48 protein-coding genes are annotated in these 48,720 nt (G+C 63.1%); 8 read left to right on the top strand and 40 right to left on the bottom strand.

Going from position 1 to position 48,720, the window contains the following annotated elements; translation table 11 throughout:
- On the top strand, positions 1 to 842 hold an 842-nt coding region (locus tag ACH196_RS30205; RefSeq protein ID WP_396650554.1), incomplete at its 5' end, for an ISNCY family transposase.
- Between the two features lie 349 nt (positions 843 to 1,191).
- Here the strand turns inward: ACH196_RS30205 and ACH196_RS30200 are convergent.
- Positions 1,192 to 1,635, bottom strand: a complete 444-nt coding sequence (locus ACH196_RS30200; protein WP_396650553.1) for a hypothetical protein — start codon at positions 1,633 to 1,635, stop codon at positions 1,192 to 1,194.
- 252 nt (positions 1,636 to 1,887) lie between these two features.
- Complete coding sequence (locus ACH196_RS30195; RefSeq protein ID WP_396650552.1) at positions 1,888 to 2,376, bottom strand: RidA family protein; 489 nt, start codon at positions 2,374 to 2,376, stop codon at positions 1,888 to 1,890.
- A gap of 192 nt (positions 2,377 to 2,568) precedes the next feature.
- Here ACH196_RS30195 and ACH196_RS30190 point away from each other — a divergent pair, with 192 nt between their 5' ends.
- Positions 2,569 to 3,267: a TetR/AcrR family transcriptional regulator gene (locus ACH196_RS30190; RefSeq protein ID WP_396650551.1), complete on the top strand. Its 699-nt coding sequence runs from the start codon at positions 2,569 to 2,571 to the stop codon at positions 3,265 to 3,267.
- A 206-nt stretch (positions 3,268 to 3,473) separates the two neighbouring features.
- Here the strand turns inward: ACH196_RS30190 and ACH196_RS30185 are convergent, their stop codons facing one another.
- From ACH196_RS30185 to ACH196_RS30175, 3 genes are all read right to left on the bottom strand, one after another.
- A complete protein-coding gene (locus tag ACH196_RS30185; RefSeq protein ID WP_396650550.1) occupies positions 3,474 to 4,640 on the bottom strand; it encodes an MFS transporter in 1,167 nt (388 codons plus the stop codon).
- A 12-nt stretch (positions 4,641 to 4,652) separates the two neighbouring features.
- A complete protein-coding gene (locus ACH196_RS30180) occupies positions 4,653 to 4,892 on the bottom strand; it encodes a DUF1127 domain-containing protein (protein ID WP_396650549.1) in 240 nt (79 codons plus the stop codon).
- 157 nt (positions 4,893 to 5,049) lie between these two features.
- Positions 5,050 to 5,700: a glutathione S-transferase family protein gene (locus ACH196_RS30175; RefSeq protein ID WP_396650548.1), complete on the bottom strand. Its 651-nt coding sequence runs from the start codon at positions 5,698 to 5,700 to the stop codon at positions 5,050 to 5,052.
- A gap of 261 nt (positions 5,701 to 5,961) precedes the next feature.
- On the opposite strand from ACH196_RS30175, the gene ACH196_RS30170 reads away from it, so the two are divergent.
- Together ACH196_RS30170 and ACH196_RS30165 are read left to right on the top strand one after the other, a co-directional pair.
- Positions 5,962 to 6,447 (top strand): L-2-amino-thiazoline-4-carboxylic acid hydrolase, encoded by a 486-nt coding sequence (locus ACH196_RS30170; RefSeq protein ID WP_396650547.1) that lies wholly within the window; start codon positions 5,962 to 5,964, stop codon positions 6,445 to 6,447.
- A gap of 52 nt (positions 6,448 to 6,499) precedes the next feature.
- Complete coding sequence (locus ACH196_RS30165; RefSeq protein ID WP_396650546.1) at positions 6,500 to 8,008, top strand: winged helix-turn-helix domain-containing tetratricopeptide repeat protein; 1,509 nt, start codon at positions 6,500 to 6,502, stop codon at positions 8,006 to 8,008.
- A 29-nt stretch (positions 8,009 to 8,037) separates the two neighbouring features.
- On the opposite strand, the gene ACH196_RS30160 is transcribed toward ACH196_RS30165, so the two are convergent.
- On the bottom strand, positions 8,038 to 8,340 hold the full coding sequence (locus ACH196_RS30160) for a hypothetical protein (RefSeq protein WP_396650545.1): 303 nt from the start codon (positions 8,338 to 8,340) through the stop codon (positions 8,038 to 8,040).
- A gap of 218 nt (positions 8,341 to 8,558) precedes the next feature.
- On the opposite strand from ACH196_RS30160, the gene mazG reads away from it, so the two are divergent.
- Positions 8,559 to 9,383, top strand: coding sequence for a nucleoside triphosphate pyrophosphohydrolase (gene mazG / locus ACH196_RS30155; RefSeq protein ID WP_396650544.1), 825 nt, complete (start codon positions 8,559 to 8,561; stop codon positions 9,381 to 9,383).
- 21 nt (positions 9,384 to 9,404) lie between these two features.
- Here mazG and hflX read toward each other — a convergent pair whose 3' ends face one another.
- The 9 genes from hflX to dusB form a co-directional block, all read right to left on the bottom strand.
- Positions 9,405 to 10,703 carry a GTPase HflX gene (gene hflX / locus ACH196_RS30150; protein WP_396650555.1) on the bottom strand — a complete coding sequence of 433 codons (1,299 nt, stop codon included), beginning with the start codon at positions 10,701 to 10,703 and terminating at the stop codon, positions 9,405 to 9,407.
- 90 nt (positions 10,704 to 10,793) lie between these two features.
- Positions 10,794 to 11,042: an RNA chaperone Hfq gene (gene hfq, locus ACH196_RS30145; protein ID WP_106771102.1), complete on the bottom strand. Its 249-nt coding sequence runs from the start codon at positions 11,040 to 11,042 to the stop codon at positions 10,794 to 10,796.
- Positions 11,043 to 11,186: 144 nt separating this feature from the next.
- On the bottom strand, positions 11,187 to 12,047 hold the full coding sequence (locus ACH196_RS30140) for a D-amino-acid transaminase (protein WP_396650543.1): 861 nt from the start codon (positions 12,045 to 12,047) through the stop codon (positions 11,187 to 11,189).
- Between the two features lie 199 nt (positions 12,048 to 12,246).
- A complete protein-coding gene (gene trkA / locus ACH196_RS30135; RefSeq protein ID WP_396650542.1) occupies positions 12,247 to 13,623 on the bottom strand; it encodes a Trk system potassium transporter TrkA in 1,377 nt (458 codons plus the stop codon).
- A gap of 34 nt (positions 13,624 to 13,657) precedes the next feature.
- Positions 13,658 to 15,019, bottom strand: a complete 1,362-nt coding sequence (locus tag ACH196_RS30130; protein WP_396650541.1) for a sigma-54-dependent transcriptional regulator — start codon at positions 15,017 to 15,019, stop codon at positions 13,658 to 13,660.
- Complete coding sequence (locus ACH196_RS30125; RefSeq protein WP_396650540.1) at positions 15,009 to 17,303, bottom strand: ATP-binding protein; 2,295 nt, start codon at positions 17,301 to 17,303, stop codon at positions 15,009 to 15,011. Before ACH196_RS30125 ends, ACH196_RS30130 begins: the two co-directional genes overlap by 11 nt.
- Before the next feature lie 159 nt (positions 17,304 to 17,462).
- Complete coding sequence (gene ntrC / locus ACH196_RS30120; RefSeq protein WP_396650539.1) at positions 17,463 to 18,917, bottom strand: nitrogen regulation protein NR(I); 1,455 nt, start codon at positions 18,915 to 18,917, stop codon at positions 17,463 to 17,465.
- A gap of 8 nt (positions 18,918 to 18,925) precedes the next feature.
- Complete coding sequence (locus ACH196_RS30115) at positions 18,926 to 20,050, bottom strand: nitrogen regulation protein NR(II) (RefSeq protein ID WP_396650538.1); 1,125 nt, start codon at positions 20,048 to 20,050, stop codon at positions 18,926 to 18,928.
- Positions 20,047 to 21,072: a tRNA dihydrouridine synthase DusB gene (gene dusB, locus ACH196_RS30110; RefSeq protein ID WP_396650537.1), complete on the bottom strand. Its 1,026-nt coding sequence runs from the start codon at positions 21,070 to 21,072 to the stop codon at positions 20,047 to 20,049. The genes ACH196_RS30115 and dusB overlap by 4 nt, the downstream gene beginning before the upstream one ends.
- A gap of 151 nt (positions 21,073 to 21,223) precedes the next feature.
- On the opposite strand from dusB, the gene ACH196_RS30105 reads away from it, so the two are divergent.
- Together ACH196_RS30105 and ACH196_RS30100 are read left to right on the top strand one after the other, a co-directional pair.
- Positions 21,224 to 22,441: a bifunctional 2-C-methyl-D-erythritol 4-phosphate cytidylyltransferase/2-C-methyl-D-erythritol 2,4-cyclodiphosphate synthase gene (locus ACH196_RS30105; protein ID WP_396650536.1), complete on the top strand. Its 1,218-nt coding sequence runs from the start codon at positions 21,224 to 21,226 to the stop codon at positions 22,439 to 22,441.
- Positions 22,438 to 22,926, top strand: a complete 489-nt coding sequence (locus ACH196_RS30100) for a CinA family protein (RefSeq protein WP_396650535.1) — start codon at positions 22,438 to 22,440, stop codon at positions 22,924 to 22,926. The genes ACH196_RS30105 and ACH196_RS30100 overlap by 4 nt, the downstream gene beginning before the upstream one ends.
- 25 nt (positions 22,927 to 22,951) lie before the next feature.
- Here ACH196_RS30100 and ACH196_RS30095 read toward each other — a convergent pair whose 3' ends face one another.
- The 12 genes from ACH196_RS30095 to ACH196_RS30040 form a co-directional block, all read right to left on the bottom strand.
- Positions 22,952 to 23,428 (bottom strand): type II toxin-antitoxin system RatA family toxin, encoded by a 477-nt coding sequence (locus ACH196_RS30095; protein ID WP_396650534.1) that lies wholly within the window; start codon positions 23,426 to 23,428, stop codon positions 22,952 to 22,954.
- Positions 23,429 to 23,441: 13 nt separating this feature from the next.
- Positions 23,442 to 24,404, bottom strand: coding sequence for a lipoyl synthase (gene lipA, locus ACH196_RS30090; RefSeq protein WP_396650533.1), 963 nt, complete (start codon positions 24,402 to 24,404; stop codon positions 23,442 to 23,444).
- A 131-nt stretch (positions 24,405 to 24,535) separates the two neighbouring features.
- Entirely contained in the window at positions 24,536 to 24,793 is a 258-nt protein-coding gene (locus ACH196_RS30085; RefSeq protein WP_396650532.1) for a GlsB/YeaQ/YmgE family stress response membrane protein, read from the bottom strand.
- A gap of 75 nt (positions 24,794 to 24,868) precedes the next feature.
- Positions 24,869 to 26,311, bottom strand: coding sequence for a dihydrolipoyl dehydrogenase (gene lpdA, locus ACH196_RS30080; protein ID WP_396650531.1), 1,443 nt, complete (start codon positions 26,309 to 26,311; stop codon positions 24,869 to 24,871).
- A 13-nt stretch (positions 26,312 to 26,324) separates the two neighbouring features.
- The gene (locus ACH196_RS30075; RefSeq protein ID WP_396650530.1) at positions 26,325 to 26,963 is read right to left on the bottom strand and encodes an SGNH/GDSL hydrolase family protein; all 639 of its coding nucleotides are present in this window, start codon (positions 26,961 to 26,963) and stop codon (positions 26,325 to 26,327) included.
- An 8-nt stretch (positions 26,964 to 26,971) separates the two neighbouring features.
- Complete coding sequence (locus tag ACH196_RS30070; RefSeq protein WP_396650529.1) at positions 26,972 to 27,403, bottom strand: hypothetical protein; 432 nt, start codon at positions 27,401 to 27,403, stop codon at positions 26,972 to 26,974.
- On the bottom strand, positions 27,400 to 27,942 hold the full coding sequence (locus tag ACH196_RS30065; protein WP_396650528.1) for an HdeD family acid-resistance protein: 543 nt from the start codon (positions 27,940 to 27,942) through the stop codon (positions 27,400 to 27,402). Before ACH196_RS30065 ends, ACH196_RS30070 begins: the two co-directional genes overlap by 4 nt.
- A gap of 28 nt (positions 27,943 to 27,970) precedes the next feature.
- Positions 27,971 to 29,371 carry a pyruvate dehydrogenase complex dihydrolipoamide acetyltransferase gene (locus ACH196_RS30060; RefSeq protein ID WP_396650527.1) on the bottom strand — a complete coding sequence of 467 codons (1,401 nt, stop codon included), beginning with the start codon at positions 29,369 to 29,371 and terminating at the stop codon, positions 27,971 to 27,973.
- A gap of 2 nt (positions 29,372 to 29,373) precedes the next feature.
- Positions 29,374 to 29,988, bottom strand: coding sequence for a Uma2 family endonuclease (locus ACH196_RS30055; RefSeq protein ID WP_396650526.1), 615 nt, complete (start codon positions 29,986 to 29,988; stop codon positions 29,374 to 29,376).
- A gap of 80 nt (positions 29,989 to 30,068) precedes the next feature.
- Positions 30,069 to 31,469 (bottom strand): pyruvate dehydrogenase complex E1 component subunit beta, encoded by a 1,401-nt coding sequence (locus tag ACH196_RS30050; protein ID WP_396650525.1) that lies wholly within the window; start codon positions 31,467 to 31,469, stop codon positions 30,069 to 30,071.
- Between the two features lie 13 nt (positions 31,470 to 31,482).
- Positions 31,483 to 32,526 (bottom strand): pyruvate dehydrogenase (acetyl-transferring) E1 component subunit alpha, encoded by a 1,044-nt coding sequence (gene pdhA / locus ACH196_RS30045; RefSeq protein WP_396650524.1) that lies wholly within the window; start codon positions 32,524 to 32,526, stop codon positions 31,483 to 31,485.
- Positions 32,527 to 32,696: 170 nt separating this feature from the next.
- Positions 32,697 to 33,026, bottom strand: a complete 330-nt coding sequence (locus ACH196_RS30040) for a septum formation initiator family protein (protein WP_396650523.1) — start codon at positions 33,024 to 33,026, stop codon at positions 32,697 to 32,699.
- Between the two features lie 458 nt (positions 33,027 to 33,484).
- On the opposite strand from ACH196_RS30040, the gene ACH196_RS30035 reads away from it, so the two are divergent.
- The gene (locus ACH196_RS30035) at positions 33,485 to 35,287 is read left to right on the top strand and encodes an ABC transporter ATP-binding protein (RefSeq protein WP_396650522.1); all 1,803 of its coding nucleotides are present in this window, start codon (positions 33,485 to 33,487) and stop codon (positions 35,285 to 35,287) included.
- 59 nt (positions 35,288 to 35,346) lie between these two features.
- On the opposite strand, the gene eno is transcribed toward ACH196_RS30035, so the two are convergent.
- The 13 genes from eno to ACH196_RS29970 form a co-directional block, all read right to left on the bottom strand.
- On the bottom strand, positions 35,347 to 36,621 hold the full coding sequence (gene eno, locus ACH196_RS30030; protein ID WP_396650521.1) for a phosphopyruvate hydratase: 1,275 nt from the start codon (positions 36,619 to 36,621) through the stop codon (positions 35,347 to 35,349).
- A gap of 159 nt (positions 36,622 to 36,780) precedes the next feature.
- Positions 36,781 to 37,761 (bottom strand): isopenicillin N synthase family dioxygenase, encoded by a 981-nt coding sequence (locus ACH196_RS30025; protein ID WP_396650520.1) that lies wholly within the window; start codon positions 37,759 to 37,761, stop codon positions 36,781 to 36,783.
- Positions 37,762 to 37,914: 153 nt separating this feature from the next.
- Positions 37,915 to 38,280: a PRC-barrel domain-containing protein gene (locus ACH196_RS30020; RefSeq protein WP_396650519.1), complete on the bottom strand. Its 366-nt coding sequence runs from the start codon at positions 38,278 to 38,280 to the stop codon at positions 37,915 to 37,917.
- Positions 38,281 to 38,367: 87 nt separating this feature from the next.
- Complete coding sequence (locus ACH196_RS30015; protein ID WP_396650518.1) at positions 38,368 to 38,571, bottom strand: dodecin family protein; 204 nt, start codon at positions 38,569 to 38,571, stop codon at positions 38,368 to 38,370.
- Positions 38,572 to 38,647: 76 nt separating this feature from the next.
- Positions 38,648 to 39,484 carry a 3-deoxy-8-phosphooctulonate synthase gene (gene kdsA, locus ACH196_RS30010; protein WP_396650517.1) on the bottom strand — a complete coding sequence of 279 codons (837 nt, stop codon included), beginning with the start codon at positions 39,482 to 39,484 and terminating at the stop codon, positions 38,648 to 38,650.
- Complete coding sequence (locus ACH196_RS30005; RefSeq protein ID WP_396650516.1) at positions 39,481 to 40,377, bottom strand: VOC family protein; 897 nt, start codon at positions 40,375 to 40,377, stop codon at positions 39,481 to 39,483. The genes kdsA and ACH196_RS30005 overlap by 4 nt, the downstream gene beginning before the upstream one ends.
- A gap of 81 nt (positions 40,378 to 40,458) precedes the next feature.
- Positions 40,459 to 41,490, bottom strand: a complete 1,032-nt coding sequence (locus ACH196_RS30000) for an MBL fold metallo-hydrolase (protein WP_396650515.1) — start codon at positions 41,488 to 41,490, stop codon at positions 40,459 to 40,461.
- A gap of 61 nt (positions 41,491 to 41,551) precedes the next feature.
- Positions 41,552 to 42,211 (bottom strand): peroxiredoxin, encoded by a 660-nt coding sequence (locus tag ACH196_RS29995; RefSeq protein ID WP_396650514.1) that lies wholly within the window; start codon positions 42,209 to 42,211, stop codon positions 41,552 to 41,554.
- A gap of 395 nt (positions 42,212 to 42,606) precedes the next feature.
- Positions 42,607 to 43,554: a hypothetical protein gene (locus ACH196_RS29990; protein WP_396650513.1), complete on the bottom strand. Its 948-nt coding sequence runs from the start codon at positions 43,552 to 43,554 to the stop codon at positions 42,607 to 42,609.
- Positions 43,555 to 44,048: 494 nt separating this feature from the next.
- Positions 44,049 to 44,843: an ATP-grasp domain-containing protein gene (locus tag ACH196_RS29985; protein ID WP_396650512.1), complete on the bottom strand. Its 795-nt coding sequence runs from the start codon at positions 44,841 to 44,843 to the stop codon at positions 44,049 to 44,051.
- Between the two features lie 70 nt (positions 44,844 to 44,913).
- A complete protein-coding gene (locus tag ACH196_RS29980; RefSeq protein WP_396650511.1) occupies positions 44,914 to 45,222 on the bottom strand; it encodes a hypothetical protein in 309 nt (102 codons plus the stop codon).
- Positions 45,223 to 45,461: 239 nt separating this feature from the next.
- Entirely contained in the window at positions 45,462 to 47,090 is a 1,629-nt protein-coding gene (locus ACH196_RS29975; protein ID WP_396650510.1) for a CTP synthase, read from the bottom strand.
- A 146-nt stretch (positions 47,091 to 47,236) separates the two neighbouring features.
- Complete coding sequence (locus tag ACH196_RS29970; RefSeq protein WP_396650509.1) at positions 47,237 to 48,433, bottom strand: L,D-transpeptidase; 1,197 nt, start codon at positions 48,431 to 48,433, stop codon at positions 47,237 to 47,239.
- Between the last annotated feature and the right edge of the window lie 287 nt (positions 48,434 to 48,720).

Raw genomic sequence — 48,720 nt, 5'->3', positions numbered from 1 at the left:
TGAAGTCTGAGAGCACCTTCAGCTACTTCGAGGCGCTGGAACTCTATCTGAAGGCACACGGCTGCCCGGTCGCATTCTATTCCGATAAGCACACGGTTTTCCGGATCGCTAAGAAGGATGCCAAGGCTGGCCGCGGCATAACCCAGTTCGGCCGCGCATTGTCAGAACTCAACATTGAGATCCTGTGCGCCAATTCGAGCCAGGCCAAAGGCCGGGTCGAAAGGGTCAATCGGACGCTGCAGGACCGTCTTGTGAAGGAACTGCGTCTCGCCGGCGTATCGGACATCGAGGCGGCCAATGTGTTCCTGCCGGCGTTCATGGCCGACTTCAACGAGAGGTTCGCCAAGGTCCCTGCCCGGCCAGACAATCTGCATCGCGCTTTGAATGTGCCGCCGGATCGGCTGCGCGACGTGCTGTGCAAGCGCGAGCTGCGTTGCGTGAGCCAGCAATTGTCGTTCTCTTATGAGCGTAAGCAAATCATGCTGGAGAAGAACGACATCTCGTGCGGTCTGGTCGGCAAATACGTTGACACCTACGAGTTCGCCGACGGCCGCCTGGATGTTCGCTGGAAGGCATGCTCCCTGCCCTACACCGTCTTCGACAAGGAGCAGCGCGTCACGCATACCGCGATTACCGAGAACAAGCGGCTCGGCGAGGTGCTGTCCTGGATCAAGGTCCAGCAGGACGAGACAGGGCCGGCGCCGAAGATCAAGACGAACAGCGAGCAGAGCGCCTACAAGAAACGCGGAACGAAACCGGGTCGCAGGACGGATTTCATGAACGATCCGGCTGTCATTGCCAGGCGAGAGAAGGCCTTGGCGAGGTTGGCGGCGGCGGAGTGAAGCGGCCCTCAAAGCTAAAGCCGAAGGAGTTCGACTGGATCACGCCCGATCGGGCTGCGCAACCCCGACCAGCTGACGCCCGATCGGACGCTCACGTCAGCGCCGGGAAGCGCGTCGCTGTCGCATTTCTAACTTGCTGCGCTCTGCCCGCTGAACGCCTGATGCGACATTTCTATTTTGCAGAACCGGCGACATTTCTACATCGCCGCCACATTCCGTTGAGGTCATACGGAGGTTAGCTTTGACCGCCATCGGCATCAAAATACCAAAACCCGCGCCCCCCCAAACGCACGTGGCGGATGGCGTTCGAATTCTCAAAAGGCGGAGCCTGACCGGCACTGGACGTCGGTCAGGACGTATCGATGCGTCCCGCCCCGCGGAGGACGATTGCGCCTCGCGCCCTCATGAAATGGCCCAGCCATACAATCGCCGCCGCGTGTTGTGCAGGATGCCCGTCCGGCCTGCAGCGAAACAGCCGCCGCCCGCCAGAACCCTGCAAGCCGCCGAGGATGGAGGCCAGCACACGCAAACAGCGGGCGAGCCGCAAAGCCTCGGCGCAACCGTCGCCACCTGCGCTGCGGATCGCAGCCGGAGGCAAGGCAAGCGCGCCGCCAGCCCGCTCATTGGCAAACGCCCGCGCGACTGCCTCGGCCGGCCGCAGGAACGACAGCACAAAAGCGCGAACCGGGAGCGGCAGGACGCAAAGGAGTTGGGCCAGAACGGCCAGCCGAAGCAGCATGAAAGCGATGCGGTTCAGCGTCTCCTGCTCGCCTTTGCGTTCTCTGCGGTCCATTCCAGCCTCCGTTCGGTGCGCATGATAGCAAAGCAGCGGAAAAGATCGAGGAAATAATTCCTATATCGTTTGGCATCGTATTGCATCGGCGTGGAATACCGGCAAAGCCCGATATCGAATGCTGACTGTATGTGAGCGGTGGCGCGCTCCACGGGTGGGGTGTCGCGCCGGCAACCCAACCCCCTCCGCCTTGACGTCCCCATCGGTTTCCCGTTCTCACAACTGGCAATCGCGCCTGATCCGTCGGCGCCGCTATTCCAGAATGGCAATGGCTTCCACCTCGAAGAGCATGGGATCAATTGCAAGCTTGGGAACGGGAACTAGGGTCTGCGCCGGCAGTGTCTCGCCGAACATTTCCTTGACGTTCCTGGTCAGCACCTCAAGCTTGGACATATCGTGGTCGACCACGAAGACCGTGAGCTTGGCGACCTGATCCGGTCTGGCACCGAGCGCATCCAGCGCAGTGCGCAAATTTGCGTAGGCCTGCTTTACCTGGACGGCGAAGTCGGGTGACAAGCCTCCTGTGCTGTCCTGGCCGCCCTGTCCGGAGATGTAGGCCACCCGGGCTCCGCGGGGCGTGATGACCGCCGTGCTGTAGCCATTCGGCGTCGGGTCGTAGAGGTTTTGCGGGTTGACGATGGTCAGCTTGCGATCACTCTCATTCGCGGTCGTCGCAGTGGGAACGCCGATGGTCATGGTGATTAGTCCTCCGATAAGCAGATGCTTGATTGCGTGTGACATGATTTTCTCTCGGCTCTGCCGACTGCGAGCACCCTCGCGGCCGGCATGATTGAACTTTAACCCATCGCCGATATGATCGATTCGTACAGCGTACCATACGATCGCATCGTACGTCGTACGAGTCAATCGCTTGGGATCGACATTGATCGTATTGCCGGCCCAAATCGACGTTCTGACCAGCGAGGAAGACAGATGGCAGCCAAGCGTGGCAGCGCCCGGGGCAAAGGGGCTCAACGGAAAGCCGAGTCGTCCCGGCCCGCGCAGGAACTGGGCGGTGAACCGCCGCTCTCTCGCGAACGCATCGTGGCGACCGCGGTGGAACTGCTGGACGCTCAAGGGCTAGACGGATTAACGATGCGTCGGCTGGCCGATCGCCTCGGCTCGGGCGTGATGAGCCTCTACTGGCATGTCGACAACAAGGAGGATGTCTTCGATCTGGCGCTCGACTCGGTGCTCGAATATCGCGGACCGCCGCGAATGGTTGAGCCTCAGGACTGGCGCGGAGAAGTCGTTCATATGCTCGAAGACTGGCGCGCCGCCATGCTGTGCCACCCCTGGTCGGCATCGCTGTTGCCGCGCCGGGCGCTCGGCCCGAATATTCTCGGTCGACTGGAACTGCTGGGCAAGACTTTGTCCAGAGCCGGTGTAGCGGACGCGGATCTGAACCCTGCGATATGGTCGCTCTGGAACTATGTCATGGGCGCCACTATCACCCGGGCGAGTTTCGACCTGTCGCACGACGACAGGGCTGTAGCGCAGCAGCGCCTTGAGCATCTCGAGGAACGCTACCCGGCAATCGAACGCTCCCGCCTGCTGCTGGATGACGATTGGGATGGCGCCTTCCAAAAAGGCCTAAGCTTCCTGCTCGATGGCCTCGCGCCGAGACAGTAACCATTCGTGCAAGCCTTTTGCTTTGGCCCTGGATCGCCGTGCCGATCGACGCACGATCTATTCGTGCTATTCGTGAAGAATCGGCTGTCGAAACAGTCACACCAAGAAGCCCCCCAACCTGAAGAACCTGCAAAGTCCCCTCGCCGCAGGCTTGCCATCCATGCAACGCGGCATGCCATAGACGCGGAACGCCGCAGGTGCCCCGATCAGACCTGCCTTCTCTCCACTATCAGAAACACCGCCAGGACACAGGACAGCAGGCCAAGCGACAATGGCAGCCCTGGATATCCGATCAGTTGCATCGCCAGTCCTGTCGCGGGCGAGCCCACGATGCCGCCGCTGCCCCATATGAAGGCGAAGGCCGCGGCGCCGGCGATCACGGCCTGGCCGGTGAAACGCTCGCCGAGTTGGATCAGCGCCATGGTGTAGATTCCGAACGACACCCCTCCCCAGATGAAAACGATCGGCCAGACGAGCCACGCGTTGAAGATCAGAGGCAGCAGCAGGCAGCCGGCCAGCGAAGCCAGAACGCAGAACAACATGGTTCGCGTCGAGCCAAACCGTTCGGCCACGCGTCCGAGCACGATCTGCAGCACGGCATTGCCCGCGGTGAAACAGGCGATGAGCGAAGCGATACGCGCCTCGGCGCTGCCGAGCGCGGCGCCATAGACCGCAAACAGGGACATCACGACCTGCTCGAAGGCGGCGGCGGCGAACACCGCAAACAACAGGAGCGGCGCAAGCGCGAAGAAGCTGCCGACCGATGTTGCTTCGCCTTCATCCGGCATGTCCGGCAGGCGCGGCACCACGGCAAGCACGATGAGGCCGCAGAGGATGAAAGCCACGATGCCGATCATGAAGGGCGGCCATCCCTCACTGCCGACCAGGCCGAGCGACAGCGGGCCGATGGCGAATCCAGCCGAAACGACTGATGAATAGAGGCCCATGATGCGGCCCCGGCGTGGGGCGGGCGTGATCGAGATCAGCCAGGTCTCGCTGATCACGTAAAGCGGATTGGCGAAGAAGCCGAGCAGGAAGCGCAGCGGCATCCAGGTCCAGACATCCTGCGTCCAGGCGATAGCGATCAGAGTGGCCGCTGCCAGGATAGAACCCAGGATCGCAAGCCGCGCCGCACCCACGCGCCGCGCCAGCGCCGGAATCAAGGGCGCGGATACGATGAAACCCAGCGGCGTCATCGCCGCCGACAAGCCGATGAGGCCGGGAGTCGTCCCCTGCCGCTCCAGGATGAAACTGAGCAACGGATAGGTCAGCCCCTGCGCCAGAGCGAAGACGGTGACGGTCGCAATAATGCCCGCCATCGCGGCCCACGGGATTCGATCCTCCTGCGGTGATGTCATGCTTTCGGCGGTCATAGCGGCCCTGCGCTATGCTCGCCAGAAGGGTTTGGCGACCTCGGCTTCCGCTTGCCGCCTCGTCAGGCCGATGTCGTCGATCAGGTGAGGATCGTCCCTCGACATCAGCGCAAGGTCTCGGCGAAAGCGTTTCCGCTTGTCCCAGATCGCTATGACGTTTCTCAGCGTCACCAAGCCGTAGCGCCGGCGCCACGCGGGCCCCATCGGCGTTTCCGGCCATGCCGCCCGATGCGGCGCAAGGGTATCGTTCATGGTTGCCTCCATGCAGTTGGAGGGCAAGAGGCCCTCGACCTGAAAGAGGCTGAATTCTGCTGGAAACGAACAGCGCCGTACTCAAGGCCCGCCAAATAGTTCCAAAAACTTCCAAAGGGACGGGTTGCCGACGAGCTACATGGCCCGGCGGCACCCGTCAGCCGGCCGATGTGGGGGTGAAAACCGCCAATTGTGCCTCGAAAGCCCTGATGTAGGCGGGTCGTGCTTGGCCGCGCGAGACGTAGGCGCAGAGGTTCGGATATTCCTCAAGTATACCCGATCCCTCCAGCCTGCGCAGCACCATCACCATCATGAGGTCACTGGCGCTGAACGCGCCGTCGAGCCAGTCGGCATCGCCAAGCCGCTTGGAAAGGTCATCCAGCCGGCCACGGACGCGATCCTCCATGATAGGCAGGCGCTCTTCGTACCAGGGCTTGTCGCGCTCCGCATACGGGGCCTGTTCGAGCTCAACGATCGGCGGCTCGACTGTATTGAGGGCCGCAAACATCCATGTGATCGCGCGCGCCCTGGCATTGGCATCGTCTGGCAGCAGGCCCGCATGGCTGTCGGCGATATGGAACACGATCGCCCCTGTCTCGAACAAAGCAAGATCGCCTTCTTCATAGGTCGGAATCTGCCCGAAGGGATGAAGCGCGCGGTGTGCCGGTTCCTTCATCTCGGTGAACGAAACAAGACGAACGTCGTAGGGCTGGCCCACCTCTTCGAGCGCCCAGCGCACGCGCATGTCGCGCGCGAGTCCCTGGCCGCGATCAGGAGACTGTTCAAAAGCGGTAATGGTGGGGATCATTGGGAGACTCCCGGTGATGCAGGACGCTGTCGAGATTTGGTTGCATGATTGCGCCGATCATTCTCATATGAGGTGTCCGGTGCTTGTGCTTTCATCCGGAGGACGAACGACCGGCGTAGCTCCCGACAGCGTACCTCGCCTTTTGGTTGGGATTGGGTTGCAAGTTTCCGGCGGCAAAATGGGCCGCGCTTTGCCTTTGGTTCGTTCGTACTTGATCGGGGTGCGGAAACGCCGCTGCGCAACACTATTCGGAGAGACGATTTGCGTAACAAGCCAACCAACAAGTTGCTGTACGACGCCATCAAGGACCGAGGCACGGCCTATCTGATGGTCTTTCGCGAACTGAAAGTCCGCTATGGCGAAGACGAAGCCAGGGACGTGATGCGAAGTGCAAGTCGCGCCCACGGTCTTCATATCGGCAAATCGCTTACGGGCTGTGCGCCGAGGGACTTCGAATGTATGGCAAAAGGCTTCGCGAAATCCCCGGATGACGGGTCGGTGTTTTCCCCGGACATACGGCGGCTCGACAGCACGTGCCTGGAAGTGAAGATGATGGCATGCCCGATCAAGGATGCTTGGGTTGAGGCCGGATGCAGCGAGGAGGAAATCGTCACCTTGCTTTACTGCGCTTCCGCGCTCGACGAGGCGACGCTGGAAGCGGCGGGCTTCGACTTCGAGATTGAACTCTGGTCCCCCGGACAGGAGGGCTGCTGCCTGACCCGGATTACGGAGAAGACCGCACCGTGACCACCTCCGCCTTGTCCACGCCTACCCGCACAGTTTCCTAAGGATACGTCGCATGCAGGGATCGCGCTTGGCCTTTGGTCCGTTCGTGCTTGATCCGGGTGCGGGAACGCTGCTGCGCAACGATGTCCCCGTCCCCGTCGGTTATCGCGCGTTAAAACTGCTTGCCGCGCTCGCCGGGCGGCCTGGCGATATCCTGGGCAAGGCGGAGTTGATGGACGCGGCCTGGCCGGGCATGGCCGTCGAGGAAGGCAACCTCACTGTCCAGATCGCACAACTGCGCAAGCTGCTTGGCCCCGTCGACGACGACGGCGAATGGATCGCCACGGTTCCGCGCGTCGGCTACCGCTTCGCGGGCAGCGTCGAACAACTCGGCAGCGCTGGCCGAAGCCCAATGCCACCGCCCGGCAAGCCGTCGATAGCCGTGCTGCCCTTTGTCAACGTCAGCAACGATCCCGAGCAGGAAGCATTCGCGGACGGGCTGACCGAGGATCTGATCACGGATCTCGCCAGGATCTCCGGCCTGTTCGTCATCGCCCGCAACTCGGCCTTCGCCTACAAGGGAAAGGCGATGGAGTTGCGCGGCATCGCGCAGGACCTTGGCGTTCGCTACCTGCTGGAGGGCAGCGCAAGACGCGCTGCGGGGCGCGTGCGCATCAACGCCCAACTGGTCGACACGGTGAGCGGCGACCATCTATGGGCGGAACGTTTCGACCGCAGCCTGGACGATATCTTTGCCGTTCAGGACGAGGTCACCGCCAGGATCGTCGAGGCGCTGCTCGGCCGGCTCCGTGCGCCACTGCCGCGCAACCGGCCCAAAAACCTCGAGGCCTACGATCTTTGCGTGCGGGCGCGCAAGCTGATGGACGATTCCCCGCAGATGGCGCGGGAGGCGCATCTCATGTTGACGCGCGCGGTTTCGCTCGATCCGGGATACGCCGACGCCTATCGCTGGCTTGCGATGAACCACTGGATGGGATGGGTGCATTCCGGCGGACCATCTGAATCCAGCCGTAGCGTTGCATTGGAATTGGCACGCAAGGCCGTTGCGATCGATCCCGACGATGCCGGCTGCCGCTGGGTGCTTGCGTACTTGTTTGCCTACAACCGCAATTTCGCCAAGGCGGACGCGGAATTCGGCAAGGCGATCGAACTTGATCCCAACGAGGCCGACGTGTGGGCGGCATTGTCCGACATCACGGTCCTGGCCGGGCGCGTCGAGGAAGGCCTTGAACACATTCGCAAGGCTTTCCGACTGAACCCGTTCCCGGCAAGCTGGTACTATCTGGCGCTTGGACAGGCGCAATACGCGGCTGGCGACTACGAAGCCGCTGTCGAGACACTGCGCAGGGACGAGACCTATCGGACGAGCTCGCGCCGTTTCCTGGCGGCAAGCCTTGCGCAGCTCGGTCGGTTAGACGAAGCACATGCGGAGGCCGAATTGTTCCTCGTCGGAAACCCCGATTTCACCATCCGCCATTGGGCCGCGACGGAACCATTTCGTGACGTTGCGACGCTCGAACATTTCGTTGATGGCTGCCGTAAGGCTGGTCTTCCGGAGTGACGCGCCGGCGCGCGCGCAACAAGCTGAGGTCAGCGCGACGAATGCGGAGGCGCCACGCACTGGATGACCTGGCACGGTCCGTCTGCCGCGGGAACGCTCCGGGTCCTTGGGACCCGCAGCGCCTCGCAATCCTCGCGGCTGCCGACATAGAGGTTGTAGATCGGCACGCCGGGAGACTGCTTCGACTGGAAGCGCAGGATCGCCGGGCTGTCACGATCCAGCGCCGCCTGGATGTTCACGCAGGACATGCGCTGCGTGTCGTAGCGCGACACCGCGTTGGCCGGCGCAGCCGCCACCAGCAATGACACCACCGCAAACATCATCCGTTTCATGGGGATAGCCTCGTGAATGCCCGCCTGGCCACACTTATGCGTCCAAATGCTTCGCGCAAGCGTGTCGGCAAGCGTTGCGTGTCGTCATCGGATCACATACGCGTCAACGGCGATTGGCTGGCCGAGTCGGCTCTCCGGCCTTGGTCTGGCTGTGGATAACCGGCGACGCCGGTCCGCCTCGGGAGGCGCGCGCCGGGCAGGCGCGCTAACGTCACTTGATGCGCCCTTCCCGCGAAATTTCCCGTCTCATTGAAATCATGGCCGCGCTGCGTGCCCCGCTCGGCGGTTGCCCTTGGGACGTCGAGCAGAATTTCAAGACCATCGCGCCTTACACGATCGAGGAAGCCTATGAGGTCGCCGATGCGATCGCGCGCGGTGATCTTGATGACCTCCGCGAAGAGCTTGGCGACCTGCTGTTGCAGGTCGTCTACCACGCGCGCTTGGCCGAGGAGGCTGGCGAATTCTCCTTCGGCGACGTGGTCGAAGGCATCACGAAAAAGATGATCCGCCGCCATCCCCACGTGTTTGGCGACACCGAGGCCCGCAGTGCCGGCATGGCCAAGGGCATGTGGGAGAAGATCAAGGCAGAGGAAAAGGCCGAGAAGCGAGCGGCACGGCTGGCGCGCGGGCTTGACCCGGAGGACAACGGCAAGGGATATCTCGACGGCGTCCCCCTCGCCTTTCCTGCGCTCACCCGCGCGCTGAAACTTCAGGAGAAAGCGGCGCGTGTCGGCTTCGACTGGGGCGATGCCGCGCCCATCCTCGACAAGATCGAGGAGGAGATCGCCGAATTGCGCGAGGCGATTGCGATCAAGGACCAAGCAGCGGCCGAGGACGAGTTCGGTGACGTGCTGTTCGCGCTGGTCAATTTCGCGAGGCATTTGAAGATCGATCCGGAAGCGGCACTCAGCGGCACCAATGACAAGTTCCGCACCCGCTTCCACATCGTCGAGGCAGCACTGCGCGCACACGGCCGCTCGCTGGAGGACGCGTCTCTGGAGGAGATGGAGGAAGAGTGGCAGCGCGCGAAGGCGGTGCGATGAACTCCCGCTGCGCCCGAAGCCTTAGCCGACTTTGCCCCTGACCTTCAGCCGGCTTTCGATGTCGTCGCGTGCCGCCGAAGTCGCCAGCAGCTTGAACGTGACGCTGCCGTCGTCATTGTCCTCGCGCGAGACCACGTCGCCGTTGCGGTAGACCCAGTCCACCAAGCCAAGCTGCGATGGCGCGAGCGTGATGTCGACCTCTGCCAGCACGCCGGAAAGCCGCTGCTCGATCAGCGCCGACAGCGCCTCGATCCCCTCGCCCGTCACCGCCGAGATCGGCACCGGCGGGCTGTCCTCGTGCAGGCGCGCATCCTCCAGCATACGCTGGCGCGTCGCCTCGTCGAGCAGGTCGATCTTGTTCCACACTTCGATGACATGCGTCTGGTCCGTGTCGACGCCGAGATCGGCGAGGATACGCTCGACATCCTCCGCCTGCGCCGCCGTATCCGGATCCGAAATGTCGCGTAGATGCAGCACGAGATCGGCCTCGATCACCTCTTCCAGCGTCGCGCGGAACGCGGCGACCAGATGTGTCGGCAGGTCGGAGATGAAACCCACCGTGTCCGACAGGATCACCGGCGTGCCGTGCGGCAGGCGCACGCGGCGCAGCGTTGGGTCCAGCGTGGCGAACAGCATGTCCTCGGCCAGCACCTCAGCCCCGGTCAGCCGGTTGAACAGCGTCGATTTGCCGGCATTGGTGTAGCCGACGATGGCGACCACCGGGAATGGCACTTTTCTGCGCTTGGCGCGGTGCAGGTCCCGGGTGCGGCGCACCTGCTCCAGCTCGCGCTTCAGCTTGATGATCTTGTCCTGCAGCGCGCGCCGGTCCGCCTCGATCTGGGTTTCGCCGGGGCCGCCGAGGAAACCCGCGCCGCCGCGCTGCCGCTCGAGGTGGGTCCAACTACGGACCAGCCGCCCCTTCTGGTAGGTCAGATGCGCCAGATCGACCTGCAGCGTGCCTTCCTTGGTGCGGGCGCGCCGGCCGAAGATTTCCAGGATCAGCCCGGTGCGGTCGAGCACCTTGGCCTGGGTTTCCTTCTCCAGGTTGCGCTGCTGCACCGGGGTCAGCGGGTGGTCGACGATCAAAAGGCCGGCATGCGTGTCCTTGATGATCGCCGCCAGTTCCTCGACCTTGCCGCTGCCGAACAGCGTCGCGGGACGCGGCTCGTTGACGTTGACGACGGCCGAATGGGTGATTTCGAGGTCAACGGCGCCGGCCAGTCCTACGGCTTCATCGAGGCGCGCCTGCGCGGATCGGGTCAGGCGCGGCCGGCTGCGGTCGTCGTCGTCGCGGGCGGCGGGCAGGACCGGCACGACCACGACGGCGCGCTCGGTCGGCGCCTCGCTGGAGACGCCTGCCCCCTTCCCCTTGCCGGGCGCCCCGGCGCCCGCGGAAATATCATGTGTCAATCAGGAGCCTTGGCTGCCGTCTTCGGCGTCGAACATCTGCACCGGCTGGCTGGGCATGATCGTCGAGATGGCATGCTTGTAGACAAGCTGCGAATGCCCGTCCCGTCGCAGCAGGACGCAGAAATTGTCGAATGAAGTCACGACACCTGTCAATTTAACGCCGTTGATCAGGAAAATCGTAAGCGGGTTTTTGCTCTTGCGAACAGAGTTCAGGAAAAGGTCCTGAAGATTCTGCGATCTTTCCGCCATCGTTTTGTTCTTTCGCCGGTCCCCTGGGAGATGCAGGCCAATGCGCCAAAATAATCGGCACGTGTCAAGCGAGCAAATCCATACTCCGCTTGTATCCAGACAAGCGCAATCAGGTTTGATTCAGATACGTCAATGTGCCCGGTATCAGGCTGGGCGTTTTTCCGCAACGTCAAAAAAAGCTTCGCGTAGGGAAAGTGTGACAGAGCCCGGATGTCCGTTGGCGATTGTCTGGCCGTTGATCGCGACGACCGGCATAACCACCGTCGTTGCGGAGGTGATGAAGGCTTCGCGCGCCGCCTTGGCCTCCTCGACGCTGAAGTAGCGTTCCTCGACCACGAGGCCTAGCGACTTGGCGACGGCGAACAGGGTGGTTCGGGTAATGCCGCGCAGAATGCCCTGGTCGGCCGGACGTGTGACGAGCTTGCCGTCCGGGGTGACGATCCAGGCGTTGGACGATCCACCTTCCTTGACGTTGCCGGCGGTGTCTACGAACCAGGCCTCCTGCGCACCGGCCTCCTTGGCTCGCTGCTTGGCGAGGACGTTCGGCAGAAGACCGACGGTCTTGATGTCGACGCGCTCCCAGCGGTTTTCCGGCACGGTAATGACCTTGATGCCGGTCTCGGCCCGTTTTGCGTTGATGGCCGGATCCGCCTTCTTGGCGATGACGACCAGCGAGGGTCTTGCATTTGCCGGGAAGACGAAATCGCGGTTGGCCACGCCGCGCGTCACCTGAAGGTAGACCAGCCCGTTGGTGACCCGATTGCGGCGGACGACCTCGCCGACAATCACCTCCATCGCGGCACGGCGTACCGGCCAGCCGATCGACAGTTCGCGCAGTGAGCGCTCCAAACGATTGAGGTGCCCCGTCGTGTCGATGATGTGGCCGCGCGCCACCTCGCAGACCTCGTAGACTCCGTCGGCGAACTGGTAGCCGCGATCCTCGACATGCACGCTGGCTTCCCGGTGGGCGACGTAGCGCCCGTTCACATAGGCTATACGCGGCATGCAATGTCCTCTCGGCCCTTCGATCGAATGTTCCCTTATCCGATTCAGCCGCGCCGGCAAAAGGGCGGAGATTGTGCCGAAGACAATTGGTTACGGGTTAGTTGCCCGAAGAACTCGGCAGCAATCCGACAGTTGGGAACTGCCGGCAGGGGCGTTCTTGCCCAGCCCCGGGAGTGCGGAATCCAGATCCTGACCGGACTCAGAAGAACTCCAAACTCACCCGGAACATCTGCTCGACCTGCTTGACCGCCTTCTCCAGCGCGAAGATCACTACCCGGTCTTTTGCCTTGATGCGCAGCGAGCCGCTCGGCTTCAGCACCACGCCGTCGCGGTAGACGGCGCCGATGCGCATGCCGTCCGGAAAGTCGAGATCACGCAAATAGACCCCGACCAGCGGCGAGGTTTCCAGCGCCTCGGCCTCGATCACCTCCGCCGCGCCGTGCTGCAGGCTGTGGACGGCGCGGATGCGGCCGCGCCGCACATGCTGGAGCACACGCGACACCGTGACTGAGCCCGGGTTGAGCGTCGCATCGATGCCGACCGTCTTGGTGATGTCGAGAAAACTCGGATTGTTGATCAGCGCCAGGTTCGACTTGCAGCCCAGCCGCTTCGCCATGACGCTGGACAGGATGTTGACCTGGTCGTTGTTGGTCAACGCGATCATCAGCTCAGCTTCCTGAATGTCCGCCTCGTGCAGCATGCGCTGGTCCAGCGCACTGCCGTGCAGCACCACGGTGCGGCGCAGCGAATCGGCGGCAGCCACCGCCCGGTCGCGGTTGGCTTCGATGATCTTGATTCGTGTGCGGCCCTGCTTCTGCTCGATCTGGCTGGCAACGTAGAGGCCGATATTGCCACCGCCAGCAATGACGATGCGTGTTGCCTCCTGCTCCTCATGGCCGAACAGGCCAAGCGTGCGGCGTATCTGGTCGCGATTGGCCACCACATAGGCAATGTCGCCGACGAGCAACTGGTCGGCCGAGCGTGGTATGAACAGTTTTCCCGCCCGGTTGACGCCGGCCACCGTCGCCGGCAGGTCCGGGAACAGTTGCGAAAGCTGCGACAGCGGCGTGTTGATGACCGGGCAGTCCTCCAGGCATTCGATGGCGACGGTGGCGATCTTGTTGTCGGCGAAGCGCACTACGTCGGTCGCGCCCGGCAACGCGATACGCCGCATCACCATTTCGCCGACTTCAAGCTCCGGCGAGATGATGACGTCGATCGGCAGATGCTCGCGCGAGAACAAGTCCTGGTAGTGTGGCTGCAGATAGGCCTGGGCACGGATGCGCGCGATCTTCATCGGCACGTTGAACAGCGCGTGTGCGACCTCGCAGGCGACGATGTTGACCTCGTCGTAGAGCGTCACCGCAATGATCATGTCCGCCTGCTGCGCGCCGGCCTTTTCCAGCACGTCCGGATGCGCGCCATGGCCGACGAAACCGCGCACGTCGAGCGCGTCGCGAACCGTCTGGATCAGGTCGGGCGAGGTGTCGATGATCGAGACGTCGTTCTTCTCGGCCGCCAGCCGCTCGGCGATGCCATAGCCGACCTGCCCTGCTCCGCAGATGATGACGCGCATTCAGATACCGGCGAAACCGAGGCAGGCGTGCAACTCAGACCCCCAGCGACTTCAGCTTGCGGTGCAGCGCCGAGCGCTCCATGCCGATGAACTCGGCCGTGCGCGAGATGTTGCCGCCGAAGCGATTGATCTGGGCGATCAGATATTCCTTCTCGAACATCTCGCGCGCCTCGCGCAGCGGCAGCGCCATGATGTGATGGTCGTTCTGGCTGGGCGCGCGCGGCATCACGTCGCCGATCTCCGCCGGCAGCAGGTCGGAGGTGATCGGCGCATCCACGTCGTCGCCCCTCACCAGGATCATCAACCGCTCGATGTTGTTGCGCAACTGGCGCACGTTGCCCGGCCAGTTATGCGCCTGCAGCACCGCCATCGCGTCATTGGCGATCCGCCGCGGCTTTATGCCGGCAACGCGCGCCACCTGCTTCATGAAATTGTCGACCAGATACGGAATATCTTCGCGCCGTTCCGCCAGGCCCGGAACCAGCACCGGCACCACGGCCAGCCGGTGGTAGAGATCCTCGCGGAACCGGCCTTCGGCGATCAGCCCTTCCAGATTCTGCGCGGTGGACGAGATGATGCGTACATCGACTTTGACGCGTTTCGTGCCCCCTACCCGCTCGAACTGCTGCTCGACCAGCACGCGCAGGATTTTTGCCTGCGTCTCGCGCGGCATGTCCGCGACCTCGTCAAGATACAGGATGCCGCGATGCGCCTCCTCCAGCGCACCGACCTTGCGCTCCGTGCCGTTGGATTCAGTGCCGAACAGCTCGATCTCCATGCGCTCCGGCGTGATCGTTGCCGCGTTCAGCGCGACGAACGGGCCGTTCTTGCGCGCCGACGCCGCATGGATGGCGCGCGCCACCTGCTCCTTGCCCGCGCCGGACGGCCCCATGATCATGATGCGGCTGTTGGTCGGCGCGACACGCTCGATGGTCTGGCGCAGTTGCGTCATCGCCGACGACATGCCGATCAGGTCATAAGTCTCGCCGCTGCGGTTCTTCAGCTCCGAAACTTCGCGCTTGAGTTTGGAGGTCTCGAGCGCGCGCTCAGCGACGAGGATCAACCGGTCGGACTTGAACGGTTTTTCGATAAAGTCGTAGGCGCCGCGGCGGATCGCCGAGACGGCGGTCTCGATGTTGCCGTGACCGGAAATCATCACCACCGGCAGGTTGGGGTGCATCACCTTGATCTCGTCCAGCAAAGCGAGCCCGTCCAGCCGTGACCCCTGTAGCCAGATGTCAAGGAACACCAGGCGCGGCACGCGGTCGGCGATGGCCGCAAGCGCGCTGTCGGCGTGGTGCGCCGTCCGCGTCTCGTGGCCTTCGTCGCTCAGTATTCCTGCGACCAGTTCGCGAATGTCTTCTTCGTCGTCGACGACCAGGATATCAGACGCCATTTGCGACCTTTTCAGTTTCTCTCTGTGTTTGCGAAGGAGTCCCCTCCTCCTTCGCCTCCGTCCGCTCGGCCGATGCCGGCAGGAAGATGCTCACCATCGCACCCTTGCCGCCGTGGAAATCCGCTGGGGCGTCATGCAGTTCCAGACGCCCGCCATGATCCTCGATGATCTTCTTGACGATGGCGAGGCCGAGCCCGGTGCCCTTCTCGCGCGTCGTCATATAGGGCTCAAGAAGCCTTTGACGATTCTCGCGGGGCAATCCCTTGCCATTGTCCATCACGTCGACGCGGATGACGCCGCTGTCCTGCCTGGCGGCGATGCGCACGACGCCCGGTCCGCCTTCCGACCGATCCACCGCGTCGATCGCTTCCGTCGCGTTTTTGATGACGTTGCCGAAGGCCTGCGCCAGGAGCCGGCTGTCATATTTGCCTTTCAGCACCTCGCCGCCATAGGCGCGCTCGAAAGCGATGTCAGAGCGGCTGACCTCGACCAGGAAAGACGCCTCGCGCAACGGCTCGCGCAGGTCGACCTCCCTGATTTCCGGCTTTGGCATGCGAGCGAAGGAGGAGAACTCATCGACCATGCGGCCGATATCGCCCACCTGCCGAATAATCGTGTCGGTGCACTGGTCGAAGATCTCGCGATCCTCGACGATCACCTTGCCGAAGCGCCTGCGGATGCGCTCGGCCGAGAGCTGGATCGGTGTCAGCGGGTTCTTGATCTCGTGGGCGATGCGGCGCGCCACGTCGGCCCAGGCCGAGGTGCGCTGCGCGGTGACGAGGTCGGTGATGTCGTCGACAGTGACGACGAAGGATTGCTCGGCGGTGTCACGCTCGCCGCTCTCCAGCGTCACCTGCACGTTGAAGGTCCGCTCCGTTCCGGCGCGGGCAAAGGTCACCTGCTCGCGGTAGACCGGCCGGCCGGAGCTGCGGCCGATCTCGAAGACTTTTCCGACATGCGGCAGCACTTTTGACAGGTTCTGGCCGACGCTCGCCTGCGCCGAGATCGCAAGCATCGTTTCCGCCGAGCGGTTGACAATCGTGATCGTTCCCGTCGAATCGACGCCGATGACGCCGGCCGTCACGCCCGCCAGCACGGCTTCCGAGAACCGTCGCCGCTCGTCGACAAGGTCCTTGGCCGTCAGGATTTCGTTGCGCTGCGACTTCAGTTCGAGCAGCATCTTGTTGAACGTGTCGCCCAGCGATGCCAGGTCGCCATCGGACTGCCGCACCGGAACTGAGACATCGAGATTGCCGGTCGCCACCTCGTCGGCCGCGCCGATCAACTGGCGGATCGGCCGCACCAGACGGTCGGCGACCGCTATGCCTGTCCAGATCGCCGCCAGCACGATGACCAGCGTCACGCCGAGATAGAGCAGCGCGAAGGCGACCTGTGTGGTTCGCCTGTTGGCCTCGAGCCCACGATAGTCGGCGGTGTTGACGGTGACGATCTGCCGGGCCTTGATGACGTCGGGGTCGACCAGCCGGATCGTATAGAGATAGGTGTTGTCGAATTCGCGCAGCTTGACCACGGCGCCGACGATGTTCTTGGTGCGCGGCTCGATCAGCACCGGCTGGCCGTTCTGTGCGTCGTCGACTGCGCCTGCCGGCGGCTCCGGCATGGTGAAATCGGCCTGCGTCTGCGCCTGCATGATGAACGAGCCGTCCGGACGGATCAGCGCGGCGTGTGCCAGCGCCCTGCCGACCGCCTGCTGGCTCAGGAAATCGCGAAACCCGGTACGATCGAGATTGTAGAGCGTTCTGGCGTTGGCAAGGTCATAGGCCATCGACAGGGTTGTGCCCTGCAGGTTGCGGGCGTTCTCGCGCACATAGGCTTCGGCGATCGACAGCGAGGAGTTGACGATCGTCCTTGTGCGGATCTCGAACCAGCGGTCGAGGCCGACATCCAGCGTGATCGAGGCGAAGATAGCTACGATGATCGCCGGGATCGCGGCGACTACCGAGAACATGGCGACGATACGCACATGCAGGCGCGATGCCGCCTTCTCGTTTCTGCGGGCCGCGACGATGCGATGCACCTCGCGTCCGATCAGGCCGATCAGGAAGAGGATCAGGGCGGCGTTGACGCCGATGACTGTGGCGAGCGTGGTCGTGCTGTCCGGTGCGAACGGCGTCGCGCCGACCAGCACCGCGAAGGACAGCGCCGCCGCGACTAACGCGCCGACCACGGCGATGACGCCGGTCAGCGCAAGCAGCCGCCGTCCCTCGAATGCCCTGCCATTCGGGAAAAGCGGTCCTGGTGCGGTCGGAGCGTCGATTGCCATACTGCCTGCGTGGTCCGGATCGTATCGGATGTATGCAACGCATTGTGGCGATTATGCAACAAAACCCTCGCGAGGGGAAATTCCTTCCCCAATATTCAAGGATGGGATGGTGTGACGGAGCCCTTGGCTGTGGAGATTCAGGCCAGCCTTACCTGAAACTCAGGTCTTCGCTGCCCGGTAGACGTTCACCCCCAACTCGCGGATCTTCTTGCGCAGCGTGTTGCGGTTCAGGCCGAGCAGGTCCGCCGCCTTGATCTGGTTGCCGCGCGTCGCCGTCATCGAGGCAAGCACCAGCGGGAACTCGACCTCGGCGAGAATCCGCTGGTAGAGGCCGGACGGCGGCAACTCGCCGCCGAACGCCGCGAAATAGCGCTGCAGATAGTGTTCCACCGCCTGCCCGATCGACAGATCGTCTGGCAACAGCCTGCCGCCCGGCATTGACGGTTGCTCGCCGGTCTTCAGCTCCGATTCGATGATCTCGGCCGAAATCTCGTCCTGCGCATAAAGTGCGGCCAACCGGCGGATGAGGTTTTCCAGCTCGCGCACATTGCCCGGCCACGGGTAGCGTTTCATCAGTTCGATGCCACCGGACGAGATGCGCTTGGTCTGCAATCCCTCCTGCTCGCCCTGCTTGAAGAAGTGGCGAACCAGGTCCGGAATATCTTCCCCACGCTCGCGCAGCGGTGGAAGGCGCAATGGCACGACGTTGATTCGATAGAATAAATCCTCGCGGAAAAGTCCCTGGTTGATCAGCGTGCGCAGGTCCTTGTTGGTCGCCGCGACGATGCGCACATCGGTCTTGATCGGAGTACGCCCGCCAACCGTCGTGTATTCGCCCTGCTGCAGCACGCGCAGCAGCCGCGTTTGCGCTTCCATCGGCATGTCGCCGATCTCGTCGAGGAACAGCGTCCCGCCTTCGGCCTGCTCGAAACGCCCGGTCGAGCGGTTCTGCGCGCCGGTAAAAGCGCCCTTCTCATGGCCGAACAGTTCCGATTCGATCAGGTCGCGCGGGATGGCAGCCATGTTGATCGCCACGAATGGCCCGTTGCGGCGCCGCCCATATTCGTGCAGCGCGCGTGCCACCAGTTCCTTGCCGGTGCCCGACTCGCCAGTGATCATCACCGTCAGGTCCGTCTGCATCATGCGCGCCAGCATGCGGTAGATGTCCTGCATGGCGGGCGAGCGACCGACCAGCGGCATCGAATCGGGTGTTTCGTCGGGCGCCGGCTCGCCCTTGGGCCGCTTCGGCTCCGAAAGCGCGCGGTTGACGATGTTGAGCAACTCGTTGAGGTCGAAGGGCTTCGGCAGGTATTCGTAGGCGCCGGTCTCCGAGGCGCGGATCGCCGTCATGAACGTGTTCTGCGCGCTCATGACGATGACCGGCAGTTCCGGCCGCGCCTTCTTGATTCGCGGCAGCATGTCGAAGGCGTTCTCGTCCGGCATCACCACGTCGGTGATGACGATGTCGCCCTCGCCCGCCGCCACCCAGCGCCACAGCGTCGCTGCGTTGGAGGTGACGCGCACCTCGTGGCCGACGCGCGACAGCGCCTGGTTGAGCACGGTGCGGATGGCGGCGTCGTCGTCCGCCACGAGGATGTTGCCGCGGGGCTTCATGTCACCTCTCATGATGCGTTCCCCTCGCCAACCGGCGTTTCTTTCCAGGCCGGCATCAGGATGCGGAACGTCGTCCCGCGCGTCGTCGAATCGCACTCGATGATGCCGCCATGCTCACCGACAATTTTCGCAACCAGCGCGAGACCCAGCCCGGAACCGTTCGGCTTGGTGGTGATGAACGGGTCGAACAGGATCGGCAGCAGGTCTTCCGGCACGCCAGGCCCGTTGTCATGCACGCAGAATTCCAACGGCAGCGAAACCCTGTCCTGCGAGCCCGCTACGGAAACACGGATACCGGGCCGGAACGCAGTCGATAGCGTGATTTCGGCCGACGGCGAATTGCCGGTCGCCTCCGCCGCGTTCTTGATCAGGTTCAGGAACACTTGCACCAACTGGTCGCGGTTCGCATAGACCGGAGGAAGCGACGGATCATAATCCTCGAAGATCTTGATCTTGCTTCCAAATCCATTCCTGGCAATGGCCTTCACATGGTCGAGCACCACATGGATGTTGACCGGATGCCGGTCGATCGGCCGCTCGTCGGAAAACACTTCCATGCGGTCGACCAGCGAGACGATCCGGTCCGTCTCGTCGGTGATCAGGCGGGTGAGCGACCGGTCTTCGTCCGACACCACGGTTTCCAGCAATTGCGCGGCGCCGCGAATGCCCGACAGCGGATTCTTGATCTCGTGCGCCAGCATCGCCGCCAGCCCGGTCACCGAGCGCGCAGCACCGCGATGCGTCATCTGCCGGTCGATCTTGTCGGCCATCGAGCGTTCCTGGAACATGATGACCACCGAGCCTGGCAGTTCCGGCACCGGGGCGACATAGAGGTCGACCACCCGTTCTATGCCGAGGCGCGGCGACGAGATGTCGACGCGGTATTCGTTGACCGGCGCGGCGCGCTCGCGCACCTGGTCGACCAACGTCAGGATCGGGCTGCCGAACGGTAGGAATTTTGCCAGCGTGGCACGTGCCAGCATCGAAGCGCTAGAGCGAAAGAAATCCTCCGCATCGGCATTGGCATAGACGATCAACCCGCTCGGCCCAATCATGATCACCGGCCGGCGGATCGTGTTGAGCACGATCTGCGCGGCCGCTTCGGCTTCGGGCTGCGGGGAAGCGATATTCATGCCGCGCTCCTCATTGCCGAAATCTCCACGGCTACCGAAAAAGCATGGCGCAGCGCTTCGATGACGACCGGTGGCTCGGTCGACCGCAGGATCGTCGCGCGCAGTTCCGCCGTGAACAGTGGCGCATGCCGGTCAAGGTACCAGCCAAGATGCTTCCTGGCCTGGCGCAGGCCGCTCTCGACGCCGTACAGCACCAGCATGTCCTCGTAGTGAGCGACGACGTAGTCGGCGAGCGCCCCGCCCTGTGGCGGCTGTATGCCGCCCCCTGTGCCCGCACTGGCTGCGACAAAGCCGGCCGTCCACGGCGCGCCATAGTTCGCCCGGCCGACCATCACCGCATCCGCGCCGGACTGCTCCAGCACAGCCGTCGCGTCCGCAGCCGTCCCGATATCGCCATTTGCCACCACCGGGATCGACACGGCCTCCTTGACGCGGCGGATGGCCCGCCAATCTGCACTGCCCTCGTAGAACTGACAGCGGGTGCGTCCGTGAATGGTCACCATGCGCACCCCGGCTTTTTCCGCCCGCCGCGCCAGATCAGGTGCATTCAGTGCCCCCTCGTCCCAGCCGAGCCGCATCTTGACCGTCACCGGTACGTCGACGGCGGTTACCACCGCGTCGATCAGCGTCAACGCATGATCCAGATCGCGCATCAGCGCCGAGCCGGCATAGCCGCCGGTCACCTTCTTGGCCGGGCAACCCATATTGATGTCGATGATGTCGGCGCCCTCGCCCGCCGCGATGCGCGCGCCTTCGGCCATGTGCCCCGCCTCGCGTCCGGCAAGCTGCACCATATGCACGTCGAGCCCCGAATGCCGGATCCTCAACTGCGAGCCGGCCCGGCCTTTCGCCAGCTCGCCGCTGGCCACCATTTCCGACACCACCAGCCCCGCGCCATGCGCATGCGCCCGCGCCCGGAACGCCTGGTCGGTGATGCCCGACATCGGCGCCAGAAAAACCCGGTTGCGGATCGTCACGTTGCCGACCACCAGCGGGCGGGCTAAATCGGAAACGTCAGCCATGCACAAAAACGAAGCAACTTTCCTGCATGCTCAATCTCTAGCCAGAAACCGACCGGACTGCAACCGGCAGGACATTGGAAAATGTCGGACGCAGCGGAAAGCGCTAGCCCTCGGATTTCCTTGCGACTAAGCCTCTCGCATGAATGCTCAAATGACAAAAGCCGAAGAGCGCCGCGTCGCCGTCGTCATTGTCGCGGCGGGACGCGGCGAGCGCGCCGGTGTCGCCGACGGACCGAAGCAATACAGGCTCGTCGGCGGCAAGCCGGTCATAAGCCGCTCGATTGGAGCGTTTCTGCGGCATCCTGCGATCGGTCAGATCGTCGCTGTCATCCACCCGGACGACCATGCGTTGTTCGCCGAGGCCGTCAAGACGCTTGCCAGCAAGGTGACCGTCGTCGACGGCGGCGCCACCCGTCAGGATTCGGTTCGGCTGGGCTTGCAGGCATTGCGTGAGACAGCACCCGCAAAAGTGCTGATTCATGATGCCGCCCGACCCTTCGTGGACATCAGCCTCATCGACCGCACCATCGAAGCGATCGGCGAGCGCCAGGCGGCGCTACCGGCCGTTGCTGTCTCGGATACTTTGAAGCGCGGCGGCAGCGATGGAATTGTGTCGGAAACCGTATCGCGCAGCGGCCTTTTTGCCGCACAGACGCCGCAGGGTTTTCCCTTCTGGCCGATCCATGCGGCGCATCTCAAGGCGCATCATGCCGGCAAGATGGATTTCACAGACGACGCGGCAATCGCCGAATGGACGGGAATACCGGTGAAACTGGTCGAAGGCTCGCCGGACAACATCAAACTCACCTGGGCGCGAGATATCGAGATGGCGCATCAGAGATTATCGGCCGAGCAAGCGTCGACTCTGCGTTTTCCCGACGTGCGCACTGGCAACGGCTACGACGTCCATTGCTTCGAGGAAGGCGACTATGTCTGGCTGTGCGGTGTGAAAATTTCCCACACCAAAAAGCTCTCCGGGCACTCCGACGCCGACGTCGGCCTGCACGCCCTGACCGACGCGCTGCTGGCAACGCGCGGCGCCGGCGATATCGGCACGCATTTCCCGCCTTCCGATCCGCAATGGAAGGGCGCGCGCTCGCGCATCTTCGTCGAGCATGCCGTATCTTTGGTGCGCGCCGCCGGCGGGCGCATCGCCAATGCCGACATCACTTTGATCTGCGAGGCGCCGCGCATCGGCCCTCACCGCGAGGCGATGACAGCGGCGATTTCGGAAATGCTCAGCATTGATCCGGGCCGTGTTTCGGTCAAGGCCACCACCAATGAGCGCCTCGGCTTCATCGGCCGCGAAGAAGGCATTGCGGCCATCGCCACGGCTACCGTCATTTATCCAGGAGAGGTGTCCGCATGACCGAGATCGCGGATGTTGCCAATCGTTTCCTGAAAGCCTGTCTGACCAGGAAGATCCTTTCGGCCACTGCGGAATCCTGCACCGGCGGCCTGATCATCGCGACGCTGACCAACATTCCGGGTTCGTCCTCGATGGTTGACCGCGGTTTCGTGACGTACTCCAACGAGGCCAAGATGGAGATGCTCGGTGTCTCGAAAGCCACGCTCGACGCCTATGGCGCGGTGTCGCGTGAAACCGCACTCGAAATGGCCGCCGGCGCTCTGAAAAATTCCCGTGCCGGCATCACGCTCGCTGTCACCGGCGTCGCCGGCCCGGACGGCGGGTCGGCTGAAAAGCCCGTCGGGTTGGTGTGGTTCGGCCTTGCTTTGTCCGGGCACGAACCGGTCGCCGAGAAACGTATCTTCGATAACAACGGCCGCGACTTCATCCGCCGCCAGACGGTGAAGGTCGCTTTGGAGATGGGGATAGCGGCGCTGGAGGGCTGAAGGCTTTTCCGGCGGACAAGGTCATTCAAGCCGGCCGGACGGCTTCTTTGCTGAGAGAGCTGTAGGTTACATCGGCGCGCTTCTCGAAAGCCTCGGCGAACATGCGGAAGGCGCGGTCGAACATCGAGCCCATGACCATGCCGAGCAGGCGGCTCTTGAATTCATAGTCGATTTCGAAATGGATTTCGCATTCGCCCTGCCCGGCCGGCTCGAAGCGCCAGACATTGCTCAGATATTTGAACGGCCCGTCTATGTATTTGACTTCAATGCGGTTTTCGGCGGGCTTCAGATGCACCTGGCTGGTGAACGTCTCGCGGATCGCCTTGTAGCCCACCGTCATGTCTGCGACCAGGATGGTTTGACCGTCGCGGTCCTTGCGCGAGCGCACCGACAGCGCCTCGCAAAGCGGCAGGAATTCCGGGTACTTCTCGATATCCGCTACCAGCGCGAACATCTGCTCCGGGGGATGCCGGACATGCCTTGTCGTCTCGAATTTCGGCATGAAAACCCTGGCCTTAGACGGCTTTCTTCAATGATTTCTCGCGCGCCGCGCGCAGCCGGGCGAAATCCTCGCCGGCATGGTGCGACGAACGGGTCAGTGGGCTCGACGCCATAACCAGGAAACCCTTGGAAAGCCCAATGGTTTCAAAGGACTTGAACTCATCCGGAGTAACGAATTTTTTCACCGGATGGTGCTTTTTGGACGGCTGGAGATATTGGCCGATGGTCATGAAATCCACATCCGCCGAGCGCAGATCGTCCATCAGTGCCAGAACCTCGTTCCGCTCCTCACCCAGCCCGACCATGATGCCCGACTTGGTGAAAATCGACGGATCGAGTTCCTTCACCCGCTGCAACAGCCGGATCGAATGGAAATACCGTGCGCCTGGCCTGACCGTCAGATAGTTCGACGGCACGGTTTCCAGATTGTGGTTGAAGACGTCGGGCTTCGCGGCCACCACGATCTCGAGCGCGCCTTCCTTGCGCAAAAAGTCGGGCGTCAGGATTTCGATTGTCGTATCAGGGTTTAGCGCCCGGATGTTACGGATCACCGCGGCGAAATGCCGGGCGCCACCATCGTCCAGATCGTCGCGGTCGACCGAGGTGATGACCACATGCTGCAGCCCCATCTTGCGCACGGCACGCGCCACGCTGCCCGGTTCGGTCGGGTCGAGCGGGCCGGGCTTTCCGGTCGCGACATTGCAGAAGGCACAGGCGCGGGTGCAGATCTCGCCCATGATCATGAAGGTCGCGTGCTTCTTGTCCCAGCACTCGCCGATGTTCGGGCACCCGGCCTCCTCGCACACCGTCACCAGATTGTGCGAGCGCACGATCTCACGAGTCTCGGCGTAACCCTTTGAATTCGGGGCCTTTACCCTGATCCAGTCGGGTTTGCGCGCGACTTCCTGATCGGGCCGGTGGGCCTTTTCCGGATGGCGCGGCCTGGGATTGGCTATGGTATCGACAAGTGTCACCATCGGTATTCGTCAGCCTTCGGCTTGCTCGGGCGGGTAAAGAGCCAACGTTTCATCTAGGCCCTTTCAGGTCAAAGAAAAAGGCCGGGCGGCGCATGCCGTCCCAGCCTTCCGGACATAGCTGTTCGACAGATTTAACGGCGCACCAGACGCCCCACAAAGATCAGCAGGCAGGCGCCAATAAAACCGGTGATCAGATAGGCGAACCAGCCGACGCCGAACACACCGATGTTGAGTGCTGTCAGGATCGCGTTGAGCACGATCGCGCCGACAATGCCCAGAATGATGTTCATGAAGATGCCCATGTTGCTCTTCATGAACATTTCCGCCAGCCACCCGGCCAAGCCGCCGATGATGAGTGCCGCTATCCAACCTACGCCATTCACGTCCATGATCGCCGCCCTCCTGTGCGTGCAAAATCAGCGACATAACGGACACGGCGCTATACGGTTCCGGCTGCACGGAGATCAGGCGTTCAGCGCGCGACCATAGGCGTCGAGCACGCTCTCCTTCATCATCTCAGAAAGCGTCGGATGTGGGAAGATTGTGTGCATCAACTCTTCCTCGGTGGTTTCGAGGTTCATGGCGACGACGAAACCCTGAATGAGCTCGGTGACTTCCGCGCCGACCATATGAGCGCCGAGAAGCTGGCCGGTCTTCTTGTCGAACACCGTCTTGACCAGGCCCTGGTCCTCTCCAAGCGCCACCGCCTTGCCGTTGGCGACGAAGGGAAAACGGCCGACGCGCACGTCGTAGCCGGCTTCCTTCGCCTTGGCTTCGGTCAGCCCGACGGAGGCGACCTGCGGGTTGCAATAGGTGCAGCCGGGGATCTTCAGTTTGTCCATCGGATGGACGTTCAGTCCGGCAATCTTCTCGACGCAGACGACGCCCTCGTGCTCGGCTTTATGGGCCAGCATCGGCGGGCCGGCCACATCGCCGATGGCATAGATGCCGGGCACGTTGGTGCGGCAATAGCCGTCGATGACGATGACGCCACGCTCGGTCTTCACGCCGAGCGTTTCAAGACCGATGTTTTCGATATTGGCCTGCACGCCGACGGCTGAGATCAGCCGGTCGGCGGTGATTTTCTGGGTCTTGCCGTCCTTGGTCTCGACATGGGCGGTGACGGAGTCCGCTCCCTTCTCGACCTTGGTCACCTTGGCGTCGAGCAGGATCTTCATGCCCTGCTTCTCGAACTGCTTTTTGGCAAGCGCCGATATTTCGGCGTCCTCGATCGGCATGACCTGCGGCAGCAACTCGACCACCGTCACGTCGACGCCCATGGTGCGGTAGAACGACGCGAACTCGATGCCGATGGCGCCGGAACCCATGACAAGCAGCGATTTGGGCATCGCCGGCGGCACCATCGCCTCGAAATAGGTCCAGATCAGCTTTCCGTCCGGCTCGATGCCCGGAAGGGCGCGCGGCCGCGCGCCGGTGGCGATGATGATGTGTTTTGCTTGATAAGTCCCCTCGCCCAGCGTGTTCTTCGGGACCGGGCCCATCGGCTCCATCGGCTTCTTGGTGGTCTTCGACACGACGATCTCGCCGGGCTTTGTCAGCTTCGCCTCGCCCCAGATGACGTCGACCTTGTTCTTTTTCATCAGGAAGCCGACGCCGTTGTTCATGCGCTGGGCGATGCCGCGCGACCGGTCGACGATCGCCTTCAGGTCGGGCGAGACGCTGCCTTCCAGCTTCAGGCCGTAGCTCTTGGCATGTTCGGCATAGTGAAAAATCTCGGCCGTGCGCAGCAGTGCCTTGGTCGGAATGCAGCCCCAGTTCGAGCAGATGCCGGCCAGATGCTCGCGCTCGACGATCGCCGTCTTGAGGCCGAGCTGCGCGGCGCGGATGGCGGCGACATAGCCGCCGGGACCGGAGCCGATGATGATAACGTCGTAGGATTGAGCCACGGGAAAATCCTTCCTAGATGCCCAAGGTCTTTCTAACGAGCGGCGCCAGCGCCTTGCCGATGGCGCGGGTGTTTTCCGCGTCGAGGTGGACCCCATCAAGCGGCGTGGTTTTGGCGACAGTCCCGGCATCGAAGAAGCCGCAGCCGATCTCATTGGCCAGCGCCTGATAATAGCTCGCCAGATGTTTCGATGCCTCGTTGCCGCCTTCGAAGGCCGAGGTGAACTCGATGTTGTCGGTGCGGCTGACCTGCGGCGGCGAGACGATGATCAGTTTTGGCGGCGGCGCGGCCAACTGGTACGGATGGGTGCGCGCGATCTGCGCCAGCCGCGCCATGCCGTTCTTGGAAACAAAGGCGTTGCCGTGGATCCACGGCTTCATGTCGTTGGCGCCAAGCATGATGATGACGAGGTCGAGCGGCGAATGCGTGCCGAGCACGCCGGGCAGCGTGCGCGCGCCGTTGCGGTCTTCGCCGGCGAGATGGTCGTCGAAGGCCGTGGTGCGGCCGTTGAGACCGTCGGCGATGACATGCACACTCGGGCCGAGTTCGGCCTGAAGCACTGACGGCCAGCGGTCGGCCACCGCATGCCGTGACGGGCCTTCGGCATTGTAGCCCCAGGTCAAGGAGTCACCGTAGCAAAGGATGTTCTTCATGACGTTCTTCAGTTTCCTCCAACCTCAAGGCGCGGCGCGCCGACCCGCCATCGTACGAACAGCCAATCCACCAGGATGATCGCAAAGCCTGGCAGGGACAGGCCGGCAACGATGGGCAGATCGGCCTTCATCTTGTCCAGGTCGCCGCCGACCGCCCAGTATTCGAAGCCGAGCAATGCGACCACAAGCACGGCGAAGATCGCCAGCGACCATTTTGCTACCGCATCCACCGCTCGCCGCGCGTTTTTTGCGAACTGGGCGATGAAGAAGACAAGCGCGAACACCAGCGCCAGAAGGACAACGGCGATGAAGGCCAGTATATATTCCTCGGTGGCGCCCGTCGCCACCGCCAGTTGCTGTGCGACCATGCCGCCCACGAGCAGCGACAGGAAAAGCGACATGAACGAGGTGAAGAAACCCGCACTGTATCGGTCGATCACGCGTTGCGCAGGCCGAGCGCCACCATCAGCAGGAAGGCGCCATTAGACAGAAGCTCGATCGCCAGCAGGATGCCCAGCACAGCAGCCGCCGAATATGGGAAGTCGGACAGGATCATGATGCCGAGGACGATCGAGAGAACGCCGGACAAGGCGGCAAAACCCCAGCCGGATACCGGGCGCAGCGAAAAGGCGTACATCACCTTCACCACACCGAGAACCAGGAACAGGATCGCCACCAGCATCGTCAGTGACAGCGCACCGGCCAGTGGATTGCCGAGCAGCGATACGCCGACCGCCAAAGTCACCACGCCAAGCAGGAGCGACCATAGGAAACCCGGCCAACCCTTCACGCTGAAGGCCTGGACAATTTGCAGGACGCCGAACAGCAGGAAGGTCCAGCCTGCAAGCCATACGGCAGTGATCGTCGCCGCGAGTGGATTGAACAGCGCCAATATACCGCCGATCAGCGAAATCACGCCGAGAATGGCAAGCCAGATCCACGACGTCTTGAGCCTCTGTACCTGTTCAGCCGTAGCCATAGTTCCCTCCTCACATGGGTTTCGACAATCAAACCAGCATTCCGATCGGGTTTTCGATGTAGCGCTTGAACGCGCCGAGCAGTTCGGCGCCAAGAGCGCCATCGACTGCCCGATGGTCGGTAGACAGCGTCACCGACATGACGGTAGCAACCTTGATCTCGCCATTCTTGACGACCGGCCGCTGCTCGCCGGCGCCCACCGCCAGGATGGTCGCATGCGGCGGGTTGATGACGGCGGAAAAATCCTTGATGCCGAACATGCCGAGATTGGACACGGCCGTGGTGCCGCCCTGATATTCCTCCGGCTTCAGTTTTCGGCTCCTGGCGCGCGCCGCCAGGTCCTTCATCTCGTTGGCGATGACCGACAGCGTCTTCTGGTCAGCCTTACGGATGATCGGCGTGATCAGGCCGCCGGGGATGGACACCGCGACGCCGACATCGGCGTGCTTGTGTTTCACCATCGCGGTCTCGGTCCACGAGGCGTTGGCGTCCGGCACGTCCATCAGCGCCAGCGCCATCGCTTTGATCACCATGTCGTTGACGGAAAGCTTGTAGGCCGGAACCTCGCCCTTATCGGTCTTCTTCATGGGTGCTGCGGCGTTCAGTTCGCCGCGCAGCTTCAGCAGGGCATCGAGTTCGCAGTCGAGCGTCAGGTAGAAATGCGGGATCGTGCTCTTCGCCTCGACCAGGCGGCGGGCAATGGTCTTGCGCATATTGTCATGCGGAACGAGGTCGTAGGAGCCTTGCTCGAACAGTTTGAGCACCGCGTCGTCGGACATCGGCTTCACCGCAGGAGCGGCGGCAGGCGCTGCCTTGGCCGCCGGAGCGGCTGTTTCGGCCGCCGCCGGCTTCGAGGCGGGAGCCTTCGCGCCGCCGGCGACTGCGGCTTCGACATCGGCCTTGACAACACGGCCATGCGGTCCGGAGCCAGTTATCGCCGCGACGTCGACGCCGGCATCCTTGGCGATGCGCCGCGCCAGCGGCGAGGCAAAGGTGCGATCACCAGTCGCATGGCCGTTCGCTGCGGGTACAGCAGCCGGGGTTTCCGCCTTGGCGGCAGATTTTGCTTCCTCGGCAATCGCCGGGGCAGCCTTGGCAGGCTCCGCGGCTGCAGGAGCAGCCTCCGCCTTGGGAGCCTCGGCCTTTGCCGGCGCACCAGCGCCCTTGGCGGCCGCGCTCGCGTCCTCGCCATCGCCCGCCAGAACGGCGATCAGCGCGTTGACTTTGACGCCCTCGGTGCCGGCCGGCACGACAAGTTTCGCCACCGTGCCTTCATCGACGGCCTCGACTTCCATCGTCGCCTTGTCGGTCTCGATCTCGGCGATGACGTCGCCGGGCGAAACCTTGTCGCCCTCCTTGACCAGCCACTTGGAGAGATTGCCTTCCTCCATCGTGGGTGAAAGGGCCGGCATGGTGATGTTGATCGGCATGGTTAGCGGTCTCCGGCGTAAAGGGCTTGCGGATCTTCGTTGAAGCCGAGCGGCGGGTCGAGCGGCCACAAATCGGCCAGCGAGAAGGAAATGGCATCGAAGGGCGGGACCCGCACGTTGTCGTCGGAGTTCCAGGCTCCGATTTTCGCCCATCGTCCGTGATCAAGTTCGAACGCTTCGAGGAGTTGCAAGCGCGGGTCGATCAGCCAGAGATGGGGAACACGCGCCTCTGCATAAACACGCATCTTAACAGTGCGGTCGCGCGTTTCGGTCGATCCCGAAAGAATCTCGCACACCCAATCAGGCGAAACCTCCGTGAACGCAGTTTTCGGGACGACCGGAAGTCGCTCACGCCGCCAGCCGGCGATGTCTGGGACCAGCACATGATTCTGGAGATGGAGTTCCGGCTCGATCACGAAAATCCAACCGCCCGGACCGCCCCTGCCCTTCTGGAATGGCCCAGCCAATTCATCGCCGAGGCTTGTTGCGGTCAAACCATGTCTCATGGAGGGGCGGGGATGCGTCCGTAGCACCCCGTCAATAATCTCCGCCACCAGATGCGGCGGGACCGCTTCCAGGTCGGCATATGTGGCGCGCTTTTTGGCGGGTTCGGCCATGTTGGTTGGATGGTTCCGTTGTCGAGACAATTTCCCTTGCAACGATCGTAGCGGCGGATCACGCCTCCGCCAACTCCGCCCTACCGATATGTCACCGCCTTCACCGCCGCGACGACCTCGCCGACATTCGGCAGTGCCAGCTTTTCCAGATTGGCCGCATAAGGCATCGGCACGTCCTTGCCGGCAATGGTGATCACCGGCGCGTCGAGGAAGTCGAAGGCGCGCTGCGATACCTGGTTGGCGATGAAATCGCCAACCGAGGACTGCGGGAAACCCTCCTCGACCACCACCAGCCGGTTGGTCTTTTTCACCGAGGCAATGACTGTATCAAGGTCCATTGGGCGGATGGTCCTGAGGTCGATGATCTCCGCATCGATGCCGAGCTTGGCCAGTTCGACCTCGGCCTTGATCGCAAGGGCCATGCCGATGCCGAAGGAGACGATCGTGACGTCCCTGCCCTGCTTGTGGATGCGCGCCTTGCCGATCGGCAGCACGAAGTCATCCAGCTTCGGCACGTCGAAGGAATGGCCGTAGAGGATTTCGTTCTCGAGGAAGATGACCGGGTTCGGGTCGCGGATCGCCGCCTTCAGCAGACCCTTCGCGTCGGCCGCCGTATAGGGCATGACGACCTTGAGGCCGGGGACATGGCTGTACCAGGCGGCATAGTCCTGGCTGTGCTGGGCGGCGACGCGCGCCGCCGCGCCATTCGGGCCGCGGAAGACGATCGGCGCGCCCATCTGGCCGCCCGACATATAAAGCGTCTTGGCAGCGGAGTTGATGATCTGGTCGATCGCCTGCATGGCGAAGTTGAAGGTCATGAACTCGACGATCGGCTTCAGCCCGGCCATCGCAGCACCCACGCCGACGCCGGCGAAACCGTGCTCGGTGATCGGCGTGTCAACCACGCGGCGCGGGCCGAATTCCTGCAGCAGCCCCTGCGTGATCTTGTAGGCGCCCTGATATTCGGCGACCTCCTCGCCCATGACGAAGACATCCTCGTCGCGGCGCATCTCTTCCGCCATGGCGTCGCGCAGCGCCTCGCGCACGGTGGTGGAGACCATCTCGGTGCCGGCGGGAATATCGGGATCGGCGGCGACCTCGGTCTTCGGCGCGGCAGCAACGGGTGCAGCGGCTTCCGACTTCGCGGGCTCGCTCTTAGCCGGCGCTTCTTCGGCTTTTGCCGGCTCCGCCTTGGGCTCAGGCTTGGCAGCGGCCTCGCCAGCCTTGCTGACATCCTCGCCATCGACAGCCAACACGGCGATCGGCGTGTTGACCTTCACACCTTCGGTGCCGGCGGGGATCAGGATTTTTCCAAGCACGCCCTCGTCGACGGCCTCGACCTCCATGGTCGCCTTGTCGGTCTCGATCTCGGCGATCACGTCGCCGGCGACGATCTTGTCGCCTTCATTCTTCAGCCACTTGGACAGATTGCCCTCTTCCATCGTGGGTGACAGGGCGGGCATCAGGATCTCGATCGGCATGACTCACCCTCCCTCAGTGTACGATGTCGGTCCAAAGCTCGGACGCATCCGGCTCCGGATCGGTCTGGGCAAAATCAGCCGCGTCGGCAACGATGTCGCGCACCTCCTTGTCGACCGCCTTGAGCTCGTCCTCCGTCGCCCATTTCTTGTCGATGACGCGCGCCTTCACCTGCTCGATCGGGTCGTGCTCGGAGCGCATCTTCTGGACCTCCTCCTTGGTCCGGTATTTCGCCGGATCGGACATTGAGTGGCCGCGATAGCGATAGGTCAACATTTCCAGGATGATCGGGCCGTTGCCGGAGCGGCAATGCTCCAGCGCCATCTCGCCGGCCGACTTCACCGCGCGAACGTCCATGCCATCGACCTGGATGCCGGGGATGCGGAAGGAAGCGCCGCGTTGCGAGAAATCCGTTTCAGCCGAGGACCGCGCCACCGAGGTGCCCATGGCATAGCGGTTGTTCTCGATGACGTAGATGACCGGCAGCTTCCACAGCGAAGCCATGTTGAAGCTCTCATAGACCTGACCCTGGTTGGCGGCGCCGTCACCGAAGAAGGTCAGCGAAACGTTCTTGTTGCCGCGATAGCGGTTGGCGAAGGCCAGCCCGGTGCCGAGCGACACCTGCGCGCCGACGATGCCGTGGCCGCCGTAAAAATTCTTCTCCTTGGAGAACATGTGCATGGAGCCGCCCTTGCCGCGCGAAAGGCCGCCCCGGCGCCCGGTCAGCTCGGCCATCACGCCACGTGGCGAAAGCTCCATGGCGAGCATATGGCCGTGATCACGATAGGCGGTGATCATCTGGTCGCCTTCAACCATCGCCAGCTTCAGGCCAGTGACGACCGCCTCCTGGCCGATATAAAGATGGCAGAAGCCGCCGATGAAACCCATGCCGTAGAGTTGGCCGGCCTTCTCCTCGAATCGCCGGATCAGCAGCATGCCGCGATAGGCGGCGAGTTCCTGTTCCTTGCTGAAATCGGACGGCTTGGGCGCCGTTAGAGTTGGCTGGGATTTCCCGTCCGCCTTCGATTTGGCGGACGATTTCCTGGCGGCCTGGGCCATGCAATCGCTCCCTGGAAACTGTCTCTTATCGGACATGCGGGAGCCGTTGCAGCTCCTACGTTGCTCAGAAGGCTAGCATGTGGAACGGCATTCGGCCATGCGAAAAAATGCATGGCTGACATGCAGCTAAGCGATTAAAATCATTGCGGATAAGTATGATTAACTGGAACTCAGTTAATCTTGTCGCCAGGCGAAAGCATGATCGTTACTTCGTCGGCATGCGAAAGATTGAGCGCCTGGCGCGCCTGTTCGTCCAGCATATCCTTGTCGATCGTGCCGTCATGCAGCATCCGCACCTTGTTCTCCAGGGCGACACGCTGCCCACGGACGGCGTCGAGCTCAGTCTGAAGAACCGCGGCACGGGCACGCAACTGGTCCTTGGAATTGATGCCGAACTCGCCATGATAGACATGGTAGCCGAAATAGGACAGCACGGCGACGGAGAGGGCCGGCACGATCAGTCGACCGGTCCTGCGGGGGCGATGCTGGCGTGTCCACATGGCATGATTCCTTAGCTCCTCCATGTCGCCCGAACTTGCTTAACGGGCGGTTACCCCTGCCGATCGACCGGCGCCGGAAAGCGGATGGAGAACGGGTCGGCGTGACAAGAGCGACACGGTTGATGGGCCACGTGCGCTTTTTCGCCGCCAAGGGGTTGGCGAAACCGCAAGCCTCTTTTATAGGCACTTCGCTGCGAATCCCGTTTGGGAGGGTACGAATGACAGAATTTGAAATCGCGATGCGAGGCCGCAAGGCCTAGGTCCTCGGCGCCGGACCGGAAGGCCATTGGTCTTTCCGGAGAAAACGGCGCTCGAATAAAGGACCCGACGCGGCCCGGCCGCCACCTGGCTCCGGCCAGCTTCAAATTCACTTCGACCGCTACAAGGGACGTCTTGTCCCGCGTGGCATTCCGTTTCAGCTTTTTGGGATCGGCCGCTTTTGGCGTCCGGGAAAAATCATGACTCGTTACCGCATCGATCTGCGCGGCGGTGCTTTCCGCAGCGTCTTCCGCTTCACCGGCAGCCATTGGTTCCGGCAACCCGTCCGGCTGGCGACGATCATGGCAGCGGTGCTGGTCTCCACGCTGGCCGACGTGCTGACGCCGCTCTACACCGGCCGGCTGGTCGACGCCGTGGCGAGCGGCGGCGCCACGAATGAAGTCGCGTGGAATGCGGCCATCGCCGCCTTCGCGATGCTGCTGGCGCTGGCGCTCGGCGCCATCGTGTTCCGCTACGTCGCCTTCATGGGCATCATCGACCTGACGCTGAAGATGATGGCCGACATCGCGGCGGACGCTTTCCACCGCGTGCAGCGCTTCTCGACCGACTGGCACGCCAACAGCTTTGCCGGCTCGACGGTGCGCAAGGTGACGCGCGGCATGTGGGCGCTCGATCTCTTGAACGACACGATCCTGGTCGCGCTGTTTCCGTCGCTGGTGATGCTGGTCGGCTCGACCTTGCTGCTCGGCTGGTACTGGCCGCTGATGGGCGCCATCATCGCCGTCGGGTCGATAATCTACATCATCCTGACGGTGGCCTTGTCGCTGGGCTACGTGGCTCCTGCCGCCAGCCTCGCCAATAAATGGGACACAAAACTCGGCGGCGCGCTTGCCGACGCGGTGAGCTGCAACGCGGTCGTCAAGGGTTTTGGCGCCGAGGACCGCGAGGACCATAGGCTTGCGCATATCGTCGGCAAGTGGCGGCACCGCACACGCCGCACCTGGGTGCGCGGAACCCTGAACGGCACAGCGCAAGGCGCGACGCTGCTCGTGCTCAGGGCGGCGGTAATCGGCTTCGCGCTCTATCTGTGGTCGGAGGGACAGGCGAGCGCCGGCGACATCGCCTTCGTGCTCACCTCGTTCTTCGTGCTGCAGGGTTATCTGCGCGACGTCGGCATGCATGTGCGCAATGTGCAGCGCTCGGTCAACGACATGGAGGAACTGGTCGAGATCCAGGGCCATCCGCTCGGCATCGCCGACCATGCCGGCGCTAAGCCGATCCGCATCACCAACGGCCGCATCGAGTTCGACAACGTCACCTTCCACTACGGCAACCACCGGCTCCCACTCTACAAGGATTTTTCCGTGGCGATCGCGGCCGGCGAGCGCGTCGGGCTGGTCGGCCATTCGGGGTCGGGCAAGACGACCTTCGTCAAGCTGATCCAGCGGCTCTACGACCTGAACCAGGGCGCGATCCTGATCGACGGGCAGGATATTGCTGCGGTGACGCAGGCTTCGCTACGCCAGCAGATCGCCATCGTCCAGCAGGAGCCGATCCTGTTTCACCGCTCGCTGGCGGAGAACATCGCCTATGCGCGGCCGGGCGCCAGCCAGGCTGAGATCGAGGAGGCGGCGAAGCTTGCCAGCGCACATGACTTCATCATGCGGTTACCGAAGGGATACGGCACGCTGGTCGGCGAGCGGGGCGTAAAGCTGTCGGGCGGCGAGCGCCAGCGCGTGGCGATAGCCCGGGCTTTCCTTGCCGACGCGCCGATCCTGATCCTCGACGAGGCGACGTCCAGCCTCGATTCGGAATCCGAGGTGCTGATCCAGCAGGCGATGGAGCGGCTGATGGTCGGGCGCACGACGCTGGTCATCGCGCATCGGCTGTCGACGGTCCGCGCGCTCGACCGGCTGTTGGTGTTCGACAATGGCCGAATCGCCGAGGAAGGCAGCCACGACGCGCTGATCCGCCGCGACAGCGGCATCTATCGCCGGCTGTTCGAACGGCAGGCGCTGGAACTGACCAGAGGTATGATCTGACAAACGAAAAGGGGCCGCGCGCAAGCGCGGCCCCTTGAGCCCATCGCTCAATCGAGGGCTTACGCCTTCAGGATCGACCTGCCTGCGTACTGCGCCTGCTTGCCAAGCTCTTCCTCGATGCGGATGAGCTGGTTGTACTTTGCCGTGCGGTCGGAGCGGGCCAGCGAGCCGGTCTTGATCTGCCCGCAATTGGTGGCGACCGCGAGGTCGGCGATGGTCGAATCCTCGGTTTCGCCGGAGCGGTGCGACATGACAGCGGTGTAGCCGGCCTTGTGCGCCGTCTCGACAGCGTCCAGCGTCTCCGACAGCGAGCCGATCTGGTTGACCTTGACCAGGATCGAATTGGCGACGCCCATCTTGATGCCGTCGCGCAACCGCGCCGTGTTGGTGACGAACAGGTCGTCGCCGACGAGCTGGGTCTTCTTGCCGATCAGGTCGGTAAGAATCTTCCAGCCTTCCCAGTCGTCCTCGGCAAGACCGTCCTCGATCGAGATGATCGGATAGTCGGCGGCGAGCTTTGCCAGATATTTCGCCTGGGTCTTCGGGTCGCGGGTCTTCCTCTCACCCTCATAGACGTAGTTGCCGTCCTTGAAGAATTCGGTGGCGGCGCAATCCAGTGCCAGCGCCACGTCCTCGCCCGGCTTGAAGCCGGCCTTCTCGATCGAGCCCATGACGAAGTCGAGTGCCGCCTGGGCGCTCTTCAGGTTCGGCGCGAAACCGCCCTCGTCACCGACATTGGTGTTGTGGCTGGCTTCCTTCAGACCCTTCTTCAGGGTGTGGAAGATTTCCGAGCCCCAGCGCACGGCGTCGCGCAGAGACGGCGCGCCGACGGGCATGATCATGAATTCCTGGAAATCGATCGGATTGTCGGCATGCGCGCCGCCGTTGATGATGTTCATCATCGGCACGGGAAGGACGTGGGCGTTGGGTCCGCCGACATAGCGGTAGACCGGCAGGCCAGAGCTTTCGGCGGCGGCTTTTGCGACGGCAAGCGAAACGCCGAGGATGGCGTTGGCGCCGAGGCGGGCCTTGTTCGGCGTGCCGTCGAGTTCGATCATGATCTTGTCAATAGCGATCTGGTTCTCGGCCTCGAGGCCGCCGACCGCTTCAAAAATCTCGCCATTGACGGCCTCGACGGCGCGCTCGACGCCCTTGCCGAGATAACGCGAACCGCCGTCGCGAAGCTCGACCGCCTCATGCGCGCCAGTCGAGGCGCCGGACGGCACCGCTGCGCGGCCCATCGATCCGTCTTCCAGCACCACGTCCACCTCGACGGTCGGGTTGCCGCGGCTGTCGAGAATCTCCCGGCCGACGATGTCCACGATTGCGGTCATGAAACTCTCCGAATTGGATCGATTGAATTTTCGCGCCCGTCTTAGCCAAAGCACCGCAAAAGGCAATGCTGGGTGTCAGTGGCCGCCGACTTTCTTTCAGCTGAAGACCTCAGCGAGTGGGCATTGGACGGATGAAAGGACACGTCTTCCGCGGCCCCGTCAGGCCGCCGGCTTCACCGTCGCCTTGAATTTCGACATCAGGTACGGGCCGGACAGGACGGGCTCGTAGCGCGGCTTGTCACCAGGCGCCAGGCAGGACGGAATGCAGGTGATCTCCTGATGCCAGTTCGGCTGGTGGAAGAAAGCGAGCGATTGCCGCCGCGCGGCGCTTCCGTCGGCGTTGACGACGCGGTGCAGCGTCGAGACCCAGCGGTCGTTGGTCCAGCGCGCCATAAGGTCGCCGATGTTGATGACGAAAGCGCCGGGGACCGGCGGCACTTCCCGCCAAGAACCTTCCGGCGTGAAGATCTGCAGGCCCGACGAGCCGGGCTGCGGCAGAAGGATGGTCAGGCTGCCGTAATCCGTATGCGCGCCGGCGCGCAGTTGTCCGGGTTTTGGCGGCGTGGTGGTCTCGGGATAGTTCAAGGCCCGCAAGGCGCTGATCGGCCGGTCGATGGTCTTGTCGAAGAACGTTTCCGGCAGGTCGAGCGCCACGGCGAAGACGCGCATTATGCGGGAGGCGAGGTCTTCCATCGCGCGGTAGTAGCTCTTCCATGCGTCGGCAAAACCGGGTGGTTCATCGGGCCAGATGGTGTCGGCATAGCAGAAGGCGAGCGCTTCCGGATCGGTAAGGCCGGGCGGGACGGCGAGCGGGCCGCCGTTAAAACTTTCCTTCAGGTCGGGCGGGGTGTCCTCCCCCTTCGATTTCGCCAGCGCCTCCGCACCTGGACCGAGATAGCCGTAGGGATAGCCGGGAAAAGGCGCCCTCGCCTTCTCCTTCTCCATGACGGACTGGTCGAAGAAGTCATGCGCCTTCGACCAGACAGCGTCGATCGTCGGCTGCGGAACGCCATGCCCGCTGATCGCAAGGAAACCGGTGCTGCGGCAGATATCGTCGACCTCGCGCCCGAGCGCGCGGCGGCCGACCTCGTCGGACGTCTCGAAGCGGGAAAGATCGAATGTGGGGAATGGGGCGGACATGATTTACCTCGATTTCGAACAAGGATACCGCACGCCGCGTTGATGGGGATAGGCCAAACGGCAAGTGCCGAATGGATAGCAGGGCATGGGCCCACAAGAAAACGACCCCGCTTGCGCGAGGCCGTCCGCCGCATCTCCCAAATCGTCGGGAGGTTAGTTCCAGTAAGGATCGACCTTGTAATATTCGAAGGCCGCGTCGCGGGCGCGCTCGCCGTCCGTGCCGGTCAGGTCGTTGATCGAATGAGCGGGGGCCGCCTTCAACTGGTCCTTGGTGAATGGAACGACGTAGCCGCCGCGGCTGGGTTCGTAGTCGAGAACCGACCACGGGATCGCATGGTATTTTTCGCCGATGCCGAGAAAGCCGCCGAAGCCGATAATGGCGAACATGATGCCGTTGGACGTCTTGTCGAGCATCACGTCCTCGATCGTACCGATGCTTTCACCGGCCGTGTTGTAGACGGCTGTGCCGATGACACGCGAGGCAGGAATGGCGTCGGTATGGCCGGTGTAGGTGGTCATGGACAAATCTCCTCGTAGTGCTGAATTGCTGCGAGGAGAATGACCGGCAGGGCCGAAGGTTCCCGTAAAATTTTCCGGCCCGGCGGATCAATCCGTCAGGATGAAGGTGACCTTCATGTTGACGCGGTATGCGACGATCTTGCCGTTCTCCACCACGATCTTCTGGTCCTGGATCCAGGCGCCCTCGACGTTCTTCAGCGTCTTGGACGCCCGTTCGATGCCCTGCTCGATGGCGTCCTGAAAGCTCTTGTTGGACGAGGCGGTGATTTCGGTAACGCGAGCGACCGACATTGCGGTGTTCCTCCACATACAGCCCCCGACAAAAGAGGCTATATCCGGCGGAAGGCGGCAGCAAGCGTCTCGCCGGTCAAAGCCCCTTGGCGACCCGGTCGAAGGCGATGAGCCTTTCGAGCAGGGCGGGCAGGTCCTTCAGCGGGATCATGTTCGGCCCGTCGGAGGATGTCGAGTTGTCAGGATCCTGGTGGGTCTCGATGAACACACCCGAGACGCCGACGGCAACCGCCGCCCGCGCAAGGGTCTCGACGAAGCGGCGCTCGCCGCCCGAGGACCCGCCCTGCCCGCCCGGCTGCTGCACCGAATGGGTGGCGTCAAAAATCACCGGCGCGCCGATCTCGGCCATGATCGGCAGCGCGCGCATGTCGGAGACCAGCGTGTTGTAGCCGAAGGAGGCGCCGCGCTCGGTGACCAGCACATTGGCATTGCCCGAGCCGGTGACCTTCGCCACCACGTTCTTCATGTCCCAAGGGGCGAGGAACTGGCCTTTCTTGACGTTCACCACCTTTCCGGTCTTCGCGGCGGCGACCAGGAGGTCGGTCTGGCGCGACATGAAGGCCGGGATCTGCAACACGTCCACATGCGGCGCGACGATCGCGCATTGTTCCTCGCTGTGGATGTCGGTGAGGACGGGAAGGCCGAATTCCTTGCGCAGGTCGTCGAAGACCGGCATGGCCGCGTCGAGGCCGGCGCCGCGCGTCGCGCCAAGGGAGGTGCGGTTGGCCTTGTCGTAGCTGGTCTTGTAGACGAGCCCGATGCCCAGCCTGCCGCACAGTTCCTTCAGGCTGCCGGCCATGTCGAAGGCATGCTGGCGGCTTTCCAACTGGCAAGGGCCGGCGATCAGCGCCAGCGGTGCGGCATTGTCGAAGGACACGTTGCCGACGGCAACGATCGGGTTCGGACTGGTCATGATTTCTCCTCGAAGACGAAGGCGGCGCCCTGCCCCGGCGCGGGCGGGACGACGAGCCGGCCTTCCCTGATGTCATATGAAATTTCGGCCGCATTGAGCAGCGAGGCGACCTTGGCGAGGTCGGCGACCGAAAAACAGATTGCTCTGGCATGCAGGCCGGCGTGGTCGATCGGATCGAGCCCGAAGCGCGAGGCGAGCCGCTCATTGTCGACCATGTCGATGACCGCGTTCGCCGCGGCGATGCGGACATCCGGACCGGTCGACGGCTCGGTCATGGGGACTTCCGCTGCCATCAGGACGATCGAAGCGTATTCGAACGGAAAACGCGCCGACAGCACCACGCTGGCGATTCCAGTCGCGCCGTTGCGATGCGACTGCAAGGCGGCGCGGTCGACTTTTGGTGCGCCGATCCGCTGGCAGGTGAAGAAAAAAATGTCCGGCGCGCGAAGGTCGGCGGCGAAGGCCAGGCGGAACGAAGCTGTGCCAGTATTGCCCGCCGCATCGGTGAATGGTCGTGAAAAATCGAGGATATCGCCGCCGGAGACGCCTTCCCCGCGGAAGTCCGCGTGATCGCTACGCGCATCCTTCGTGCCAAACGCCAGGGCCGAGAACCCCTCCTCCCCCCGGCGGTAGCGATAGACGGCGTCGCGGGCTACGAAGGCGTTTCCAAGCCGCGCCTGTTCGCGGGCCTCGCGGTCGTCGGCGACGGCCAGCGGCTCCAGATAGGTGCCGTCAGCAAAGAAGACGCAGGCGTTCTCTGTGCCGAAGGGGTGGACGCCGGCCGGCGCGACGGTGAAACCGAGCGCCGTCAGGCGCTGGCGAGCCGTCTCCAGCGAAGCAGTCGGCAGCACCAGATGATCGAGCGGGCGTGGCAGGGGTTCTTCTGCGGTCATTGGGGCGGCATGTGCCTCATTCCGGCTCGTGCCGCAAGGGCGACCGATGGTCCGGGCCGAACGGACATGTCGAGCCGGTCGTCAGTGCTCCAGCGGCCCGAGTACCTTCTTCCAGGCGTCTATGCCGCCTTCGATGTGGCGAGCCGAGCCGATGCCGGCCTCCTGCGCCGCGTTGACCGCCATGGCTGAGCGCTCGCCGAAGGCGCAGAAGAATATCAGGCGCCGCATCGAGCCCAGTTCATGCAGGACGCCACCGGGGCGCACATTTTCCTCAAGCGTCCCGTAAGGGACATGCAAAGCGCCGGGGATGGCGCCATGGCGTTCGCGTTCGCTGCGTTCGCGGAGATCCACCAGCGCGACATCGGGGCGCCCGAGCAGCGGCAAGGCGTCGTGCGCCGAGATCGCCCATCCCTTGGCCGAGACGGACGCCTGTGGCAGGCCGATATGCATGTTGGCCGGCACCGCCACGTCCATCATCTTCGGATTGGGCAGGTTGAGCCCGTTCATCAGCGCGACATAGGCGTCGACCGAGGGCACCTGCAGGCGCGGGTTGCTGCGGCGCTCCTCGCCGATGGTGCTGACCGTATCGCCCTTGTAGTCGTGCGCCGGAAACACCAGCGTCTCGTCCGGCAACTTCAAGAGGCGGCCGAAGATCGATTCGTATTGGGCGCGCGGGTCGCCGTTCTGGAAGTCGGTGCGGCCGGTGCCGCGGATCAGCAGCGTGTCACCGGTAAAGACGCGGTCGCCCATGACGAAGGAATAGGAATCGTCGGTGTGGCCGGGCGTATAGATGACGTCGAGGCTGGCGCCTTCGATGTCGAGCTTGTCGCCGTCGGTGAGCCGGATCGAGACGACGTCGGCCTTCGTCTGCTCGCCCATCGCGGTGACGCAATGCGTGCGGTCGCGCAGCGCCGCCAGCCCGGTGATGTGATCGGCGTGGAGGTGGGTGTCGACCGCCTTCACCAGCCTGAGGTCGAGTTCGTTCAAAAGCTGGATGTAGCGGTCGACCTTTTCCAGCACCGGATCGATAATCAGCGCCTCTGCGCCGCGCCGGCTGGCAATGAGGTAGCTGTAGGTGCTCGATGCGCTGTCGAAAAGCTGTCGGAAAATCATGACGATATCTCCGGATCTTCTCCGCCGGCGCAAATAGGCCGGCGGTGCGCCTGGCCACCCCTTATTTCGGCTGCGGCACGATGCGAATGTAAGGACGCGGCGCCTTCCATCCTTCCGGATACTGTTTCTTCGCGTCGTCGTCGGAGACCGAGCCGAGGATGATGACATCCTCTCCCTGCTTCCAGTCGACCGGCGTCGCCACCTTGTGTTTTGCGGTGAGCTGCATGGAATCGATGACGCGCAGGATCTCGTGGAAATTGCGGCCGGTGCTCATCGGATAGACCAGGACCAGCTTGATCTTCTTGTCCGGCCCGATGACGAAGACTGTGCGAACCGTAGCGTTGTCGGCGGGGGTGCGGCCCTCGGAGGTCTCGCCGGCGCCCTCCGGCAGCATGCCGTAGAGTTTTGAGACTTTCAGGTCGCTGTCGCCGATCATCGGATAGTTTGGCGCGGTGCCCTGAGTCTCGGCGATGTCGACCGACCAGCGCGCGTGGTTTTCGACCGGGTCGACGCTTAGGCCGATGAGCTTTACGCCGCGCTTGTCGAATTCGGGCTTCAGCGCCGCCATGCGGCCGAGCTCGGTGGTGCAGACCGGCGTGAAATCCTTGGGATGGGAGAAAAGCACGGCCCAGCTATCGCCCAGCCAGTCGTGGAAGCGGATGCGCCCTTCGGTGGTGTTCGCCTCGAAATCCGGCGCTGTGCTGTTGATCGTCAAAGTCATGGGAGCCCTCCTTGTTCTGTACGGCACGGGGCGTTTCGACCGGATGTCAAAGCTACCTGCCCGTCGCCTGATACGAAATCAATCGTCTCGGCGCGGCCACCTTCCGGCCGCAAGCCCGACAAATGGCAGGGTACTCCGCCGTCAAAGCACAGGCAACGGGTGAAGGCGGCCGTGGCGACGCACACGCCCTGCTTTGCCGCGCTGCTGGAGCGGGATGACGTGCTCTTCCGGTCATTCCGCCGGTCTACGGTCAAGCAGATCTGGCCGGCCTCGCCAACGGAAGAGCACCGGTAATTTTCTGGCAGCACATAGCGTCGACACGCGGCGGAAAAAACGCGCGCGTCGTACCCAAACCATAGCTGATGACAGGCCCTTTTCGCGTCTGGCCGCCGTCCTCACGACGTATTCCTGCGCGGCGGCTCCAGCGCGTAGTACGCCATCGCATTGGCATGCGCCAGGATCTCGTCGACCTCGCGGATGTTCTTCCGTTTCGGCGCATCCGGATCGAAGCGCGGCAATCTTCCGCCGGGCGGTCGCCCGCGACGGAGCGGCGAAAAACGCCGGAAGCGGACCGGACCCGGCTTGCCCTGCGCGGCCGCCGCATCGCGGGCCGCCCGATCTCGCGCAAGAGCGGCGTCGTTGCGCGCCTTCCAGCGGGCGAAACGCTGCGCCTGGCCCGGAAGATCGTCGAGTGCCTGACCCAGCGCGTCCAGCCTGAGCGTCAGTTTTGCCGCATTGATCGGATCGTTCTGCGACGGCGGCGGCGGCAGGGGGATGCGTGGCGCATCGTCGTCGAGTGACCGGATGCGCGGAGCGGCATGCGCCGGCACATATTTGCGGCGGATGCGGAACGGATATTTCAGAGGATCGAGCAGCGAAAGGTTTTGTCCACGCGGGCGAGAGGCGCGAAGTTCGGCAGCCTTCCGCACGGCTTCGTAGCGGGCAAAGTCCTCGCGCGACAGGGTGACGGCGAGGCCGAGGCGGCGCATGGCGGACACCGTGTCGGAAATCTTCGGTTTTGGCTTGCGCGGACGAAACGGCGGCAGCGTCACCACGATGCCTTGCGCCGCCGCGATGATCAGGCGGCGGGCAGCGGATTCGGCCGGGCGCAGCAGCAGAAGAATGGCGCGGTAGAGGTGGCGCGGCAGGCAGAGCGCCGGAGACGGCTTGTTCCGCCCGGTCTTTCCGGCTCGTCCCGGCCTTGGGGCGACGGCGGCTTCCCCGAGCACCAGGGACAATGGCCTGCCAAAACCCATCTCGGCCATGCCGACGAGCATCAGCAGAATGTGCTTCAGCGCCTGCCGGTACCGCTCGATCGTTGCACTCCCGTCCGCCAACTGCACCGCCGCCTCCTCCGGACAAGGCCGGGGTCCAATATGGAACATAAAGGGAACAAATACAAGCAGCCTAAGAAAATAATCCTTCACGATGGTGGCGCAGCGACCCGCTGATACGCTGCCTGCGCAACACATTGAAAAGGCTTAATTTTCGAGAGGCGACAGCCACCTCACAGTCTGACCGAACGATCGTTCGAAAAGGATGTCATGCTTGTAAAACCGAGCGGAAACAGAGAGTTGTTGGCACCTCTCGTGGATTCTTGCGTAACAAGCATGACCACGGGGCCAGCTTCGTCGGTTCGTCTCACCAAGGGCAAAGCGGAAATGGCAAGCCGAACCCATAGGCGATGTTTTGCCTTTTTGGCGCAGGAATTCCGGACTTGGGTGGCTTACCCCGGCAACCGCCCTAACGCTTCCTTGGCATCTAGCTCGACGGATCATCCAGCACAGGCCGGGCCTATCCGTCGGCGAAGCGGCCCAACCTACCGGGGATGGTGGCCTCAATGGTGCCTGTGCTCGACGAGGTCCGTCACAGCGTCGATGATGGCTCGCACGTCACAGTCGTAGAAGCCGGCCGAGTTCAAGGTGTTGTATTCAACGACCTTGCAGGTGTCGCCGGCCTGGGCGATGTCGACCACATAGGCTGGCGCGGGTGCAAATCGCTTGTGGGCTTCGAGGACAGCGGCCTCGACCTCGGGGATGACATGCCGCTCGGCTTTGACGATCCGCCACTGTTTGTAGAGGGAAGACGTCACGATCCTGCCGTCGACGACGACCACGCGCCACTCGCAGCCCAGTTTCTTGGGCCGGCTCACAGCGACGTCGAAATCATTGCCGTCGAGATAGCCGACGGCGGCCATGTTCGAGAACCACCCGGCGAACTCGTCCTTGCTCATGACCGTGCCGGCGAATTCCTTGTTGTCGCCGTCCGGCTTGATGAAGAAGTGTTCGCCTTCATAGGAACGCAGCCACTGTGCCACCGCGCTCATCGGCATAGAGACTGCGTCAAGGTTCAGGAACAGGTCGCCGAGTTGCTTGTAGGCCGACGTGGCGAACTCGGCGTTGGTGAAGACGCCTGGCTTCCAGCCCTGCCGTTGCGCCAGCTTCTGGACGCCGATGCTGCCATAGACCACTGCCGGTCCCGACACCTCCGGCACCACGCCATCGATTTCGTGGATGAACGGGATGATCCGCACGACATGATGCGGCAGACGGCGATGCCTGAGGTGCGCCAGCATCTCGTCAAAGCACGCTTCGGCGAAGACGTTGGATTCGAGAATCCAGGTGACTGTCATGGCATTGGACGTTTCGACGTTTTCCTTGATGTTGCGAAAAGGCGGAGGTCAGCGGGTCAAGCAATCAGGATCAGCTATTTCGCGGATCAGGATCGTTCCCCGGCAAAGGCAGGTCTCGAAAAGTCTTGGCGCCCGCAATGCGTTTGTAAATCCCTTCCCATTCCGGCGGCGCCGGATTTGCGCGGGCAAAATCGGCCTGCCCGCCGTGCGAGAGGACCGCAAAACCGAATACAAAATCTTCCCAGATTTTGCTCATGCCGAATACGGGAGCATCGCGCGGAAGTTGGGAAAAGTCGCCTTCTACAGTTTCAAAAATCCTGGCCAGTTCGCGGCGACGAAACGATCCTTCGGCATAATCGTGTGGGCTGATGCCGGGCATGTAAACCCAAGGCAGCGGCAATGAACCGCTGCCCCGAATTGAGATCGAAGACAGAGAATTCTCCCACCCCGCCGGGGCGGAAAGCGAATTGCATAGTCGTCCCGGAATGCCCTCGTGCAACTTCCGAACCACGCATAGAACAGGCCGACATACCATTCGCCGTAACCCATGCGCCAACCGATGCTATGTCGGGCGATGTTCGGGCACTCGATCCAGGGCGGCGCCATCTCCAGCATGAGTCACACCAGTCTCGACTGCTCCACCGCAGCGCCGATAAAACTCGCGAACAGCGGGTGCGGGTCGAGGGGGCGGCTTTTCAGTTCGGGGTGGTATTGCACGCCGATGAACCAGGGATGGTCGGGATATTCAACCGTCTCGGGCAGCACGCCGTCGGGGGACATGCCGGCGAAGACCAGGCCGCATTCCTCCAGGCGTTCCTTGTAGTCGATGTTGACCTCGTAGCGGTGGCGGTGGCGCTCGGAAATCTGGGTGTCGCCGTAGATTTCGGCGATCTTGGAATCCTGCGCGAGGCGCGCCTCATAGGCGCCGAGCCGCATGGTGCCGCCGAGGTCGCCGGCTTCGCGGCGTTTTTCCAGCATGTTGCCGCGCAGCCATTCGGTCATCAGGCCGACGACAGGCTCCTTCGCCGGGCCAAATTCTGTCGAGGACGCGCCTTCGATGCCGGCCAGTGAACGGGCCGCCTCGATGCAGGCCATCTGCATGCCGAAGCAGATGCCGAAATACGGGACCTTCCGCTCGCGCGCGAATTTCGCGGCGAGAATTTTTCCCTCCGAACCGCGCTCGCCAAAACCGCCGGGAACCAGGATGCCGTGCACCTTTTCGAGGAAGGGGGCCGGGTCTTCCTTTTCGAAAATCTCCGACTCGATCCAGTCGAGCTTGACCTTCACATGGTTTGCCAAGCCGCCATGTGACAGCGCCTCGATCAGCGATTTGTAGGCGTCCTTGAGGCCGGTATATTTGCCGACGACGGCGATCGTCACCTCGCCTTCCGGATTGTGGATAAGTTTTGAGACGTTCTGCCAGGCTTCCATGCGCGGTTTTGGCGCCGGGTCGATGCCGAAGGCGGCAAGTACCTCTGAATCCAGACCTTCCTTGTGATAGGCCATGGGCACATCGTAGATGTGGCCGACATCCAGCGCCTGGATCACCGCACTTTCGCGCACGTTGCAGAACAGCGAGAGTTTTCGGCGCTCCTCCTTGGGAATCGGCCGGTCGGCGCGCACCAGCAGGATGTCGGGCGCGATGCCGATGCCGCGCAGTTCCTTGACGGAATGCTGGGTCGGCTTGGTCTTCAACTCGCCCGCCGTCGGGATATAGGGCATCAGCGTCAAATGGACGTAGACGGCGTTGTTGCGCGGCAGGTCGTTGCCGAGCTGGCGGATGGCTTCCAGGAAGGGCATCGCCTCGATGTCGCCGACCGTGCCGCCGATCTCGCAGAGCACGAAATCGTAGTCCTCGTTGCCGGACAGAACGAAATTCTTGATCTCGTCGGTGACGTGGGGAATGACCTGCACGGTGGCGCCGAGATAGTCGCCGCGGCGCTCGCGCTCGATGATGTTCTTGTAGATGCGGCCAGTGGTGATGTTGTCCGACTGATTGGCCGAGCGGCCGGTGAAACGCTCGTAATGGCCGAGATCGAGGTCGGTTTCCGCCCCGTCGTCGGTCACGAACACCTCGCCGTGCTGGTAGGGCGACATGGTTCCGGGATCGACGTTCAAGTAGGGATCGAGCTTTTTTATGCGGGCGCGATATCCGCGCGCTTGCAGCAGTGCCCCGAGGGCTGCTGCAGCTATGCCTTTTCCAAGGGAGGAAACCACGCCGCCGGTGATGAATACATATCGCGCCATGGGAATTATCGCTTAGCTTGGGCGGCCTGATTCCGCCAGAAAAAAATCCAACCCGGTCCGGTTTTCCCCGGCGGGCTATGTGGTGTCGGTTCTGCCAAAACAAAAGGGCCGGCGCGGGCCGGCCCTTTCGAACTATGCGCGGCAAATCAGAGGATGACGACCTTGGTGCCGATGCCGACACGGCGGTAGAGATCCATCACATGCTCGTTGACCATGCGGAAGCAGCCGTTCGAGGAGTTGGTGCCGATCGTCTGCGGCGCGATGGTGCCGTGGATGCGCAGATGCGTGTCCTGCTTGCCCTGGTAGAGATAGATGGCACGCGCGCCGAGCGGGTTCTGACCGCCGCCGGGCATGCCGTCCTTGTACTGGCCGTATTTCCTCGGCTCGCGCGCCTGCATCTCCAGCGTCGGGATCCAGCGCGGCCATTCCTGCTTGTCGCCGACCGCCACCATGCCCTTGAACTGCAGACCCTCGCGGCCGACGGCGATGCCGTAGCGGCGGGCGGTGCCAAACCCCTCGACAAGGTAGAGGAAGTGGTTGCTGGTGTCGATGACGATGGTGCCCGAGGGATAACCGGAGAAAGCCACCGATTGCGGCTCGTATTCCGGCTTCACCTTGAACTTCTTCCTGCCGTCCAGCACCGAATCCAGGGCGCGGGTCTCCGGCAGCATGCCCAGCGAGGTCGTCGCCGTTTCCGGCTCGTCGCCGAACAGGATGTTGAAGAAGCCGCCTCTCGGCCGTGTCGCGACGCCCCCTGCACTGCGCAGTTCGCCGTTGTTGCCGCTGCGCAGAACCTCGTCGGCGCCGACGGCGGCCGCCTGCTGCGCGGCAAGGCGTTCGGCGGTCAGGCCGGTCACCGGCTTGTCGTCGCGCACGACCGGTTCGTCATTGCCGAACGAAATCTCGAAAGGGTTTCTCCGCGGCGGGTCTTCACTGGCGACCTCGACGGGCTTGGCCTTCTTCTTCGGGGTCTCGTCCTCGGCCACGACCTCCTTCGGTGCGCGGAAGGCGGCGCTGCGCGCCTCGGCGTCGGCCTTCGCCTTGGCCCGCATCGCCACGATCTTGGCCTGGCGCGCCTTCTCGGCGGCGGCGGCCTTGGCTTCCGCCTTGGCCTTTGCCTTCTCCGCGTCGGTCAGCTTCTTGTCGGCGTCCTTGGCGGCAACCTTGCTGCCCTTCTTATCAGGTTTGGCGGCGACCTTTTTCTTGACCTTGGAGGCGTCGGCGGTTTTGGATTTTGCCGACGTGGCCGTCGGCTTCTGCGGCTTCGCCACGTCCGCGACGGCAGGCGTGGCCAAGCCCAGCACGGCGCAGAGGCCGAGCAATATGAGGCTGCGAGGTAGCATGTGTTGTTGATCCCGAGACGATAAAGAGCCGGCCTTGAGGCGGAGCAACAACTCCGCGTCGCGCCCACCCGGCGGCCGTCGGGCAATCTATAGGCTCAAAATGAACAAACGCTCAAGGAGTCTGGAGCTGTCCACGAGATCGATTCATCGTGATCACAGCAGCATTTAGCAGCAGTGTGATCAATCGGGCACAGCGCTCGAGGCTACTGGTTCGGAACCTGCGGTTCGGCCGGGGCGGCGGGCGCTGCCGGAGCCGGCGCGGCGGCAGGCGGCGTCGCGGCTGCACC

Origin of the sequence: Mesorhizobium sp. IMUNJ 23232, assembly GCF_044326205.1 — a bacterium.
GTDB lineage: Bacteria > Pseudomonadota > Alphaproteobacteria > Rhizobiales > Rhizobiaceae > Kumtagia.
The sequence above is the reverse complement of the archived record's forward strand: the minus strand, read 5'-3'. Positions and strand labels throughout refer to the sequence as shown.

Coding starts and splice junctions, on each gene's coding strand:
- ACH196_RS29970 (WP_396650509.1), bottom strand. CDS start 48,433: ATGCTACCTCGCAGCCTCATATTGCTCGGCCTCTGCGCCGTGCTGGGC.
- ACH196_RS30055 (WP_396650526.1), bottom strand. CDS start 29,988: ATGGCCGAACCCGCCAAAAAGCGCGCCACATATGCCGACCTGGAAGCG.
- ACH196_RS29985 (WP_396650512.1), bottom strand. CDS start 44,843: ATGACAGTCACCTGGATTCTCGAATCCAACGTCTTCGCCGAAGCGTGC.
- ACH196_RS29975 (WP_396650510.1), bottom strand. CDS start 47,090: ATGGCGCGATATGTATTCATCACCGGCGGCGTGGTTTCCTCCCTTGGA.
- ntrC (WP_396650539.1), bottom strand. CDS start 18,917: ATGAAGCCCCGCGGCAACATCCTCGTGGCGGACGACGACGCCGCCATC.
- ACH196_RS30160 (WP_396650545.1), bottom strand. CDS start 8,340: ATGAAACGGATGATGTTTGCGGTGGTGTCATTGCTGGTGGCGGCTGCG.
- ACH196_RS30050 (WP_396650525.1), bottom strand. CDS start 31,469: ATGCCGATCGAGATCCTGATGCCCGCCCTGTCACCCACGATGGAAGAG.
- lipA (WP_396650533.1), bottom strand. CDS start 24,404: ATGGTGACACTTGTCGATACCATAGCCAATCCCAGGCCGCGCCATCCG.
- eno (WP_396650521.1), bottom strand. CDS start 36,621: ATGACCGCAATCGTGGACATCGTCGGCCGGGAGATTCTCGACAGCCGC.
- ACH196_RS30125 (WP_396650540.1), bottom strand. CDS start 17,303: ATGGCAATCGACGCTCCGACCGCACCAGGACCGCTTTTCCCGAATGGC.
- ACH196_RS30095 (WP_396650534.1), bottom strand. CDS start 23,428: ATGCCGAAATTCGAGACGACAAGGCATGTCCGGCATCCCCCGGAGCAG.
- ACH196_RS30180 (WP_396650549.1), bottom strand. CDS start 4,892: ATGAACGATACCCTTGCGCCGCATCGGGCGGCATGGCCGGAAACGCCG.
- ACH196_RS30015 (WP_396650518.1), bottom strand. CDS start 38,571: ATGTCGGTCGCTCGCGTTACCGAAATCACCGCCTCGTCCAACAAGAGC.
- ACH196_RS30130 (WP_396650541.1), bottom strand. CDS start 15,019: ATGGCGTCTGATATCCTGGTCGTCGACGACGAAGAAGACATTCGCGAA.
- ACH196_RS30195 (WP_396650552.1), bottom strand. CDS start 2,376: ATGTCACACGCAATCAAGCATCTGCTTATCGGAGGACTAATCACCATG.
- ACH196_RS30000 (WP_396650515.1), bottom strand. CDS start 41,490: ATGATTTTCCGACAGCTTTTCGACAGCGCATCGAGCACCTACAGCTAC.
- mazG (WP_396650544.1), top strand. CDS start 8,559: ATGCGCCCTTCCCGCGAAATTTCCCGTCTCATTGAAATCATGGCCGCG.
- ACH196_RS30075 (WP_396650530.1), bottom strand. CDS start 26,963: ATGAAGAACATCCTTTGCTACGGTGACTCCTTGACCTGGGGCTACAAT.
- ACH196_RS30035 (WP_396650522.1), top strand. CDS start 33,485: ATGACTCGTTACCGCATCGATCTGCGCGGCGGTGCTTTCCGCAGCGTC.
- ACH196_RS30100 (WP_396650535.1), top strand. CDS start 22,438: ATGACCGAGATCGCGGATGTTGCCAATCGTTTCCTGAAAGCCTGTCTG.
- ACH196_RS30115 (WP_396650538.1), bottom strand. CDS start 20,050: ATGAATATCGCTTCCCCGCAGCCCGAAGCCGAAGCGGCCGCGCAGATC.
- ACH196_RS30185 (WP_396650550.1), bottom strand. CDS start 4,640: ATGACCGCCGAAAGCATGACATCACCGCAGGAGGATCGAATCCCGTGG.
- hfq (WP_106771102.1), bottom strand. CDS start 11,042: ATGGCGGAAAGATCGCAGAATCTTCAGGACCTTTTCCTGAACTCTGTT.
- pdhA (WP_396650524.1), bottom strand. CDS start 32,526: ATGGCCCAGGCCGCCAGGAAATCGTCCGCCAAATCGAAGGCGGACGGG.
- kdsA (WP_396650517.1), bottom strand. CDS start 39,484: ATGACCAGTCCGAACCCGATCGTTGCCGTCGGCAACGTGTCCTTCGAC.
- ACH196_RS30065 (WP_396650528.1), bottom strand. CDS start 27,942: ATGGCTACGGCTGAACAGGTACAGAGGCTCAAGACGTCGTGGATCTGG.
- ACH196_RS30005 (WP_396650516.1), bottom strand. CDS start 40,377: ATGACCGCAGAAGAACCCCTGCCACGCCCGCTCGATCATCTGGTGCTG.
- trkA (WP_396650542.1), bottom strand. CDS start 13,623: ATGCGCGTCATCATCTGCGGAGCAGGGCAGGTCGGCTATGGCATCGCC.
- ACH196_RS30020 (WP_396650519.1), bottom strand. CDS start 38,280: ATGACCACCTACACCGGCCATACCGACGCCATTCCTGCCTCGCGTGTC.
- ACH196_RS30085 (WP_396650532.1), bottom strand. CDS start 24,793: ATGGACGTGAATGGCGTAGGTTGGATAGCGGCACTCATCATCGGCGGC.
- ACH196_RS30140 (WP_396650543.1), bottom strand. CDS start 12,047: ATGCCGCGTATAGCCTATGTGAACGGGCGCTACGTCGCCCACCGGGAA.
- ACH196_RS30200 (WP_396650553.1), bottom strand. CDS start 1,635: ATGGACCGCAGAGAACGCAAAGGCGAGCAGGAGACGCTGAACCGCATC.
- ACH196_RS30060 (WP_396650527.1), bottom strand. CDS start 29,371: ATGCCGATCAACATCACCATGCCGGCCCTTTCACCCACGATGGAGGAA.
- dusB (WP_396650537.1), bottom strand. CDS start 21,072: ATGGCTGACGTTTCCGATTTAGCCCGCCCGCTGGTGGTCGGCAACGTG.
- ACH196_RS29995 (WP_396650514.1), bottom strand. CDS start 42,211: ATGACTTTGACGATCAACAGCACAGCGCCGGATTTCGAGGCGAACACC.
- ACH196_RS30105 (WP_396650536.1), top strand. CDS start 21,224: ATGACAAAAGCCGAAGAGCGCCGCGTCGCCGTCGTCATTGTCGCGGCG.
- ACH196_RS30190 (WP_396650551.1), top strand. CDS start 2,569: ATGGCAGCCAAGCGTGGCAGCGCCCGGGGCAAAGGGGCTCAACGGAAA.
- ACH196_RS30175 (WP_396650548.1), bottom strand. CDS start 5,700: ATGATCCCCACCATTACCGCTTTTGAACAGTCTCCTGATCGCGGCCAG.
- ACH196_RS30040 (WP_396650523.1), bottom strand. CDS start 33,026: ATGTGGACACGCCAGCATCGCCCCCGCAGGACCGGTCGACTGATCGTG.
- ACH196_RS29980 (WP_396650511.1), bottom strand. CDS start 45,222: ATGCCCGGCATCAGCCCACACGATTATGCCGAAGGATCGTTTCGTCGC.
- ACH196_RS30165 (WP_396650546.1), top strand. CDS start 6,500: ATGCAGGGATCGCGCTTGGCCTTTGGTCCGTTCGTGCTTGATCCGGGT.
- ACH196_RS30025 (WP_396650520.1), bottom strand. CDS start 37,761: ATGTCCGCCCCATTCCCCACATTCGATCTTTCCCGCTTCGAGACGTCC.